Raw genomic sequence first — 57,671 nt, forward strand, 5'->3', positions numbered from 1 at the left:
ACAAATCCTTGAAGAAGCAACACTTGCACCTTCTTCAGTTAACATGCAACCATGGCGTTTCCTCGTTATCGATAGCGAAGAAGGCAAAGCAACACTTGCACCACTCGCGAAATTCAACCAAGTTCAAGTCGAGACATCTTCTGCTGTCATCGCTGTCTTCGGTGACATGAACGCGGTCGACAGCATCGAGACAATTTACGACATGGCTGTTGAAAAAGGTCTTATGCCACAAGAAGTACGTGATCGCCAAGTACCAGCCATCAAAGGTTTCTACCGTCCAGAAGACGTTGAAACATTACGTGATAGCATCTTGATCGACTCAGGTCTCGTTTCAATGCAATTGATGCTCGTCGCTCGTGCACACGGTTACGATACAAACCCAATCGGTGGTTACGAAAAAGACCAAATCGCAGAAGCATTCGGTCTTGAAAAAGAGCGTTACCTCCCAGTCATGTTGCTTTCAATCGGTAAAGCAGTCGACGCAGGATACCCATCAGTTCGTCTACCAATCGCTGACATCGCAGAGTGGAAATAAGCGATCTCACCTAGTCCGGATTCCTTTCACAGGAATCCGGCTTTTTTGTATACTCAAAGAAAAGGAGGCGTCTGTGATGTATGATGTGACGATTATCGGAGCCGGTGTGGCAGGAATTTTCCTCGCCCATCAGCTCGTTGAAGACGGACAACGCGTCCTACTGCTCGATGCCGGAAAAACGATTCGCGAGCGAACAGCAGAAGATGCGTATCTTGGATTTGCGGGGCTTGGCAAATCAGAAGGAAAGTTCAATTATGCAACGGGATTCGGCGGGGAACTCGTCTCAAAAATCGGTGAAGAGACGACACGACGACTGTTCCAAGAAGTCGATGATCTTTTATGTACATATGGTGGAGGTACAGTTGAGACCTATTCCACGCATTCCCCTACTGTAGCGTCTCGTGCCCGTCGCGCCGGTCTACATTCGGTCGAGACGACCGTCCGTCATTTAGGCACAGTACGGACAGCTGCTGTCTTCACGGCGTTTGAGGACGCCTTATTACCACGTCTCGATGCCCGGTTCGAAACGACCATCGAGCAGATCACAAAATCAGAGCCGTTTACGATCAAAACAGTGGACGAGATCTTCGTCAGTCAACGGATTGTGTTTGCGACAGGTCGTTCAGGTGCAGACTTTACGTTGCACCAATTAGCGACGCTTGGTGTCACCCCACAGCGGACTCGACTTGATCTCGGGGTGCGAATTGAGACGGATGAGGCGCTATTTCGGACATTGTTACAGGAGACGTTCGAGACGAAGCTCGGTTACGACTCGCCTTACGGTCAAGCCGTCACCTATTGCATGAATCCGCGCGGACGGATCATCCGCAAATATCAAGAAGGACTCGTCATGCCGGACGGTCAAAATGTCCACGAGACAGCAGACGGCTCGACGAATCTGAACTTTACACTATTTCTCCCGCGTTATTTTTCGACGCTAGCGAAAGCGAATGCGTATGCCACGCGCATCATTGGCGGAATCAACCAAGGTGGTGATCGCATTCTCGTTCAGCGACTCAGTGATTTCCGAGCATCGCGAGCGACGACACACGATCAATTGAGTCGTAACACCATTGTCCCTTCCCTAACCGCGTCCCCCGGTAATTTGCATGCAGAAGTACCTGCAGAAGACATGCTTGTCTTAGAAGGGTTTTTAGAGCGCCTTGAGCAACTCCTTGAAGTGGAACTTCCGGGAGATACGTTGCTTTACGGATTAGATGGCAAGTTTTACGCACCGATGCTTGAGACGTCAGAGACGTTTGAGACGACATGTCCCGGTGTCTATGCGATCGGGGATTGTTCCGGTGCCACACACTCGCTTGCCCAGGCAGCCGCTAGCGGACTCCATCTTGGGCATGCCTTGACGCAAAACAGCCGATCCCTCTTCGCTTAAGCGGAGAATGACCGGCTTGTCTTATTTCTTGAATGCTTCGTACACTTTCAATTGTTTCCCTTTGACCTTCGTCGTCTTCATCGCCCGGAGGACAAGCGGACCTTTCCCATTGAGGATATCGACATACGTCAACGTATCCTGAATCGAGATGATACCGATATCGTCTGCTGTGACGCCTTCAATCTTCGCAATCGTTCCAACGAAGTCGACGGCACGGAGTTTTTTCTTTTTCCCGCCGTTAAAGAACAATTTCATGATGTCCGCATCAAGCTGCTCCGTTTTCGAAGAACGCGTATCTTCCGTCGCCATCTTCTCCTCGAATGCATCCGCTGTTCGCATCAAGTCCTTTTCCGTCGGTGCTTGGCGACGTGTCAGTTTCCCGTGATACTGCTCGATTTCCTTCAGGCGACGTTCGTCTGCCGGCGTGACGAGGCTGATTGCTTGTCCTGCTGCTCCTGCACGCCCCGTCCGACCGGTCCGGTGAACGTAGCTTTCTCGTTCGACAGGGAGATCATACTGGATGACGTGCGTGATGTTCTCGATATCGATCCCACGTGCCGCGACATCTGTTGCGACAAGAATTCGGAACTTCCCGGCACGGAAGGCTTTCATCGCATCGAGTCGATCGTCTTGTTCCATTCCACCGTGAATTGCTTCAACCGGGTAGTCATGGGCGCGGAGACCATTCGCGACGAAATCGACGTGTTCTTTCGTCCGACAGAAGATCATGCAGCGATCCGGGTTTTCAGCGACGAGAACATCTTTCAAAATCGCGAATTTCGTCTTATCCGTTACCGGAATATAACTATGCGTAATCGTCGAGACGACGGTCTCACCCGCTTCGATTCGTTTTGGTGCATCCATGTAGCGGTTGCTCAACTGTTCGATATCATCAGGGAAGGTCGCCGAGAACAACAGTGTCATCCGCTCTTTTGGTAACTCGGACAAGATGGCATCGACTTGATCGAGGAAGCCCATGTTCAGCATTTCATCCGCTTCATCTAAAACGACGTAACGGACTTTCTCAAGTGATAACGTGCCCCGCTCGATATGATCGCGTACACGCCCTGGTGTTCCGACGACGACGTGTGTCTTTTGTTTGAGCTCCGTGACTTGCCCGCGGAACGGTTGCTTGCCGAAGACCGCTGTCGCTTTGATCCGCTTATAACGTCCGATATTCATGATATCTTCTTTGACCTGTAAGGCAAGCTCACGTGTTGGCGTCAAGACTAAGACTTGTGGTTTATTTTCTTCCCACTCGACGAGTTCACACAGTGGAATCGCAAACGATGCCGTCTTTCCACTCCCCGTCCGTGATTTGACGATGACATCTTTTCCAGATAGTACGACCGGAATGACCGATTGCTGGACTTCGGTTGGTGTCGTGTAGCCAAGTTGCTCGATTGAATCGAGAATCGGTGTGCTTAAGTTAAAATCATTGAATCGTGTACGTGTCATAGAATGTCCTCATTTCTTATCGTAAAAAAAGCTTCCCACCGAAACGATGAGAAGCCCAACGAATTATTTGGATGCTACTTTATCTTTTTTGATTTGCTTACTACGTAATTGACCACATGCCGCATCGATGTCTGTTCCGTGCTCGAGACGAACACCACAGTTCAAGCCGTTCTTTTTCAACGTATCGTAGAACGTCGTGATATCTTCAGACGTACTGCGCTGATATTGACCGTGCTCATCGACCGGGTTGTACGGAATCAAGTTGACATACGTTAAGTGACGTTTGTCTTCGAACAGTTTTGCGAGTTCGACTGCGTGTTCCTTTTGGTCGTTGACGCCACGAAGCAAGATGTACTCGATCGTGATTTTACGGTTCGTCGTTTGAACGTAATAATCGATTGCTGGCATCAATTTCTCAAGCGGGATCGCCCGGTTGATTTTCATGATTTGCGTACGCAATTCATTGTTTGGTGCGTGAAGCGAGATCGCTAAGTTGACTTGGAGTTTCAAGTCAGCGAACTTGTAGATCTTGTCTGCCAAACCACTTGTTGAAACCGTGATGTGACGCGCACCGATTGCAAGACCATTGTGGTCCTTGATGACGTTTAAGAAGTCGACCATGTTGTCGAAGTTATCGAACGGTTCACCGATACCCATGACGACGACGTGGCTGACACGTTCTTCGTTACCGACTGCATCGAGGTGATGTTGGACGTTCATGATTTGCTCAACGATTTCGCCTGCTGACAAGTCGCGGCTCTTCTTGATCAGACCACTTGCACAGAAGCTACAGCCGATATTACAGCCGACCTGTGTCGTAACACAGACAGAAAGACCGTACTTATGACGCATCAGAACTGTTTCAATCAAGTTACCATCATATAATTTGAAAAGGAACTTGATTGTTCCGTCTGCTGATTCTTGCTTGACCGCTTCTGTCATCGAGTCAATCGTAAAACTCTGATCTAACAACTCAAGGCAATCCTTGTTGACATTCGTCATTTCCGCGAAAGTCGTGACACGTTTACGGTAGAGCCAATCCCATACTTGTTTGGCACGGAATGGTTTGTGCCCTTGATTCGATAACCATTCTGTCATCTGCTCAAGCGTTAATCCATAAATGGATGGTTTATTCATTTCGAAAGACCTCATTTCTTTTTCCAGAACTACAACATTCCTTTATCTTAGTAAAAATCAGCGCGTGACGCAACGTTCAAATCCTAAATGTTCACTTTCTGTAAAGTTTTTGCGCCACTTTCGATCAAATCGACAGACTCCGACGTCCGAATTGAACGACTGCTCCAGTCAAGAACACGAGACAGAGGACAAGTAAAAGAATGGAATGAAGAAGAAAATGATTCGTTCCTTCTAATAATTGCGTCGTGTTAAACAAGGAGAAGACGGATAGATAACGGAGCCACTCCGTCTTGTCACTTAGCTCCGACAGAATCGTCAAGACGATCGATAGGACAAGCACACTACCGGCAAGCGAAAAAGCACGACGTTCTTCGTCAAATAACGTCGCAACGAATAACGTAAAGGCACCGATCGCCAAGAGTAACAATAGCGCATTGAGCTGAATCTGCCATAAGATGACGTCATTGATCGAAATATCTGTCATCCACCAGTCGGATACCATCAAGACGAGTCCATTCAGTCCTACGAGAACCATACTTGCGATACCCATGACGATCGCGACAGCAAACGTATACGCATTCCGGGTGATCGGGGCTGCGAGATAGACGATCAGCTCTCCGTTGTCGATCGGTCGCGCAACGAGGCGCGCTGCTAATGAGAGCAAGAATAGACTCGCAATGACTTGAAAGATCAGTCCATAATAGTTCCCTCCGAGCAGATCCAGTACATTATCGAATCCCGTCACCTTATCGTATTGAAATGCTTTCAAGACTTCCGGAGGTAACGCTTCTAGTTTTGCTTCTAGTAAACCAGTCTTCATCATCGATGGATAAAGCAACGCAAGCATCAATAAGTAGAGACTCGTTCCAATCGCATAAGCAAGCACGGGCTTTCTGACCTGCTTGAATAAAGAGCGGATCAGCAATATCACGACGATTCCTCCTCTCCATAATAATGCAAGAAGACCTGTTCTAAATCATCTGCTGACGGACGAATCAGTCGCACATCATACTGAGTTAAATAAGCGATCGCCTGATTCAAGCTCAGCGTCTCGTCCGTTTGAAAACTGACTTCCAGCCGCTTCGGTTCAACACCGACTTGCATCGCGAACTGTGCTGCCTCCACCTCAGTTCGGAAGACGATCGTGTACGTCTTTCGACTCGATCGAACCAACTCATGAATATCCGATTCGACGATGATGCGCCCTGCTTTGATTAAAGCCGCTCGATCGCACGATTTTTCCATCTCCGGAAAGTGGTGTGAACTCATCAGAATCGCTTTTCCAGCATGCTTCTCCTGTTCGATCCACTCTAAAAAACGCTCTTGCATCAAAGGATCGAGTCCACTGGTCGGCTCATCAAGTAGATAGACGGGTGCATCCTTCATGAAGCAACCGACAAGTGCCAGTTTTTGCTTCATCCCTTTTGACATCTTGCGGATTTTCGTCTTCGTCTCAAAGGGAAATCGTTTCAACAACAGTTGTCGCCGTGCCGGGTCACTACTATGCAGTCGTTGCATCAAATCGAGCATGTCTGCTCCTGTCATGTCTCCAGGTAAACTAATCTCCCCCGGCAAGTAACCGACCAACTGCTTCACTTCTTTACTTTGCTTCCAGCAATCAAAACCACCGATCGTCGCCTTTCCACCATCCGCAGCCAATAGTCCCATTAAATGTCGTAGTGTCGTTGATTTTCCAGATCCGTTTGGTCCGATGAAACCGAATATCGTACCCGGATCAACTGTAAAACTGACATCGAATATTCCACGCCCCGGTGCAAACTCTTTCGTGACATGCTCCAAACGGATCATCGTCCGACCTCCTATCTTTTATTTCTTTCCTCACTGTATTCATACCCGTTTTGAAGCAATTTGTTCGGATCAAAGCGATAGATGACGAACCGCTCGTCATGATTTTTTTCATAGAGGTCTCGTAATCGAATCTCATCGATTTGCTCGAATACGGTATGGCGCTCCAAGTACTCCCGGTATTCATCGGTCGGGTAATACAAGATGAGATCAACTGAACGCGGGGAACGTTCGACCGAACTTAAAATGTGATCGATCACTTTCATGAAAATTTGTGAAGAGAATGGATTAAAGAAATAAAACTTATTCGCCTCATCCGGAATGGTATACTGCTCGGCATACGTCTGTTCGAATCGCAAACTTCCGGAACGCCGCTTCCGTCGACTTTGGTAGTTCGCCATATTCCGAAGTGCGTCCTCGTAAAATTGTCCGTTCATCTCGATTCCGATGACGGAACAATCGAATCGGTCGTGTAAGTAAAAGTTCAAACGCCCTTTCCCACACCCGAAATCAATGACCGTGTCCTGTTTTTGAAACAAATACGTTTCGCATAATTCGTCTAGTGCCGCATAAGGCGTTGGTTCATATCGATTGTAGTGACTAAACACACCATAAAGATGTTGCATCTCAATGGTCTCGATTCGTAATCGTTGATCGTATTCCTGTTCATTCATTGTCGTTTGTTCCTTCTTTCCGGCATTCTTGCCTTCATCGTACTATACTGAAGAAGTACGTTACTCGTTTTTTGAAAGGGGATTTTATGATGATCGTCGTTACGAACCGGATTAAAGTCAAAAAAGGGATGGCTGCAGCTCTCGCTCCTCGTTTTACGCGTCCAAGTGGACTTGATACGATGGACGGATTCATCCGCGTCGAGGTCTTATTGACGCAAAACATCGAAGAACACGATGAAATGAACGTCAACATGTACTGGGAAGATATGAAGAGTTTTCAAGCGTGGCGGGAAAGTGACGATTTCAAAGCGTCACATAGTCGACCTGCGAGTAGTGAGGCAGGAGAATCGCCAATGCTCGGCAGCGAGATTCTGACTTATGAAGTCGCTTCGGTCAAAGAACGCGCATGATGCACGAAAAGGACTCGTATCGAGTCCTTTTTTATATACCTATATACAAATAGTGAAAGGGTCGAATTGTCACAAATGGTATTATTTGTTATCATAGTGCCATTACAGAGAGAGAGGGTCCTTCATGAATTCATTAACTATATTTGAACAAGCCATTCGTAGCTTACCTGACGATCGTACGTTACGACGTGATGAATTATGGACGGACGATTTTTTATTGCAACAGGAGAACGAGCTGACCGTCTATTACTCTCCGATTGGCGAATATGTCAATACTGAAGCAAAAGTCGTCATCATCGGGATCACACCAGGTTTTGAACAGATGCGAATCGCTTTCGAAGAAGCGACGGATGCCCTCCATCATGGTGTTTCATTAGAAGAGACGGCACGCCTCGTCAAATATACAGCAAGCTTTGCCGGAACGATGCGACGTAACCTCGTCCAGATGCTCGATACACTTGAACTTCCAGCATTGCTCGGAATCGAGACGACGGCTAGCTTATTTCATCAACATCAGAAATTATTGCATCCAACGTCACTGTTAAAGCAACCCGTCTTTTATCGCGAAAAGAATTACTCGGGTCATCAACCGAAGATCAATCGTAGCCCTTTATTAAGGCACTACGCGGAAGAACACTTCGTCGCTGAGATCAATCAGTTACAAAAACCAGCGTTATTAATTCCACTCGGTCGGGTCGTCGAGACGCAAGTCCGTGGATTGATTCATGATGGACGAATCGAACAGCATCAGCTTCTTTCCGGATTCCCCCACCCATCTGGCGCGAACGGTCATCGAAAAAAACAATTCGAGGAAAACCAAGCCTATTTGATGAAACAGCTCATTCAACATTTTGCTGAATAAACAACTTTATCTTAAATTATCAGAATATATGGTTGAATCGCTTCTGAAATACATGATAAAGTGTCCATAAGAACAGAATATGACTATTCTATCGATGAGGTAGAGGCGCGATTTCAATCAGTACTTGGTCCGAGGATGACAACGAAGACGACTGCAGGAAAGGTGACATCGCCGAAATGACAGTATGTGTCGAGCATATCGTCGTTGGTCGATTCGGGAAACACCCGATCGATTGCCATACATAACAATTGTATGGAGCGCTCCAATTCGGCTAAGAAAGACGCATCCAGCGAGGGTGTCGGCTTTGTTGCCGGTGCCCTTGCTTTTTTTGTGCCGCGGGGTCTCATCTTTAAGCCATTTATTAAAGAGGAGGATATTTTTCATGGTCAACTATTCAGATTCCATCATTGCCCTTGTACCTGCTTTACTAGCTATCTTATTAGCCATCTTTACCCGAAAGGTCGTTCTTTCGTTAGGTGTCGGTATTCTCGTCGGTGCCCTGTTACTTCACCGTTTTAACCCGATCGATACGGTAACCTATCTCGGCAAGAACATCTTCAGCCTCTTTTGGGCAGACGGTGCCTTGAACGAGTGGAACGTCTTATTGCTTGTCTTCTTGTTATTGCTCGGCGTCCTTTCCACGCTCATTCAGACATCAGGTGGCGCTCGTGCCTTCGGTGAATGGGCTTCTACTCACGTCAAGACAGCGCGTGGTGCACGCTTAGTTGCCTTCGGACTCGGTATCTTGATTTTCATCGATGATTACTTCAACAGTCTCGCTGTCGGCAACGTCAGTCGTCCGTTAACGGATCGCCGTGGTGTCTCACGTGCAAAGCTTGCCTATTTGATTGACTCAACAGCTGCGCCTGTTTGTGTCATCAGTCCGCTTTCGAGTTGGGGCGCATTCATCATCTCCATCATCGCCGGTATCTTAACGACGCACTCGATTACGGATTACTCAGCGTTTAGTGCTTTCATGATGATCGTTCCAATGAACTTCTATGCGATTTTCGCGTTACTTTTAACACTTTACATCGCTTATTCTGGCGTCTCTGTCGGACCGATGAAACAGCATGAACGCCGTGCCGCGAATGGTGAACTTTTTGATGCGTCAAAAGGAACACCGATGGGGATGGCAAAAGAGGTCAACGAACATACGAACGGAAAAGTCCGGGATCTCGTCGTTCCGATCGTCGTTCTTGTCATTGCTACAATCAGTGCGTTACTCGGGACAGGTGCTCAGGCACTTGCAGCCGACAATCGCCCGTTTACTTTAATTGGAGCATTTGAGGCAACAGACGTCACACGTTCACTCGTCGCAGGTGTCGTCATCAGTTTAATCGTCGCTTTCCTGATGCTGATCGGACGAAAAATTCCGGGCCGCGATTACCGTGCAAGCATCGTTGCTGGTATGCGTTCGATGTGGCCAGCAGTCGTGATTCTGTTATTCGCTTGGACGATCATTGCTGTCATCGGTGATATGAAAACCGGTGATTATCTCGCGAGCTTCGTTAGCAACTCGATTTCTGCGTCGTACTTGCCGTTCTTGTTATTCTTGATTGCCGGCTTGATGGCATTCTCGACAGGAACAAGTTGGGGTACATTCGGGATCATGTTGCCAATCGGTGCGGATCTCGTCATGGCTGTCGATGCCTCACTCTTGTTACCGACACTTGCTGCTGTTCTTGCTGGATCTGTCTTCGGTGACCATTGTTCACCGATTTCCGATACGACAATCTTAAGTTCGACAGGGGCTGGATCCCATCATATCGATCACGTTACGACACAGTTACCGTATGCGCTAGTCGGTGCCGTCACTGCGGCAGTCGGTTATTTAGTCATCGGTTTCACGGAGTCTTCGGTATTCGGTTTCATCGGAGCTCTTGTCACATTCGTACTCTTCGTCGTCGTCTTGAACGTTCTCTCGAAAAAAGGCGAAACCGCTTCGGATTTACAAACGGATTGATGAAACACTTTATGAAAAAGGCATTGGATGCGCGCATCCAATGCCTTTTTTATATCTATTCGTTTCACACCATCAATAAACACACATCATTCGCGAACGCTACCGGATCCTCAAGTGGAAGCCCTTCGACAAGTAATGCTTGTTGATACATCAGTTTGGTATAGCGCTCGAATTTTGAACGATCGTTTTGATACGCCGTTTCAAGAGACTCGAACACTGCGTGTGACGGATTCAATTCAAGAATCTTGACCGCTTCTACCCCTTCATTATTCGGCATCGCCTTCAGAATTTTCTCCATCTCGATTGAGACAGCGCCGTCCGTCGCAAAGCAGACAGGATGCGATTTTAGACGTGTTGAGGCTTTGACTTCCTTGACTTGCCCACTTAGCACTTCCTGCATGGCTTGGAACATCTCTGCTTGTGCGTCCGTCGTCTCCGCTTCCTCCGCTTCAATCCCTAAATCGCTGCTCGTGACCGACTTGAACGTCTTCTCGTTGTACGTCACGAGCATCTGGATCGCGAACTCATCGATCTCTTCCGTGAAGTACAAGATATCATACCCTTTATCACGGACGAGCTCGGATTGTGGTAATTTATCCAGACGATTCGTACTCTCACCAGCGGCGTAGTAGATATGTGCCTGATCTTCCGGCATCGCTGCGACGTATTCTGCGAGTGTGATCAACTTCTTCTCCTTAGCTGAGTAGAAGAGGACGAGGTCCTGCACCTGTTCTTTGTGCATGCCGTAATCATTATACATACCGAACTTCAGCTGGCGTCCGAACGCTTGATAGAACGTTTCGTACTTCGTGCGATCCTCGCGCAGGAGGGCTTCGAGTTGTGTCTTGATCTTACTTTGGATATTTTTCGCGATCAATTTCAATTGACGATCGTGCTGCAGTAACTCGCGCGAGATATTGAGCGATAAGTCTTCCGAGTCGACCATCCCTTTGACGAAACTGAAGTGATCCGGCAACAAGTCGCTGCATTTTTCCATGATCAAGACACCGTTGGCATAGAGTTCAAGACCCTTTTCAAATTCCTTCGAATAATAATCGTACGGTGCCTGCTCTGGAATGAATAAGATCGATTGATAACGAACAGCGCCGTCGACACTGATATGAATGTGTTTCGCTGGTGTGTCGAAACCATAACGCTTCTCTTGGTAGAAGTTCGTATAGTCTTCGTCTGTCAGTTCCCGTTTGTTCTTCCGCCAGATCGGCACCATGCTGTTGATCGTCTTGACGACTTCGACCTCTTCCGTCTCGTCACTGCCTTCGATCGGCTGACGTTCGAGTTCCTTCATCTCGATCGGATAACGGATGAAATCCGAGTATTTTTTGATGATGCTACGTAGACGATATGTCTCGAGGTATTCGTCATACGATTCTTCTTCCTCGTTCGCCTTGATGTGGAGTGTAATCTCCGTTCCGACGGTTTCCTTGTCGACTTCCTCGATCGTATAACCTTCGACACCACGCGATTCCCATTTATAAGCGACTGCACTGCCGAACGGTTTCGTAACGACGGTGACGACGTCTGCGACCATGAATGCAGAATAGAATCCGACACCGAATTGTCCGATGATATCATGACCATCTTGTGCTTCATTCTCTGCTTTGAAGGCAAGCGATCCACTCTTCGCGATCGTACCGAGATTCTCTTCTAGTTCTTCCTTCGTCATTCCGATTCCCGTATCACGAATGATGAGTTGACGCGCTTCTTTATTTGGTTCGATTGTAATTTTGTAGTGTTCCTTTTCGAACGAAATCGTCTCGTCCGTCAATGCTTTGTAGTACATCTTATCCATGGCGTCACTTGCATTCGAGATCAATTCGCGCAGGAAAATCTCCTTATGCGTATAGATGGAATGAATCATCATCTCCAGCAATCGTTTTGATTCCGCCTTAAATTGTTTCGTTTCCATGCTCATTCTGCCTCCCTTTTTTAGCACTCAATCATATAGAGTGCTAATTCATCTCCTATTATTAGGGAGTTCGAAATATCTGTCAATCTCCTTTTTCACTGTATGTCGTGACTTTTTCAAGGACAATCATTCCGATTTGACGTAAGTGTTCTGCTGACCCATAGGTGCCATGGCTAACGCCGTTTTCATCCTTTCGATTACCGAGACCGATGAACTGCTCACTCGGTTTGAAGTGGAGTCCGACGACGGGGACCTGAAATCGTGACGAGAAGCCGACTTGAAAAATCGCGTCCGGATAATCCGTTGGTCGATAGGTCGTCCAATCGATGTCTGGTTCGAGCTTCGCAAATCGTTCCGTGTGTTCCTTACCGAGCAGGATGATTCCTTTTATCGAAAACAGTTCAAGCAGGCGTAACAAAAATGTCTGACCGAACGGACTATCTTCCAACACGCTGCGTTCTTTGATCGCTCCCATGTAATGGTGTGTCGGAAACGGGAAAAAATCCAAATGAATGACTGGATCAAACGTCTTTTCGTAAAACGACGCACCGAGTCCGTTCAAGAATCCTTCGAGCTTCCCCCCACCTGGTCGACCGAACCAGGTCCGGTACACATTTGGTTGTTTGAAGTAACGATTGAAGCGTCGGATCGAATCCGTCAGCGTTTTCTCCTGCAGATAATCCTCCCATGCCATCGACTTCGGACGTATGAAAAGCGGACCATGCTCGTCAAATCGTAATGTACCTGTTCGGTCTAAAAACTGCGATCGAGATGGGTTCGTCGCGATCGTCACCCAACTGCTACGTGTCGCATCACCAAACCAGAGGACCGGTGTCGTTTGGTCGATCAATTCACTTGCGAATGCACTCTTCTCGAGTGTTATTTGGTACTGGACGGCTTCGTGTAATAATTTTTTGGCAAGTTGCCATTGATCGGATGTCAGCGTTCTCATCTCCCTCTATACAGCGATTGTGCTGTTGTAGATGTACCCCCTATCCTCTATTACTAGACGCATCGATGGGTTTAATCTCCATTTCTCCGGGAATGTTTCATAAGGTGAACGATACGACTTAGGAGGGATTTAACAATGGGTAGACTCGATCAAAAAGTAGCTGTCATTACCGGCTCGGCAACAGGGATTGGACAAGCGACTGCACTTGTCTTCGCAGAACAGGGAGCAACGGTCGTCTGTGCCGATGTCTCACTTGAAAAAGCACAACAAACAGTAGAACAGATTACACAACAAGGTGGGAAAGCAGAAGCCGTCCATGTCGATGTCTCAGACGTCGAGAGTGTCGAGCAACTTGCGAAGCACGTCAAAGAGACATACGGTACGATCGACGTCCTCTTCAACAATGCCGGAATCGATGAACAAGGCGGGAAAGTCCACGAGTATCCAATCGATCTCTTCGACCGGATCATCGCGGTCGACTTGCGCGGTACATTCCTCGTCAGTAAATTCTTGATTCCACTCATGCTTGATAACGGTGGTTCAATCATCAATACGTCATCGATGTCTGGTCGCGCAGCTGACTTGAACCGGTCCGGTTATAACGCAGCAAAAGGCGGGATCGCGAACTTCACGCGCGCGATGGCAATCGATTACGCGCGTCACGGCATTCGTGTCAACTCATTATCACCAGGAACGATCGAAACACCACTCATCGATACACTTGTCGGTGAAAAAGAAAAAGAGCAAGGCAAACAGTTCCGCGATGCGAACGCTTGGATTACACCACTCGGACGACTCGGTAAACCACGCGAGATGGCAACGGTCGCCCTCTTCCTTGCTTCTGACGACAGCTCATATGTTACAGGTGAGGATATCACAGCAGACGGTGGCATCATGGCTTATACATGGCCGGGAGAGATGTTAATCGATTCGAAGTGGAAAGACGAAGCAGAAAAAAGTGAATGAGCAAGGTACGGTGTAACCCTCTGGTTGCACCGTTTTCTTTTATCTCAAGACGTTCAGCTCCGTAAATTATTTTCCGAATTCGTTTACCTCCCTGAAGTATTTTTATCAGGGTACAGGATAGGTAAGGGGGGAAATACTTATGCAAACAGCAATTACTTACTTACAACGATGTCTTCAAATTCCAAGCGTTAATCCGACGGACGGAGAGGAAGCCGTCGCACGTTATGTGTACGATGTACTGATTGATCATCACATCTCGACAGAATGGATCGAAGTCTCACCGAAACGGATTTGTCTCGTCGCGACCGTTCCTGCGAGTGAAGAGGTTTCACGCCCTTCCGTACTCGGGCTATCTGGTCATCTCGATACGGTTCCTGTGCAAGGAGACGGCTGGACGAAAGATCCATACGGTGGTGAAATCGAAGACGGACGCATTTATGGTCGTGGGGCTTCGGATATGAAGTCAGGTGTCATGGCGATGGTGCAAGCGCTCATTCAATACAAGGAACGTCAAAACCGTCCGAACACCGTCAAACTTCTGATTACATCCGATGAAGAAAATGGCATGACAGGAGCTCGGCATTTGACGGAACAAGGGCATGCGGATGATTTAGATGCTCTACTGATCACAGAACCGACGAGTGGGATGATCGGTTATGCACAAAAAGGGGTCGTTGGGATTGAAGTGACATGCCGTGGGAAAAGTGCACATAGCTCTGCCCCGCAACTTGGACGTAATGCGATTGATGACGTATATCGCGTCATCCAAGAAGTGAAGTCGGAGCGTTTTTCGATCACGACGAATCATCACTCGGCACTTGGTCCGGTCGTTGCATCGATCACCTCGATTTCAGGAGGCGAAGGACCAAACGTCGTTCCGAGTCAGGCTTCGTTTTATATGGACATCCGGACGATTCCGGGATTCGGTCGAGCGGACGTTCTTGCTGCCTTTACGGATATTGAGCGTCGACTTGTTGCAGAAGATCCTGACTTTGACATGAGCGTGACCGTCATCAAGGATATTCCTTCCTGTGAAACCGATGAACAAGCGCCTTTCTTGCAACAGGTCGCAGATACGATGGAGCAGGTCAGCGGCGTGACACCACGAAAAATCGCCATCCCAGGTGGAACGGATGGTGCAATGTTCAGCCAAGCAAAAAAAGCATTCCCGATCGCGATTGCTTCTTTCCATGATTTCCGTCTCGCGCATCAAGTCGATGAGTCGATTCCGTTATCCGAATATGAACAAACGATTGCGTTTTGCTTTAACTTGATCAACACACCATTACATCAATCACTTCCATCGCTTTAAATAAAAAAGGGACGACTTTTGGGTGCAATACCCAGAGTCGTCCCTTCTACTTTTACTGTGTTTAGTTTAGTACACACCAAGCTGTGCCAACGCCTCACTTAAATAACTTTGATCACTGCGAAACTGATGATTCGTTTGTCCGTCAGACCAACTGATGAAGACACGACCAAGCCGGTCATACCGTAAACAGAGACAAATCACGCCCTGCTCGAATACGACTTCTCCCTGTAACGACTCATGGACGCGAGCAAAGTTACGGATGAACGTATCATATTGATTAAATGTAACTGAAAACTCGTGTTCACTATCTTCTCCCGTCATTTGAATCGTTAGTTCCTCTTGTTTAGGATATACGTGTAAGATGTCCCACGATACACTGCTTTCTTCTCCTCGAAACACGATGCGATGCTTCATTCGATTTCCTCCTTTATGTACAAGGATTTTCGCTTTCTTTTCTCGAAAGTAATCGATATCTTCTTCATCCGAAAGGAGTCTGCTTATGTCTGATACGCCAAAGACAGGTCCTACTGAACAGTCCGTTGATGCCTTTCTGGCACAAGTCGAACCACCACTACGTCAAGCAGATGGTATCACGTTACGTCAGTTCTTCGAAGATGTCACGGGATACGAAGCCGTTCTTTGGGGGTCTTCCTTGATTGGTTTTGGTGCCTATCATTATCGCTATGCCTCTGGTCACGAGGGCGACAGCTTTTATGTCGGTTTTTCTCCGCGCAAGACGAACCTCGTCCTTTACCTCACGCTTGGTGAAGACGATGTATCGGAACGACTGCTTGCCACTCTCGGTACGTATCGACGCGGCAAGTCCTGCCTCTACGTAAAACGACTGACTGACATCGATTTAAACGTCCTTCGGGAAATGATTGAGCACTCGATCCGCACGTTAAGAGACATGTACCCGTCTTGATTTCAATCAAAAACAGCCGAAGCGGATTCGCTTCGGCTGTTTTTTGAAATTAATGTCCGCCTTCTGTCCGATCGATATGGCGAATGTGTTTGAGATTGCCCCCGATGATGATGACGGATAAGAGGACAAAGCCACTTCCGACATAAAATGGTAAGTTTGCGTTGAAGATTTCAGCCAATTTCCCGGCCATGAATGGCGCGATGGCTGCCCCGAGAAAACGTAGGAAACTGTATGCCGCAGATGCTGTCGAACGTTCGACAGGTGCTGCGTCCATGACAGCTGTCGTGATGAGCGTGTTGTTATTCCCAAGCACGGCTCCCGCCAAGATGACACAGACGATGACGACGGCTGGTGTTTCCGTGAAGATCCCCATTAATAGAAGCAAGATTGCGAATGTGATCAACATCATGACCATCGCTTTGATTGTTCCGAACCATTGTTTCAGTTTCGGAGCCGTTAAGACCGATGTGATCGCAAGCAACATTCCCCAGCCGAGGAAAACAAATCCGAGTCCTTGCGCTGGTAGTTTCATGACGAATGGTGCATAGGCCATGATCGTGAAGAACCCAACGTTATAAAGTGCCGCAACGATCCCGAGCGTCAAGAGTGAACGATGCTTCATCGCTTGAAACGGTGCTTTTAATGATAACTTCTGTTTTGGTGCAGCAGATGCTGCTGGTTTTGGCATTAAGAAGAGCAAGACGAGGAACGCGATGACCATGATCGTCGCAACACCCATGAATGGGGCGCGCCATGTGATTGAACCGAGCGTTCCGCCTAATAGTGGTCCAATCGAAATCCCAAGACCAACGGCTGCTTCATATAAAATGATCGCTTTTGCTGTTCCACCTGACGACAGAGAAACGATCGCAGCGAGTGCTGTTGCGACGAATAAGGCGTTCCCTAGTCCCCAACCACCGCGTAACGCGACGAGCGTCCAAATGCTGTCTGCTTGTGAAGCAAAACCAGCAACGATTGCGATGACGGCGATCCCGAGCATCAATGTTCCTTTTTGACCAATCCGTGATGAGATCGCGCCTGTAATTAACATCGCGAATGCCATGACGGCGTTATAACTTGTAAATAAGAGCGTTACTTCACTTTTTGACGCTTCTAAATTCTCGGCAATCGTCGGTAAGACGGGATTGACGAGACCCATTCCCATGAATGCTGTAATACTGGCGAAAAAAACTGCCCAGACAGCAACCGGTTGATGGAATAATCCATGTTTGCTTTCTGCTAATACCGTTTCCGGCTCAAGCGTCGTTGTTTTTTCAGCAAGTGCCATAGTGTCCCTTCTTTCTATTGAATGTGTTACATGAACTGTTTAAACGAATGGCGAATGACGTCGCCTCGACTAATGATCCCAACAAGACGTCCTGCTTTCAGAATCGGAAGCTTTTTGATCCGTTTTGCGCCGAGCGTTGCTGCAATCTCTTCTATTTCTGTTTCAGCGTCCGCTGTTACGACTTTCCGACGTGCCAGTTCCATGACAGGTCGATTCAAGATATGACGAATCCGATCTTCGTAATCTTCTTCGTCTCCTTTGATGACATCTACATATAAGAATGTATCGACGATGATGTCCTTGTGTTTTCCAATCGCGCGCATGATATCTCCGTCACTGATATACCCGACGACCTCTTGCTCAGCATTAATGACAGGTACGCCGCTAATACCAGATTGAATGAATCGTTCGATGACCGTACGAATCAGATCTGTATCGTTTACTGTGATGACCTCTTGTTTCATCGACTCATAAGCTTTCATCTGAATTCTCCTTTGTCGTTCGTTTCTCATATGAAAAAGTTGTATGATACAATTAAAAGAACAAAAATGATTGTATAATACAACTACAACTCTGTCAAGCCTCCTGCTTTTCGCATTGACAGCTTATCCACATTGGGTAATCATGAGGGACAGAGAGACCTTATTGAAAGGGGAGATACCCGATGTCTCAACAAGCACTCGAAACCATTGAATTAGAGTTAGCAATTCTGATCCGGCGCTTGACGACAGCGACGGCAGACAATCGTAATTTGGATCGTGCTTCCTACCTTTTGCTGCGACAACTAGCGGATTCCGGCAACGTCGGTGTCAAAACACTTGCTCGTGAACTCCAGCTTGATGTCTCGACCGTCAGTCGCCAAGCTGCAGCGCTCGATCAGAAGCAACTTGTGGAAAAAGTAAAAGATCCGACAGATGGTCGTGCCTTCTTCTATCATATTACGGATAAAGGACAAGAAGAGCTCACGATTTACCGGACAGCGCGCCTCGCGAGCATCGAACGTCTCCTGACGGACTGGCCATCGGATGATGCCGAAGATTTTGGACGTCTATTGCAACAATTCAACCGTGCCTTGCGCGAGCGGTAACGAAATCACACCATTTAAAGGAACGGACGCGAAATCAATCGATTTCGCGTCCGTTTTTTCGTCATTATTCATGATGTAGTAGAAACCTGACAAACCGAACGAATTTGTGCGATATGTTCAGGTGACGTTCGGCAACAACCACCGATCAATCGTGCCCCTGCCTCATACCATGTCTTCGCGACGGTTTGGAACGATGTACACTGATTCGTACCTGACCACGTTTTTGCGACCGGATCATAGACCTCACCAGAGTTCGGATAGACAATGATTGGCACATCCGTCAACGCCTTAAGGTGACGGATAAAGTCGGTCGCGTAAGATGCCGGAAAGCAATTTGCACCGATTGCTGCGAGCTGTGGATGTTGTCCGACCGTTTCAATACACGTCGCAAGTGCCGTTCCTTCACTAATGTGTGTCGCATCTTGAAGCGAGAACGTCAGCCAAGCGGACACTTCCGGATACGCTTCGAGAATCCGGAACAACACGACAGCTTCCTCGAGCGACGGAATCGTCTCAAATGCCAGCAGATCAGCCCCCGCTTCAATCAATGCTTCGATCCGTGGTCTGTGGAAGGCTTCTAGCACATCTGCTGACACTCCATAATGACCGCGATATTCAGAACCATCTGCTAAGTAGGCACCATAAGGACCCACTGATCCCGCGATCAATGCGTCACTCTTTCCGCTACGCGTGCGTGCGTTTTGCGCCAAGGTGACCGTTTGTCGAATCAGCGCCTGTGCTTCCTCTGTCGTGATATGACGTTGCTTGAATCCTTCGATACTTGCTTGATAGCTTGAAGTGATCGCAACATCGGCACCTACTTCAAAGTAGTCACGATGGACGTGCTCGATCTGTTCCGGTGCTTCGATTAAGAGACGTGCTGACCAAAGCGGGTCGTTCAGGTCGAATCCCTTCTGTTCAAGTTCGGTTGCAAGGGCACCATCTAAAATAAGAAAGGGAACTTCCTGTAATCGTTGATCAACTGGATTTTTGATTCGGGACATCTTCAACACTCCGTTTCTGAGAAGAATTCGTGAACGCATGTACGACATAACAGATCACGATGAATGGAATACCACAGTACAAGGCGATTCGTTGTGTCGGATCAAATCCGATACCAATCAGAGAAATCAAACAAACGACGAAAGCGGCGATCGGTACAAATGGAAAGAGTGGTGTGCGATAGACCAATTCGTCGATCGTATGCCCTTCACGGAGGAATTGTTTCCGGAAACGATACTGGGCAACGCTGATACTCATCCAAACGACGACGACAGCGAGACCGGAAATCGAGACGAGCGCGATATAGACACTTCCTGCTGCATAGATGCTAGACAGCAAGGCAAGTCCTCCGCCAAGCATGCTGAACAATACGGCTCGAAGTGGAACCCCACTTGGCGTCACCTGGGCGAAGAAGCGTGGAATCATGCGTTCGTTCGCAAGCGACCAGAGCATCCGAGAGGCGGCGTAAAGTCCAGAATTCGCTGCCGACAAGATCGCTGTCAAAATGACGAAGTTCATCACGTCTGCCGCATACGGAATTCCGATCCGTTCAAACACGGCGACGAACGGACTTTCGAGTACACCTTTCCCATCCGTTGGTAATAAGACGGCTAACACGATGATCGTACCGACGAAAAAGAGGACGAGTCGCAAAATTGTCGTCCGGATCGCAAGCGGAATCGTCCGTTTCGGATCGACTGCTTCACCCGCTGCGACACCGATTAGTTCCGTTCCCGAGTAAGCAAAGTTCACGGCAAGCATCGTCATGAAGATGACGAAAGCGCCATTTGGGAACAACCCGCCTTCGGTTAACGAAGAAAAGAATGGAGCCGGGCTACCATCTTGCAGTGGAATGAAGCCGACGATTGCTCCCGCACCGAGTAAAATGAAAGCAATGATCGTCACGACCTTAATGGCGGAAAACCAAAACTCGACTTCAGCGAACACGCGAACTTTCAAGACGTTGATACCGAGGATCATCGCAGCGAACAATGCGCTGAACACCCATACAGGAATCGACGGGAACCAACGTTGCATCAAAATGCCTGCTGCCGTGAATTCTGAACCAAGGGCGACCGTCCATGTCAGCCAGTAGAGCCAGGCCACTGTATAACCGGTGCCGGGTCCGATGTACTTCGTTGCGTACTTATGGAATGATCCGGTTTCCGGCATGTGCACGGCGAGTTCACCGAGACTTAACATGACTAAGTAAACGACGACGGCCCCAATCAAATACGATAAAATCGTTCCGACACGTCCTGCTTGTTCCAACGTATAACCTGTACTTAAAAATAATCCGGTTCCAATGACACCACCTAACGACAGCATGATCAAATGACGTGATTCCATCTTGCGTCGAAATGCTCCGCTCGTTTTCATGAATCCATTTCCTCCTCATTCCACCTATTTCAAACAAAAAACGCATCCTCACGGATGCGTCGGTCGACAATTCGGAAATCTTATCGATCGGGTGCAGCACCCGCAGGAATTAGCACAGTATCTTTCGACCTGTTGCTGAGGTTTCATAGGGCCAGTCCCTCCACCTCTCTGGATAAGTATGTAATTGTTCATAACCCTATCAAGTCTTTTTCAAATTGTCAACACAATTCAGAATACTTCTATCAAAAAAACATTCCGCATCGTATCGATCCGGAATGTTTAAAGGGTTACTTTTTAGCGAATAAATCCGCTGTTTTCAAGGCTGCACGAACCGCTTTCCGGTTCAATGTTCCTTGCTGGTGCTTCATTTTCTTCGTTTGGGCAGCCAGTTGCGCTTTGAGTGCCGCAATCTCTTGATCCTTTTGAGCCGTTCCTGTTTGTTTCTGCAATGCTTTGATTTTCTTATCTTTTTCAGCTAATTGTGCTTTTGTTTGTTTTTGCGCATCCGCAATCTTCTTCTCTTGTTCCGGGAAGAACCGTTCAAAACGAGCGACTGCTTCCTCAAGACTTACGCCAGAGATTGGTTGGACTGGTGGGAGCAACTCGGTTTGCGCCATTTGACGGTCAAACGGTACATTCTCAGGATAGTTCGTCTCTTGGTAGATATGCTCAAGATTGTTCACGTTCAAGAAGTCAACGAAGTTGTCGAAGTTACGCGCTTGAACACGTGCCGGACTTTGGAAGTCAGCATTTGCTACGACGTCGGATAATTGTGTATCCGCTTTGATGTCGTTCGCCCAAATGTGCGTCAACTGATGGTAATCCGTCAATTCGCGCATCCGTGCATCTTTTGGAATGAGGATACTCGGCGTACCCGCAAGTGTCGCTGTGATGTTTCCGTGTAAACGAGCTCCAAAACTGAGGTCTGCTTGACCGATGAAATCAAACCATGTCTGTGCGTTCAAGAAGAAACGGACACGATCGTTCATATAAGCAGGATCCGACATCTTCACCGGATAGTTCGTCACGGACAAGTCTGCGATTGGGTGCGTTCCTGTATACGTCAACTTCAGTTCCTTCATCCACTGTGGAATGAAGTAGTGATTCGGATACTCTTCCATCCCGCGCGTAATGAAATCAAGAACGTTTTGTGGTGCCAAACGTGACGAGTTGACTGTAATCATCGACTCGGACGTGATATTTGTTTCGCGAATGTTCAAATCACGACCGAACGCGTACATCGAAGGACATCCGATGACGCGATGATCGATCCCTTCGCGGAAACCAAGACGTGTTAAGTATTTCGACGTGATCTCCCCGCGAAGACCCAGCATGCTCGAGCGCTCGAGAACGGCACTGACGAATGCTTTGACATCTTCATCGAACGGGAATCCGCCATCTAAATCAGGTTCAAATGGTGCACGTAACCCTACACCGATGACGACGACTGGAATCTTTAATTTTTTGATGAGACGTGTGTATTTCCGTAACGTCGGTACGAATTCTTTTCGGAATGCGTCCGCTAATGGAATGACATAAAGATCAAAGTTGGCATTGATTTCGTCTGCCCGTTCTTCGTCGTAATAGTAATAGTCAGGTGTAATCGTCGTACCTTCTGTCATCAACGTCCGAAAGATACTGTATTGATAAATAAGATTTCCAACGTTTCCTCCAATGGAATTATGTTTCATCAAATAAGGAGCATCGAACTGTTCGAATGGTGTCATACCTGCACGAATAATAATACGTTTCATAATGGATAAACTTCCCCTCTCGTCTGCTTCATTCGTCCTTGCAAGAAAAAATACGGAAAAATATATTATCAGTTTTTTTCAATCTCATTAAGAATAGATGAACTTTATTTCGGAAGTCAACGATTCCTAAGGGAAACAGGTCTTTCGTCATCAAAACGAAACATTAGGACTACTCCATCATTTTTCTAAAATAGAAAAAAGTGACTATTTAATCGTTTCGAGATACATGCGTAGATTTGCTTCGACTAATTTCAATGCATTCATCTGATTTGTCGTAGAAGGCTTCAATAATGCACTGAAAAAATGTTCCACTTCGACGGGCTGACCCTTTTCCATGTCACGTAACATCGACGATTTCATCGTGTCTTCCATTGCATGCATCTGTTTCAACAGCACCGCTTCTACATCGTCATTAAAGACTGCGCCTTGTTCTTCCATCGCTTGTTTCGCTTCCGCCATGACGTCTAGGATCATCTGACGCCCGACAGACTCTTGTCGAATCGGACCGATCGCTGAACGAAATAAAGTCGTCACACCCGCGAACGTTGAAATGAAGAGATACTTTTGCCACATGTCATCCATGATGTGCATCGAGTACTTCATTGGTGCTTTCGCTTTCGCAAAACGCGCTGCGATTTTCTCTAGACACGCTGTTGGTTTACCGGTTCGTGAACCAAACAACAGCCGGTGCGAAGGGCTTGTCTGTAAAATGCGCCCTTCTGCATCAAGCGTCGACTCAATGAAGCAGAGCCCTCCAAGCACCCGATCTTCTCCGAAGACTTCTGTTAACCGTCGTATGTGCTGCATGCCGTTCAACAAAGGAATGATGTACGTCTCGTTCGAAACGAATGGCGCAATGTCCTGTAAGACGTCATCTAAGTGATAGGCTTTCGTCGAAAGCAAGATGACATCAAATGCGTGATCCGGTCGCATGTCTCGTGTTATCAACTGAGGCGTGATCGTCATATCGCCATGAGGACTAGTAATGTGCAGTCCTGTTTTTTGTAGTTGTTCATATCGATTCGAACGGACGAGGAATGTCACCTGCTCCCCTTGCTCAGCAAGACGACCTCCGAAATAGCCTCCAACTGCCCCTGCACCTACAACTAACATGTTCATATGTACTATCTCCTCCTTACCCGTTCTGTGCGTTGCTTACTCCTTCACCCTAACATATTTGGAACCGATTTCCTGATTTCTGCGTGGATCGTTCCGTTTTAAGTTAAGCGTTTGCATTTTAGAAAAAAACGTATATACTAACTTGTATACAAGTATACTCACTTTAGAAATCAGGTGATTCCATGTCAGAAATGTTATACCCCTTGAAGTGGTTATCAAAAGCTTCCGCCGGAGATCGTGTTGCACACGAGCTACGGATGCGCATCATTTCAGGAAGGATTGAAAGCGGTACCATCTTATCTGAAAACAAATTAGCCTCTGATTTTTCAGTCAGTCGCTCGCCTGTCCGTGATGCATTAAAGGTCCTTGCATCCGAACAATTGATTCGTCTCGAGCGGATGGGGGCAGTCGTCGTCGGTTTGTCTGAGCGCGACATTCAGGAAATCTATGATGTCCGGCTACTCATCGAAACGTTTGTCTTCGAACGACTCGTCAAAATCGAACGGGCAGAACTCGTCCGTGAACTCAGTAAGATTCTCGAAATGATGAAGGTTGCCATCAAATACAAGGATGCCGATGAATTCTCCTTCCAGGATGTACTGTTTCATGAAACGATCATCCGCTCGATTGATCATGGATATGTCAGCATGATTTGGCAAAATCTCAAACCGGTCATGGAAAGTTTCATCCTCCTATCGATGCGGGTACGATTCGAGGAAGACATCGAAGACTTCGAACGCATCCTCGCGAACCACGCCTTGTACATCGAAGCGATCGAGACAGGCGACCGTGAACGGATGGTTGCTTCCTTACATCAGAACTTTGATGACGTCCAGGAAGTCGAAGATCTCTGGAAAACGCAACAAATGATGTCGAAAGGAGTCGATTCACATGACTGAATACATGTTAGGCGTCGATATCGGAACGACGAGTACGAAAGCGGTCTTATTTACGACAAAAGGAGAGGTCATCGGACAAACGAACGTCGGTTACCCGCTCCATACACCAAATCGTTCGACGGCGGAGCAGGATCCGGAAGAAATTTTTGATGCTGTACTCGAATCAATCCGCTTGATCACGAAACGTCATCCGAGCATGCCACCAAAGTTCGTCGCGTTCAGTAGTGCCATGCACAGCTTGATCGCAATGGACGCACAGCATCAACCATTGACTGCCTGCATCACGTGGGCAGACAGTCGGAGTGAAGCATGGTCGAACAAGATCAAGGAACAATATGGTCTATCGATCTATCACCGGACCGGAACACCGATTCATCCGATGTCACCGCTCAGCAAAATCAGTTGGCTCGTCGAAGATCGTCCGGAGCTCCATGCTCAAACGAAAAAATATGTCGGGATCAAGGAATTCGTGTTCCAAAGACTGTTCGGCAGATATGTCATCGACCACTCTCTCGCTTCAGCGACCGGTCTTTTCAACATTCATGAATTAGGCTGGGATACGGGCGCGTTACACGTCGCAGGGATCGATGCAAGCTACTTATCGGAACCCGTACCGACGACGACGACATGTACCGAACTAAATGCTGATTACGCACGACAAATGGGACTCTCCATCGATACGCCGTTCCTAGTCGGTGCCAGTGACGGTGTCCTTTCTAACTTAGGTGTCAACGCGATTCGCAAAGGGGAAATTGCGATCACGATCGGAACGAGCGGTGCCATCCGAACAATCATTGATCGTCCGCAGACCGATGAAAAGGGACGGACGTTCTGTTACGCGCTGACCGAGGACCACTGGGTCATCGGCGGACCCGTTAATAATGGTGGAATGGTCTTACGGTGGATCCGAGACGAACTCGCTTCAGCCGAAGTCGAGACAGCAAAACGCCTTGGCATCGATCCGTACGCTGTTTTGACGAAGATTGCCGAACGCGTCCGTCCTGGATCCGACGGGCTATTGTTCCATCCTTACTTGTCCGGTGAACGAGCGCCGCTCTGGAATCCGGATGTCAGCGGTTCGTTCTTCGGTTTGACACTTTCGCACAAAAAAGAGCATATGATCCGGGCGGCACTAGAAGGCGTCATCTACAATCTCTATACCGTCTTCCTCGCCCTAATCGAGTGCATGGACGGTCCCGTGACACGGATTCAGGCAACAGGTGGGTTTGCCCGGTCCGAAGTCTGGCGCCAAATGATGGCGGACATCTTTGAATCAGAAGTCGTCATTCCGGAAAGTTTTGAAAGTTCATGTCTTGGTGCTTGTATTCTTGGACTGTATGCGACAGGGGAAGTCGATTCGTTCGAAGTCGTCTCTGAGATGATCGGGGAAACGCATCGCCATGTACCAAATGAAGAAGCGATGCATGAATATCGTCAGCTCTTACCAATTTTCATTAGTCTAGCGCGGACATTGTCTGAGGATCACAAACGAATCGCTACGTATCAACGGAGCTTGATTCAAGAAGAAAACTAACTTAATCTTTTGGGGGAAGTCATCATGCCTTTAGTCATCGTAGGAATTGGGATTGTCGCGTTGCTCGTTCTCATCATGGGGTTGAAATTAAATACGTTCGTCTCACTCATCATCGTTTCCTTTGGCGTTGCACTACTACTCGGCATGCCGCTCGATCAGATCGTCAAGACGATCGAAGCTGGTATCGGCGGAACGCTTGGTCACTTAGCACTAATCTTTGGTCTTGGTGCGATGCTTGGAAAGCTGATCGCTGACGCCGGGGGGGCGCAGCGAATCGCCATGACGCTTGTCGCCCGATTCGGGGAAAAGAACATCCAGTGGGCGGTTGTCGTCGCTTCGTTCATCATCGGGATCGCCCTCTTCTTCGAAGTCGGACTCGTTTTGTTGATTCCAATCGTCTTTGCGATTTCACGTCAGCTCCGTGTCTCGATTCTATATCTCGGGATCCCGATGGTCGCTGCCCTATCCGTCACGCACGGCTTCTTACCACCTCACCCGGGTCCGACCGTCATCGCCGGGGAGTATAAAGCCAATATCGGGGAAGTCTTATTGTATGGTTTCATCGTTGCTGTTCCGACCGTCATCATCGCCGGTCCTATCTTTACGAAAATCGCCAAACGACTCGTTCCTGAATCGTTTACACGGACAGGAAACATCGCGTCACTCGGGGAACAAAAAGAATTTGATTTAGACGAGACACCAGGCTTCGGCATCAGTGTCTTCACGGCGATGCTACCGGTCCTCTTAATGTCGGTCGCAACGATCTTCACGCTCTTACAAGAAACACTCGGTTGGGGTGAAAACAGTGTCATCTCGGCGATTGAATTCATCGGGAACGCTTCAACGGCGATGTTGATTTCACTACTCGTCGCGGTCTACACGATGGGGATCGCGCGTAAGATTCCGATGCAAACGGTCATGGAATCTTGTACGACGGCAATCGCCCAAATCGGGATGATGCTATTGATCATCGGTGGTGGCGGTGCCTTTAAACAAGTCTTGATTGACGGCGGTGTCGGGAAATACGTTGCCCAATTATTTGAGGGATCAGCGTTATCCCCGATTCTACTCGCTTGGTTGATCGCTGCGATTCTCCGGATCTCACTTGGTTCCGCGACAGTTGCTGCCCTATCAACTGCAGGTCTCGTCATTCCGTTACTGGAGCAATCCGACGTCAACTTAGCGCTCGTCGTTCTCGCGACTGGTGCGGGTAGTCTGATCGCTTCACACGTCAATGATGCGGGCTTCTGGATGTTTAAAGAGTATTTCGGATTATCATTAAAAGAAACGTTTGCGACATGGACTGTGCTTGAGACGATCATTTCCGTTTGTGGACTTGGGTTCGTTCTTCTCCTCAGCCTCGTCGTCTAAGAAAAGGAGTCGTTCTACTTATGCAACATTCTATCGGAGTCATCGGGCTTGGCGTCATGGGACGCAACCTGGCACTGAATATGGCGAGTCATCAAGAAGAAGTCGCCATCTATAACTACACACGTGATTTAACGGACGATCTCGTCGCACATGATGAAGGACTACCTCTTCATCCGTACTACGACATTGAAGCATTCGTTCAATCACTCGCTCGCCCACGTAAAATCTTCATGATGGTCACAGCCGGTAGCGCGATTGATTCAGTCATCGAATCGTTGCTTCCGCATCTCGAAACAGGCGATATCATCATGGATGGCGGAAACTCTCACTTCCTCGATACAGAGCGTCGTTTCGACGAGTTACAACGCCACGGGATCGAATACATCGGTGTCGGTGTATCGGGTGGTGAAGTCGGTGCGCGGACCGGCCCTGCGATCATGCCGGGTGGATCGAAAGAAGCTTACGAACATGTCGCACCAATCTTGACGAAGATCGCCGCTCACGTCGAAGGAGATCCATGTTGTGTTTATATTGGTCCGAAGGGCGCTGGTCACTTCGTTAAGATGGTCCATAACGGAATCGAGTATGCGGACATGCAACTGATCGCTGAAGCGTATAGCTTCCTCCGTTTCCGTCTCGGACTCGAAGTCACGGAAGTCGCGGATATCTTCGCTGAGTGGAACGCGGGTGAACTGAAAAGTTACCTGATTGAGATCACAGCGGACATTCTCCGAAAAACGGATGACGAGACAGGGCAACCGTTGATTGATGTCATTCTCGATCAAGCCGGTCAAAAAGGAACTGGAAAATGGACGAGCCTGCAAGCCATTGATAATGGGATCGCCTCTTCAATCATTACAGAAGCTCTGTTCGCGCGTTACCTTTCAGCTATTAAAGAAGAACGCGTCGCAGCGTCTGCTGTCTTAAAGGGACCCGAAGACTTGTCGACGCTTGAGCGAGACGCGTGGGTCGAACGAATTCGTCAAGCGCTTTATATGGGGAAAGTTGCCGCATACGCGCAAGGCTTCACCCAGTACCGAACGTCGTCTGAGTTGTATGACTGGAACTTACGCCTTGAGGAGATCGCCTTGATCTTCCGTGGTGGATGTATCATCCGGGCCGACTTCTTGAACGTCATCAGTGAAGCGTTCAAAAATGATGCGAACCTCTCGAACTTGATGCTCGCCCCGTTCTTCGCTGAGAAAGTACAGGCGTATCAAGAATCGTTACGTCACGTCGTTGCCGAGGGTGCGTTATCTGGTTTTGCACTCCCATCTCTATCGACGTCACTGACGTATTACGATAGCTACCGGACAGCGAATTCGAATGCCAACATGTTGCAAGCACAACGCGATTATTTTGGTGCTCATACGTATGCTCGGACAGACCGCGAAGGGATCTTCCACACGGACTGGCAATAAAGAATACAGCTCCCGACTCCTGTTTCATTTAGGAGTCGGGATTTCTTTTTTTGTTCACACAATCTTTCCTGAAATAAGAAATTACCGATTATACCTTGACAAAAGTGTTGGTCTATATGAAATTAGTATTAGATTAGAATTATTCTAGTGTGATAAATACAGATTGTTTGTATGCACTAGAACAGATTCTAAAAATAGAACCCTTGAGGAGGATTTTTATCATGTCTTTAATCGGAAGTGAAGTAAAACCATTCAGTGCATCAGCATTCCACAACGGAGAATTCGTTGACCTAACGGATGCTAACCTTCGCGGTAAATGGAGTGTCGTATGTTTCTACCCTGCAGACTTTACATTCGTTTGCCCGACAGAACTCGAAGATCTCCAAAACCAATACGAAACCCTCAAAGCGCTTGACGTTGAAGTTTACTCTGTCTCAACAGATACGCATTTCACACATAAAGCATGGCACGAAACATCAGAAACAATCGGTAAAATCGAGTACGTCATGATCGGTGACCCATCACACGTCATCTCACGTAACTTCGAAGTCTTGAACGAACAAGATGGTCTTGCTGACCGCGGTACGTTCATCATCGACCCAGACGGCGTCATCCAAACAGTTGAGATCAACGCAGGCGGTATCGGTCGCGATGCAAGCACGCTCGTCAACAAAATCAAAGCAGCACAATACGTACGTAACAATCCAGGCGAAGTCTGCCCAGCGAAATGGGAAGAAGGCTCTGCAACACTCACACCAAGCCTTGACCTCGTCGGAAAAATTTAAGGAGCGGATTCGCGATGGCTTTAGCACCAGACATTAAAGCACAACTCGCGCAATACCTCGAGCTTCTCGAAGGCGATCTCGTCCTAGCGGTTAGCGCTGGGACAGACGCCGTCTCGCTTGAGATGAGCGCACTCGTCGAAGAGATCGCAAGCATGACACCACGCATCTCCGTCGAGCAGGCAAGCCTTCCCCGGACACCAAGTTTCACAGTCAACCGTGTCGGTGAGACAAGCGGCATCACGTTCGCGGGAATCCCACTCGGTCATGAATTCACGTCCCTCGTTCTCGCTCTGCTACAAGTCAGCGGTCGAGCACCGAAGGTCGATGCGGACGTCATCAAGCAGATTCAAGGCATTCAAGAAACGTACCACTTCGAGTCGTACATCAGCTTGAGCTGCCACAACTGTCCAGATGTCGTACAAGCATTGAACGTCATGAGCGTCCTCAACCCGAACATCAGTCACACGATGATTGATGGCGCGGCATTTAAGGAAGAAGTCGAACAAAAAGAGATCATGGCTGTTCCGACGGTCTTCGTCAACGGCGAAGCATTCGGTAACGGACGGATGTCACTTGAAGAAATCTTGGCGAAGCTTGGCACAGGTGCCGATGCTTCTGATTTCGCTGATAAAGATCCATACGATGTCCTCGTCGTCGGTGGTGGTCCAGCTGGATCGAGTGCTGCCATCTATGCAGCCCGTAAAGGCATCCGGACAGGAATCGTCGCAGAGCGCTTCGGTGGACAAGTCATGGATACGATGAGCATCGAAAACTTCATCAGCATGAAGTACACGGAAGGACCAAAACTCGTCGCAAGTCTTGAGGAGCACGTCAAGGAGTATGGCATTGATGTCATGAACCTGCAGCGGGCAACTCGTCTTGAGAAGAAAGACCTCCTCGAGCTCGAGCTTGAGAACGGTGCTGTCTTGAAGACGAAGAGTTTGATCCTTTCAACAGGTGCACGCTGGCGTAACGTTGGTGTCCCAGGCGAACTCGAATTCAAGAACAAAGGCGTCGCCTACTGTCCACACTGTGATGGTCCGTTGTTCGAAGGAAAACGTGTCGCAGTCATCGGTGGCGGAAACTCAGGGATCGAAGCAGCCATCGATCTCGCGGGAATCGTCAAGCATGTCACGGTCCTTGAATTCGCACCGGAACTAAAAGCGGATGCTGTTCTTCAAGAACGCCTCGCTTCGCTTCCGAACGTCACGGTCGTCGTCAACGCACAGACGAAGGAAATCACAGGAACGGACAAAGTGAACGGTATCACGTACATCGAGCGCGAAACGAACGTCGAGCGTCACGTTGAGCTCGAAGGTGTCTTCGTCCAGATCGGTCTCGTACCGAACACGGACTGGCTCGGTGAAACGGTGAGCCGTAACAAGTTCGGTGAAGTCCAAGTCGATCGCCACGGCGCAACGAACGTACCAGGCGTTTTCGCTGCAGGAGACTGCACAGATAGCGCGTATAAACAGATCATCATCTCGATGGGATCTGGTGCAACAGCTGCACTGGGTGCTTTCGATCACTTGATCCGGAATTAAACGAAAAGAGCGAAACTCAAACGAGTTTTGCTCTTTTTCTATTTCAATAGTAGATTTCACCAACGGATGAACAATGAAATTCTTTTGTGATGTGGTGCTTTGTTAAGATGCCTTGCTTCGCGTATGTACCACTGACCGTTACGACCATCGTTTGTCCTGCATCGATTGGTCTACCGACAAATTCAGTTTGCGTCCATCTTCCATCATCGATCGCAAGAGACGTCATCGAAAAGACATCGGATAATCGTTGGCGTTTACTCTGTTCCAAGAGTTCTGTCTCGAAATTCCCGATAATCCGGACTTCGTTTCCACGTTGCGTGCGTTCGAGCGTCCGTTCACTATCCCACTCGAAGCTCGTTTGGACACGTAACGGCTTCAACCGTTTGACTGCTCGTTCCTGAAAACGTTTCGGCGAAACCCAGTCCTCGTCTGCGAATTGATTTGCTGCAAGCAACGTGACGTCCGCATTTTCATGTGTCCGATTTATTTTCTGCACGATTTTTTCATATGCCGCGTAATAACGTTGATGTTGTGTCGTCTGGTCCTTTGCCTCCGATATGACTGGTGACAATGAAGCGAATAAAAAAACAGCTGTCGCGATCTGATATTTCATTAACTTCCCCTTCCTTTCGCTGTTCATTGTACAGAAAAAACAAAAAGTAGATTCAAAAACGACAACCGTTTTGGAGATTTTTTCATTTAAGACTGTATGAATAGATTAAACTCTTTTGGAATTAAGAACGAATGACGACTTTTTAGTCAATCTGACCCCTATAAATAATTCAAAGTTGACACTTTTGACTAGTCCAGTCATCTGATAGATTAAAGCTATCTTAAAATCTATCATAAAGAAGGTTAGCCACATGCAAAAAGCAGCACCGTATTCTAGCACTCGTACTCGCCAGCTCGTCATCACTGCGATGTCAATCGCACTTGTTCTTGTCGCGACACTATTCATCAATATCAAATTGCCAATCGCTTCAAGCGGTGGTCTCGTTCATATGGGAACAGCGATGCTCTTTCTCATCGCGATTTTATTCGGTCCACGGACAGCACTGATTGCCGGAGCAATCGGCATGGGATTATTTGATCTTATCAGTGGATGGACACTCTGGGCTCCATTTACAATCGTAGCTCGAGGACTCCAAGGATATATTGTCGGGCGTATCGCCTGGTCTTCGCGATACAAAGGAGACAATCCAGGCTTAAATATTTTCGCAATGATTGTTTCTGCTCCCGTCATGCTTGCTGTTTACTATGTTTGTGAAGGTATCCTTTACAGCAACTGGGTCGCACCAGTCGCTTCAATTCCAGGAAACATCACACAAAACGTCGTCGGAATCCTCGTTGCGATTCCAGTCGGGATTGCATTAAAGAAAACACGTTTCTTCCGTAACTTCCGCTAAATCAAAACACCGTCCGGCTCCTTGTGGAGTCGGACGGTTTTCGTTTAGCGAATCGGTTGACCTTGTTCAAGCTCGAGCGTTTTAGCTGTTTCGGCATGGATCTGTTCGAACAGCTCCGGATTTTCAACGAGTGAGATCCCGTAAGACGGAATCATCTCCTTGATTTTTGCTTCCCACGCCGGTAATTCGGACGGGAAACATTTCGCGAGTACTTCGAGCATGACGGGAACTGCTGTTGAGGCACCTGGTGACGCCCCGAGTAAGGCAGCGACAGATCCGTCGGCTGCACTAATGACCTCTGTTCCGAACTGGAGTGTCCCTTTTCCTTGTGGTGTATCCTTGATGACTTGGACACGTTGACCAGCGACGACGACATCCCAGTCTTCTGTCTTCGCATTCGGAATGAACTCTCGTAATTCGTTCATCCGTTGTTCCGTCGACAAGAGGACTTGTTCGATCAGATACTTCGTCAATCCCATCTCTTTAGCTCCCGCAGCAAGCATCGTCAAGACGTTGTTCGGTTTGACAGACGCGATCAAATCAAGATTTGATCCTGTCTTTAGGAACTTCGGTGAGAAGCCAGCAAACGGTCCGAAGAGGAGTGATTTCTTCCCATCGATGTATCGTGTATCTAAGTGCGGTACTGACATCGGCGGTGCTCCGACTTTCGCTTTTCCGTAGACTTTCGCATGGTGCTGTTCGATGATCTCAGGATTTTTACAAACGAGGAATAAACCACTGACCGGGAAACCACCGATTTGCTTCGATTCCTCGATGCCTGTTTTTTGGAGCAACGGCAGACTACCGCCGCCACCTCCGATGAAGACGAACTGCGCCGTATGATGCTCGATCCGGTGATCGCGCTCATTCTTCACTTTGACTTCCCAACCCCCGTCAACACGCTTCAAATCCTCGACACCATGCTGATAGTTGATCGCTACATCGTGTTGTGCGAGATATTCAAACAGGATTCGTGTCAACGCACCAAAGTTGACGTCCGTTCCTGAATCGATTTTTGTCGCAGCGATCGGCTCTGGTGACGTCCGACCGTTCATGATGAGTGGAATCCACTCGGCTAATTTCGCTGGATCCTCTGAATATTCCATTCCCGCAAACAACGGATTCGCTGATAGCGCTTCCAATCGTTTTTTCAGGAATTCGACGTTTTTCGTTCCTTCAACCATGCTCATATGTGGAATCGGCATGATGAATTCTTTCGGATTCGGCAAGACACCTTCCTTGACGAGATGCGACCAGAATTGACGTGACAGTTGGAACTGTTCGTTTACTTTGACCGCTTTACTGATATCGATCGAACCATCGGCATTTTCCGTCGTATAGTTCAGTTCGCATAGTGCGGCGTGACCTGTTCCTGCATTGTTCCACTCGTTCGAGCTCTCTTCCCCGGCACTCGCGAGTTTCTCGAATACCTTGATGTTGATCTCAGGCGCGAGTTCTTTTAATAAGACCCCTAACGTCGCGCTCATGACTCCGGCACCAATTAAAATAACGTCTGTTTTTTTAGGCATACTGCTCATGATATCCTTCCTATCCCCGTTGATATTATGGACTACCTGTCATGAAAAACTTCCCCCTCATGACGACAACTTACCTTTCCATTATAACCCTATCATAGCTTGCACAGAAAGGAACTTCTTTTACATTCAGAAATGTGTAAAAGCGACGATTCAGGTAAGAAGATTTTCGTCAGCCGGCATACAATCAGGCATGACTTTGACGAAAAACGGTAATCATATAACGAAAGTAAAAGGAGGAACACTCATGGCGACACGCTGGATATTCGGCAATCAATTGAATCACGATCTCCCTTTATTGAAGGAAGCAAACAAACAAGACGACGTCATCCTGATGGTCGAAGCGACCTCACGCTCCAAGTGGAAGACGTACCATAAACAAAAACTTGTCCTCGTCTTCTCAGCGATGCGACATTTTGCGGAAGAACTGCGCGAAAAAGGCTTCACCGTCGATTACCGGGAAGCTGATTCGTTCGATCAGGCATTTAAGGCGCACCGGAAAGATCATGATTCGGATCATGTATTCTATACGGCGATCACGGACGAACCGATGCGAAAGGCGATGCACAAGTGGCAAGACGCTTTACCGAAGAAAATCAAGGTCGAGGTCTGTTCCGACGTGCCGTTGTTTTTACTGACACAGGAAGAAGCGGTCGAAGCAATCGGCGACAAGCCCTACAAGATGGACCGTTTTTATCGCAAACTGCGCAAGGAACGAAACGTTCTCATGAACGGCTCCAAACCGATTGGTGGAAAGTGGTCGTTTGACGCCGAGAACCGAAAACCGGCGAAGTCCGGGACGACGTTCCCCGATCCGATTCAGTTTCGTCCCGATCGCATCACAAAGGATGTCATCGACAAGGTCGAACGTGATTTTTCCAATCATCCGGGAGCACTTGATTCCTTCCATTGGCCCGTCACGCGCAAGGAAGCGACGCGGGCTCTTCATCGTTTCATCGAAGAACGACTTGAGACGTTCGGAACGTATCAAGACGCCATGCTGACCGGTGAAGATACGTTATCGCATTCGCTCTTATCAGCAGCAATCAATCTCGGATTGCTGACACCGGAAGAGGTCATTCGTCAAGTTGAAGCCGCCCTCGAAGATCAAGATGCTCCGCTCAATGCGGTCGAAGGTTTTATTCGACAAATCCTCGGCTGGCGCGAGTACATGCGTGCCGTCTATCTAGCCGAGATGCCAGACTATGCTTCCGTCAATGCGCTACGTCATGAAGCGGATTTACCGGACTTTTTCTGGACCGGGAAGACGAACATGAACTGTGTCGCTGAATCGTTACGTCCTGTTGTCGAGCATGCGCACAATCACCATATCCAGCGCTTGATGGTGCTCGGGAATTTCGCTAATCTGTTTGCGATCTCGCCGCAACAGACGGCAGATTGGTTCAACGAGATGTACATCGATGCCTATGACTGGGTCGTCTTACCGAACGTCCTCGGGATGGCGCTTCATGCTGATGGCGGAACGTTATCGACGAAACCGTACATCGCTTCGGCGAATTACATCCATAAGATGAGTGATTATTGCAAGGGATGTCCGTTCCATCAAAAGGACATGCTCGGAGAGGATGCTTGTCCGTTTAACGCCTTGTACTGGGACTTCATCGACCGGCACGAAAAACGGTTCGCTGATAATCAGCGGATGTCGATGATGTATCGGCAATGGGGAAAGCGCGATGCGGACAGCAAACGCGATATTCGAAAGAAAGCGAAAGCACTTCGGAAACAACTGCAGGACGGTGCTTTCGATACACCATGAAACAAGCCGGTCGGATTAGATCCAACCGGCTTGTTTTGGCTTACGCACTTTTTTGATTAGCTGCTTGTTGTTTCTTTTTCCGGAGGTGATACAGTCCGAATAGTCCAAGGAACCAGACCGGTGTCAGCAACAAAGCTGGACGTGTATCGTCAGCAAATAGCATGACGACGAGAATGACTGCAAACAATCCAAGCACGAGGTAATTGACGAGTGGTGTCAATGGTGCTTTGAATGTCGACGCCGCATGCAATTCCGGATTTTGTTTCTTGTACCGGAGATGACAGACAAGGATGACACCCCAGACCCAAATGAAGCAGATCGCACTGATTGTCGTGACGATACTGAACGCTTGCCCTGGTAACAGTTTACTGAGCAAAGCACCGACTGAGACGACGATCGTCGAGACGAACAAGGCGTTTGCTGGAACATGATTTTTATTCAACTTCGAGAACTTGTTCGACGCTTGCTGTTGATTTCCCAGGTTATACAGAATCCGGCTCGTCGAGAACATTCCGCTGTTACACGCAGAAGCAGCAGACGTCAGTACGACGAAGTTGATGATTCCTGCTGCGAGCGGAATCCCAATCAGACTGAACGTCTTGACGAACGGGCTCTCTGTTGCACTTAATCCTGTCCATGGGTTGATCATCAATAGGACGAGTAAGGCACCGACATAGAAGAATAAGATCCGAAGTGGAATCTTATTGATTGCGGATGGAATGTTCTTCTTCGGATCTGCTGTCTCTGCTGCGGATACCCCGACGAGCTCAACGCCAACATAAGCGAAGACGACCATTTGGAACGATAGCAGGAATCCTGTAATTCCATTTGGCATCCAACCGCCATGTGACCAGAGATTCGAGACCGTCACCGGACCCGCGTCTGTTTTAAACCCAATCGCGAGCAAGACGATTCCGACACCAATCAAAGCAAGGATTGTCACGACCTTGATCAAGGCAAACCAAAACTCGAGTTCACCGAACAATTTAACGGTCAACAAGTTAAATCCAAGTAAAATCAAGAGAGCAAGAACGGCTGGAATCCATTGCGGGATATCAAACCAATACTTGACGTAAAGACCGACAGCGATGATGTCTGCCATCGCTGTCATGATCCAACAGAACCAATACGTCCAACCGGTCACGAACGCGGCACGTGGTCCGAGATAATCTTCTGCGATGTCTGTGAGTGACTGATAACCTGCTTTTGACAATAACAATTCCCCAAGTGCCCGCATGACGAAGAAGATCGCGATCCCGACGAGTAAGTAGGCAAAAATGATCGATGGTCCGGCGAGTTGGATCGCTTTTCCTGATCCTAAAAATAACCCTGTTCCGATCGTTCCACCAATGGCAATCAACTGTACATGACGATTCGATAAATCCCGCTTTAATCCTTGCTGTTCCAAACCTGAACTCCTCCTTGTGATGGTTTCTCTACGCTTCAGACCGTTCTGTCGGTCCTGAAAAAGAAAAAAGAGACTGGACGAATGTCCAATCTCAACAAAATCAAAGGAATAACCCATACACGCCACTATGACATTCCATGAATGCCCGTCGCTGCATGTGATTACTCTTCTGTCCGTTTGCCTGAGATTGTGAACCCTTCGGCGCCGTGTCGACACGGTCTCTCCAGAAGCTGCTCCTGCCATAGTGTGACCCATGACAATCATAGCTTTCTCTTTATTTGATTATCCGATGCGTCGCTGCATCGATGAATTGTTTCTAATTCTAGTAATCTCGACAGCGTTTGTCAACGCCTTTTTCAAAATGATTTTTCAATCTATGAAAAGGACTTTACCATCTTTTCCAGAAATCATACAGCACCACTTGATCACGAAAGGATGAAACATTCATGTCGACGATTTACTTGATTCGCCACTGTGAAACGACTGGTCAAGCACCGGAAGCCCCGTTAACACCTCGTGGAGAAGAACAGGCGCAACGACTGTGTACGCAGTTATTTGATCTTCCAATCCCACACCTTATTTCGAGTCCGTATCGCCGAGCGCTCGACTCGATTCAACCACTTGCGACTGCTCTGAAACTACCCGTTGCACAAGAAGAAGACTTAAAAGAGCGACGGTTAAGTGCTGTTCCACTTGACGATTGGCAGGACCATCTTCGTCGAACGTTCATCGATCCAGACTATACGTGTCCTGGTGGTGAATCTAGCCGGATAGCAACTAAGCGCATCACGCGTGTCGTTGAAGAAGCGTTGCAACAGCATGATGGTTCCATTCTCGTGACACATGGGAATTTATTATCTTTATATCTGCATTCGATTGACCCTACGTTTGGATTCGAAGAAAGTTTACAGCTGAAGAATCCGGATATTTTTAAGGTGACGCAAGTAGATGATGTAATATCTTTTCAACCAATCGATCTACACTAACGGAGCCTGACTAAAATACGCATAACGCTTCAACTCTAATACGGTTTGTTCAAAATTAATTTTTTGATCATCAAAGACTTGTATGTAATCGGGGCGTTGTGCAATCGTCATCGTTTTTCCACTACGAACACTTTTTGGTCGACTTAAATTCAACTCATTTTTTTGAGAATACTCCAATAATGCTTGCATACAGTGATCTCGATACTCTCTTATATTTTGACTATCAGCAGCTTCTACCTTTGCTTTTAACATTGATTCTTCTAACTGCCAATAGTGCGGTTGACTATCGTCTCCTTTCCACCAGAATGCCCAAAATCCTCCACGTGCATTTTCAACGCGTCCCCATTTTCCGTTCTTCAATTCTTTTTGCAGATCTCTATAGAATCCTTGCCAAGAGAAAGAATTCCATTCGGTGATTGGTAGTGATTTATAAGATTCGATCGAGGTGTCGATCTGCTTGAGATACTTAAGATAATCGTTCAAAATATCATTGGTCGTCGAAGTATGAAGGCCGCTCAGTACTTCGATCATCTTCGTTCGCGTAAATATTTTATATTCTGCTTCTGTCACGCCGGAGTAGTCGCCTTGTTCTACGATTTTGTAATAAATCGGTATCGGCTTCAAATACCATGTTTCGGGGTGAGTTTTGACCATTTCTAGATATCGACGTAATTGATCTGAATGATGACTCGTAAATACTTTGTCCTCAATCATAATGGCATATTTCTCATTGATGATCGCTAATATATCTAGACTATTGAACTGTCTTTTAATACACACACTTTGAATCGATTCGTTTAACTGGCAGTCATGAAGATCAAAAACTTCTTTAACAAATACATTCGCAATCGTATGGAGTTGCGGATCGTGACTTCGTGCTCCTTCTTCCGCCCACTTCAATAACCAACATAGAAAAGCGTCTTGTGATAACTCACTTGTGGCATAATCAAAAATATTAGGTTTCAAATGAATACCTCCTTTTATTACAATTATAACCATTTAATTTCCTTTTATTATTCATTTGAAGAATAATAACAAACTCTACTCATTCAATTTGCTTATAGATTTCATAAGAACTATCTATTTTACTTCCCTTCGGAACGGCTTTATATTGAATGAATTGATAATAAAGTTAAGTAGTTTTCGATTCAGGTATGAAGCGGAACTTCAGAAAAGAAGGGATTTTTATGTCTACCACAAAAAAAGGCTATTTCATGATGATCGTCCTCTGGTTCGCCTATGCGACCTTCGCCATGAACTGGGTCGCGGGTTCATCTTTGACGCCACAAATAACGGCGCATTTCTTCGGTAATCAGACCGTTGACCCCCTCATCTCACAACTCGTCAACTATTCGATTACGACGGCGCGTGTCTTCGCCAACATTCTCGCCGCGCTCATCTTGATGAAGCTCGGTCCGAAAAAAGCACCGTTGCTCGCACTGTTGTTCCTGATGATGTCGATCGTCGCCATCTATCTGCCGAACTACTGGGCGTATACGGTCGCTCGCATGGTCATGGGACTCGGTGGTTCAATGGTCATCGTCTACATGAACCCGGTCGTGACACGTTACGTCCAAGATCCGGCTGAAAAATTACGGATCAACGCCTTCAACACTGTTTCCTATAACGTCGGTGCATTCGTCGTGTCACTCTTGTTCACCTTGTTTGCCGATCAATTCGTCAGTGACTGGAAACTGACGTTGACGATTTTCGCGAGTCTGACAGCGATTCTCTTCTTCGCATGGTGGATTGGTAGTGAGTCGTTCGAGTTGAACGATGCTGCGGACGCGGACGAAACGCCTTACGGTTATGGAGATGCTGTCCGCGATCCGTTCCTCTGGAAATATGCGGTTGCCTTCGGCGGTTTCTTGACGCTCTATATCTTATCGCTCGTCGGCTTGAAACCTGTGTTCGATACGTATACGCAGTTGAACGGTTCGCTCGTCAACCTGTTGGTCTCAGGTGCCGGAATCGTCGGAACGTTCGTCGGTCTACGGATCGGTAACAAAGGAACACCTCGTAAACCGATTCTGTTGATCAGCGGGACGGTCATGATCGCGAGTTTCCTCGTCACCGTCTTGTTCGGAAACATCTCGCCACTCGTTTCGTATGTCTTTGCGTTCATTTCCGGATTTGCGATGTACATCCAGTATCCGATCTTCATGAACTTGGCACACGAACGAAAAGGGATGACACCGCAAAAGATTACCGTCTTATTCGGTCTCTTCTGGGCGATTGCTTATGCGACGCAGACGATCTTTACGATCATTTGGAGTTACGCACTCGGACATGCGGGATATACGGTCTCGATGATCGTCTTCTTCCTCTGCTGTTCCGTGTATCTGTTCTTCACGTTCTTCTTACCAGAAACAAAACCAAAACGGACGGATGCACTTCGAAAATCCGCTTAATCAAGCAACAAGCCCTTCCGAATCACCGGAAGGGCTTGTTTTTTATGCCTCGTTATGCGCGCCGTAACTATGACGAAGAGCAAATAACAGCCGAATCAATGATTCATGATAACCGATGAACCATCCTTCTTCGATCCCGTTAACGATCGCTTCTTCTGTCATCCAAGCGACGCGTTGGACTTCTTCTTCCTGCAGCGTCAGCGTCGTCAAATCCACTTCCTGCTCGACGAGATAATAATCATCAAAACCGATCTCAAACGGAATCGTCAGATGGGGACGGATGCCTGTGAAATCGATATCGAGTCCAAGTTCTTCCGACAGTTCCCGTTGTGCTGCCATCTGACTCGTATCCCCGCTGACAGCACTACCCCCGACCGTCACATCCCACATGTTCGGCCAACCAGATTTGAACGGTTGCCGTTGTTGGACGAGCATCTCTCCTTTGGCGTTAAAGACACAGACATGAATCGTCATGTGATAATCGCCGGCTGTATGTGGCGTTCCCCGTTGCCAGAGCCGTCCTGTTTTCTTACGATCTGCTGTGTATACGTCCCACTGTTCCATTCTAAATCCTGCTCCTTTTTAATCAATGAAAGATGTAGAGTTCGAACTTTCCTCCGCCTTGACGCAATCAATCGCGACGACGAGGGCGATCAACAATTCTTCCATCGCTTCATCTTCGACTTCAATGATGTACTGATCGGTCCAAGAGATCCATTTCTTCTGCACGCGACCAATTCGTTGTCCTTGTTGTAAGACCTCAAAATCAACATCCCACCAGTCGCCCGTTACTTCGAACTGATCCGAGTTGATCGTATAACGGTCCTTGAAGAACGTGAACTCTTTAATGATCTCAAACGATTGCCCTGCTGCTTCGACATAAAAGACCGGTCGGAAACTGAACGTCTTCTTCGTGATTTCCGCGACTTCCTCTCCATCTCGGTTCGTCACGCTGAATGACTTCGGAAGTTTCATAAAACTTCCCTCGATGTGATAGGCGTCGTGCCCTGCCTCGTCTTGAATCGAGAATCGTCCACGTAAACTGAACGCTTTTTCTTTCATATAGAGTGTATGCATACCGGTCTCCTCCTTTAATGTATAAGTTCATTTACGCGATCACCGACGGAAAAGATTCAATATCTGGAAATTATCGTTTGTATCCGAACTTTCAGTGGTATCAACTTACATACCACGAATCTACGGGAAAGAAGGAATTTTGATGTCTATCAATACGATTGTTCTCTTCATTTTACTCGCCATCGCCCTGTTGATCATCCTTGTCCCACCGCTTCTCTTTTGGCACGTCTGGCGCGCTGATCGTCGCCAGCAAGAACACGCGGTCCTGCGAAACTTCCCTGTCCTTGGAAAAATGCGCTATATCCTCGAGAACATGGGACCGGAACTCCGCCAATACTTATTTCTCAACAATAACGAAGGGAAACCCTTCTCCCGTAATGAATACAAGACGGCCGTCCTTTCCAGCAAATATCAAAGTCGGATTCTCGGTTTTGGATCGGAACGTGATTTTGAAGAAGCCGGTTTTTATGTACAAAACGTCCTCTTTCCAACGAATCGTCAGGAATTACGCATCGACCAGTCGGAACGTGTCGACACACACATCTATCAGATTGACCGCGATGAACTATTTACACGTAAAGAACATCTCGTTGCGAAGCAAATTTCACCGTATCTCTTGAAAATGGAGGATGCACCAGTCATTGGCGCAACGACATGTCGACACCCTTATCAAATCCAAGGACTGATTGGTCAATCAGCAATGAGTTTTGGAGCGCTCGGTGACCGTGCCATTACCGCGCTCTCGATCGGACTGGGTCGCGCCAAAGGGAGCTGGATGAATACCGGGGAAGGCGGGCTATCCGATTTTCATCTAAAAGGTGACGTCGACATCATCTGTCAGATTGGTCCCGGTCTGTTCGGTGTCCGAACGGAAGACGGTGACTTTTCGTTCGATGAGTTCCAGAAAAAAAGTGAGTTACCGCAAGTCAAAGCTTTCGAACTCAAGCTCGCTCAAGGAGCTAAGACGCGCGGTGGTCACCTCGAAGGATCAAAGGTCACAGAAGAGATTGCCGCTGTCCGGAAGGTCAAAGTCGGTGTCGGCATCGATAGTCCGAACCGCTTCAACGAATTCACGACACCAGAGACGATGCTCGACTGGGTCGAACGTCTACGTGAGATTGGCGGAAAACCGGTCGGAATCAAAGTCGTCGTCGGTAATCTTGAAGACATGCGGCAGTTGATTGCTTATATGAAAGAATCCGGACGTCATCCGGACTTCATGACGGTCGATGGAGGTGAAGGAGGGACAGGCGCGACGTTCCAAGAACTCGCGGATGCTGCAGGTCTACCACTTTTTTCCGCCTTACCGTTCGTCCACCAACTCCTGACGGAAGCTGGTTTACGCGACAAGGTCAAAGTGTTTGCGTCCGGTAAGCTGATCAGTGCCGATAAGATTGCGATCGCTCTCGCCCTCGGTGCCGACTTCGTCAATATCGCACGTGGTCTGATGTTTAATGTCGGCTGTATCCAAGCGCAAGTCTGTCACACGAATCACTGTCCGGTCGGTGTCGCGACGACCGACCCGAAGCTGCAAAAGGCGCTAATCGTCGACGAAAAAAGTTTCCGCGTGACGAACTACATCATTTCGTTACGAGAAGGTCTCTATAACCTGACGGCGGCAGCAGGACTCGTCTCGCCGACGGAACTTCGACCCGAACACGTCATCTATAAGGACGAAGCCGGACACCTGATTCCGGGGCCGGACTGGATGGCACGGCATATGATGGATCGCTCTCTTTCCTCACGGTAACGAATAGCACTCACTTGCACTTTTTAGCCAGAGCGCTTAAAGTGTATAGTTGATGAAATTCTTTAACCACACATGTGCATTACCTTAAGGAAAGGGTTTAATATACTATGAAAAAGAACTTTTGGCAGGACTTACCACGACCATTTTTCGTCTTAGCACCGATGGAAGACGTCACCGACGTCGTCTTCCGCCACGTCGTCGCGAAAGCGGCGCGTCCGGACGTCTTCTTCACGGAATTCACGAATACAGAAAGCTATTGTCATCCGAAAGGCAAGCAGAGCGTCCGCGGACGTCTCGAGTTCACGGAGGATGAACAACCAATGGTTGCTCACATCTGGGGCGACAAACCGGAATATTTCCGCGAAATGAGCATCGGCATGGCAGAGATGGGCTTTAGCGGGATCGACATCAACATGGGCTGTCCCGTCCATAACGTTGCTGTTAACGGTAAAGGCTCCGGCTTGATCAATCGTCCGGAAGTCGCAGCTGAACTGATCCAAGCGGCAAAAGCAGGCGGTCTCCCGGTCAGCGTCAAAACACGTCTCGGCTACACGAAGGTCGAAGAGTGGCACGATTGGTTGCGCCACATCCTTGAGCAAGATATCGCGAATCTCTCGATTCATCTCCGGACACGTAAAGAGATGAGCGCCGTTCCAGCGCACTTCGAATTGATTCCGGAAATCAAGAAGTTACGCGATGAGATCGCACCACAGACGTTACTGACGATCAACGGGGATATCAACGATCGCCAACACGGGCTTGAACTCGTCGAGAAATACGGTGTCGACGGTGTCATGATCGGTCGCGGGATCTTCCACAATCCGTTTGCATTCGAAGTCGAGAAAAAAGAACATTCGAGCCAAGAACTCCTCGATTTGTTACGTCTCCAGCTCGATCTGCACGATCATTACTCGGCTCAATTCGAGCCCCGTCTCTTCAAGCCATTACGCCGGTTCTTCAAGATTTACGTCCGCGGATTCCGTGGCGCGAGTGAACTGCGGGTCAAATTGATGGAGACGAACTCAACGGACGAAGTGCGCGCCTTACTCGACGCCTTCGTTGAAGAAGAAGGAATTCATGAGGTCAACTCGTTTTCAATCTAACAACAAAGCACGCCTCCTCGTCTTGAGGAAGCGTGCTTTTTTCGTATCACCAGTGTTCGATAGTTTGACGTGTATCTGCACACCATTGTTCAAAGTCAGACTGATGCGTCAGCAACAGGAAACGTCGTTTGCCGAGTCGCCGATCGAGCCGTGCGATGCCGCGGATGAAAGGATGTGGATGAACGAGCGCTTGTTCAAACGCAAGGTTCGGGTACTGCAACAAGTCCTGTTGCATCTCGTAGTTCTCCATGTACCCGTCTTGTTTGACCTGTCGTTCGATCTCAACGGATAACGCATGCGACTGCTTCAACCAGTCGGACTGCCACAACGATCCGGCTGGTTTTTCCGGTAACTGTGCAGCATAACGCCGCTCGACTTCCCGCTCGAAGTGAAAGTCGTCTGCTCCGAGAATTTCTTCTCCGTCAAACGTCACCCAGACGCGACTAGGACTATCTTGAATCCGGTAGACAGCTGCATGAAAAGCAATCCGTCCCTGTAACGACGGGGAAAGCAGTTGCTCGACCCGTTTTTTGATGATGGAAAACTGCACGCAATCCGTCCTTTCCGTCCGGCTAATCTAATCAGCCGTTCTTCATATGAAACGATTCCGCAAGCGTAAACGTCAACTCTTTTAACTCGAGACCACCGAGTGCAAAGTAGAGTTTTAAATAGTTGTGCGGGTTGAAGACGAAGACGTCCTTCGTCTGACTGACCCACTCGCCGTTCGTTCCGTTGAAGGTGAAGGTTGCGACCGGCATGTTGTTCGCAAACAACGTCACCGGCATTTGCGCCAGTTCACCGGCGTTCGAACGTGCCGTCAACGTGACCTGGTACATTCCTGTCTCTTCCGCTGTGACAGCGAAGACGTGACTGCTGCCTGTCGTCGTCACGACGTCCGTTAACGGGAAGGCATCCCCACTGACGAGGCGTTGGTGCGAGACCGCTTGATCTTCGAGCGTCTCTTCTTCGACCGGTGCCCCGAGGACCTCGACAGGTGACGCCGTTCCCATCACGCGATCCATGACCGGTGACCGGAGTAAGAACTGACAGATGTTCGCGGCACTCCGCAGTAACTCGGAACGTCGAAGTGTTCCGTCGGCGAGAGCCGTCAACGTATCATCCTCGAACGGATTCGCTCCTGGTTCACCGACGACCATGTAGAGATCGTTTTGCGAACGTACCATTGTCGCCGTTTGCTGACGGTTTGCTTCCAAACCTTCCGCATTGATTTTCGCCCACCAGTCGGTCATGACGATTCCGTCAAAGCCCCACTCATCGCGCAAGATGCGTGTGTTCTGATCGTATAAGCCGGCAGTCCAAATCCCATTGACGGCACCGTACGTTGTCATGATCGAGTATGCTTTCCCTTCCTTGACTGCCATCTCGAACCCTTTCAAGTACAACTCACGTAACGCCCGTTCTGATACGATCGAATCCAGATCATGCCGGTGGAACTCTTGGTTGTTGGCACTGAAGTGCTTCAATGTTCCCGTCACACCAACCCGGTGCATCCCGTCGAGCTGTGCCACGGCCATTTTTCCAGTCAGATACGAATCCTCCGAGAAATACTCGAAGTTCCGTCCGTTGAGTGGATGACGGTGAAGGTTCATCCCTGGTCCAAGCAACGTATCAATCTCGTTCTTCCGTAACTCGAGACCTGTCATCTCAAATAGATCGGCAATCAACGTCGTATTAAACGTCGAAGCCAGCAACGTTCCGTTCGGTAACGAGAAGGCTTTCGTCCCGATGTCCATCCGGATTCCGGACGGACCATCCGCGCAGCAGCCTGCTGGAATGCCGAGTGCTTCGAGTTCTGTCGTCACGCCACCGAAGGCGCCCGCCGTTCCCGGTGTGACGCGCGGTGAGTTCATCCCTTCCCCCCGGACGATTGCTGCGAGATCCGCATTCGTCAATTGATCGAGGAACGTCTCGAGCGTAACACGCTCTTCTTTGACGTCGCGTAACTTCCAACCGGCATCTTCCGTCTGCGTCCGGTCAACGGGACGTTCCTGTTGACGGCGTTGTTCCGGATCGATCGTCCGCAGTGGTGTCGCTTCATACGTTACCGTATATCCTGTTTCGGTCGCTTGTGGTTTGATGCGTTCAAACGCCGTCACCGGTGCCATGTTCTCCGTTAAGACGTCCGTGACGTCAAGCGTCTCGATGGAATGGCTTGCGACTGGAACCGCCGACCGGACGTCCGTTCCGAGATAGAGCTGATACGTGCCAGGTTCGATGACATAAGACGATTTATGCTCGGTGACACCACTATCGTCATAACTCGCGAATGAGGAGAACGGTACGACGAGTGTGAGAGATTCTTGCTCGCCTGATGCGAGTTCTTTTGTCTTACCGAACGTAACGAGTTGACGCGTCGGGTTCCCGAGTTGTCCTTGTGGTTTCTCAAGGTATCCTTGTACGACTTCCTTCCCGCTCGTCTGCCCGGTATTCGTCACCGTCGCCGTAACCGTCCAAGCATCAGCTGACGTCGTCACGTCTGTCGTAAGGTCAAACGACGTATACGATAATCCATAACCGAACGGATACAAGACCGCTTCCGGTGCGAACGTCTCGAAGTAACGGTACCCGACATAGATGTCTTCTTGATACAACGCGCGATCAGCATGACCGAAGTGTGGTGTTGACGGATAATCATCGAGTGAACGGACGATCGTATCTGGTAATTTTCCGGACGGCGAGACGCGACCGAGCAAGAGATCACTCAGTCCAGTTCCGCCTTCCATTCCTCCTTGCCACGCGTAGAGGACAGCACTTGGCGCCGTCTCTTCGACCCAGCGCATATCAATGATGTTCCCGACGTTCAAGACGACGACAGTTTGTTTGAAGTGTGTCGTCACGAGTCGGAGCATCTCCTGTTCCGTCTCCGTTAAAAAATAACTCCCTGGATCCGCTGTATTGTCGCGGTCTTCCCCAGCCGTACGACCGATCATGATCAAGGCAACATCGGAGTCAAGCGCTGCTTGCTGAACGAGTGTCGCGTCAAGCGGCATCTCTTCTTGCGACCACGGCTCGGCTGCCCAGCCTTCCCCTTGGTCAAACGGATGGTCTTCAAGCCAGTTCTCGTACGCCTTGAGGACGTCTGCATTCAGCGTTACGTCTCCGCGTAGCATATCGAGCGGACTGACGACGTTCGTAACGTTGACCATCCCACCTGATCCCGTACCACTTTTGTAGTAGTTGAACTGATTACGTCCGAAGACAGCGACCGTCGATGCGGGTTGCAACGGGAGCACACCATCATTTTGTAAGAGGACCGCCCCTTCCGCGACGGTTTGTCGAGCGAGTTTTGTATAGGCTTGCCAATCGAGCGTGTATGTCATACGTCATCCACCTTTATTAGTTAGTTTGAGAAAAGAGTCGTTTTAAGTCCTTCGCGATTTCGTCTAAGCTGTCTTCGGCTTGCGGATACAGACCGAGTTTATCAAGAAAGGCATGTTCCATCCCGCGGTAGTGGAGATAACGAGTCTTGACGCCAGCGCGTGCGAGCTTTTTCGCATACGCTTCCCCTTCAAGACGTAAGTAATCAAACTCTCCTGTAATGACGAGTGCCTCTGGTAGATCATCGAGCGTCGCGAACAACGGTGAGATCCGTCGATCCTTCGAATCACTTGCTTGAACATACCATTGCTCGAGGACACCTTCTTCATCTTGCAGCGACAAAATGATCCGTTCGAGTAACTGCGGTTCCGTTTGTCGGTCATACGCTTCAAGCGTCCAGTCATATTCCGAATTCGGATGTTCCCCGACATTGACGACCGGATAATACAAGACTTGATAGCGGATATACGGTGTCGGACGCTCGCGATCGAGCAAACAACAGACCGTCGCTAAGTTCCCACCGGCACTGTCGCCGGAAACCGCGATTGCACCCGGATCAATCCCAAGTCGATCAGCGTGTTCGACTGCCCAATCGATCGCTGCATGACAATCCTCAAGTCCTGTTGGAAACGGATGCTCGGGTGCTAATCGGTAGCCGACTGACAAGACGGCGACGTTCGCTTTATCGGCTAATGCCTTACATGGATTCTCGACCGTCTCGAGCGTACCACCGAAAAAACCACCTCCATGGAAATAGACGACGAGCGGGAGCGGACGTGCCGCTTCCGGACGATACAGCCGTGCTTCGATCGTGGTACCGGATCTTGGAATCGCAAAGACGTCTGTTGCGATCTGGCGGGTCGTCACGTCTTCGTTGTCCCAGCCCATGCCGGCACGCGCCAGTTCGACTGGCGACGCCCCTTCTGGAATCGAGACCGATGGACGCTGCGTGAGAACGACCTCACGGACACGCGGATCGAGTGTTCCCGGAGTCGAGACGTCAGGAATTGGCTTATCGACGATTTCGAGTCCGTCTTGATGGATGGATGAACGATTTCGTAACGTTCGTAGCAAATCTTGCATCGATACGGTAGACAAATGGATCGCTTCCTTTCTTGTCAAACTGTTATCGAAAGCGCTTTCGATAACAATTAAAAAAATTTCGAATGCCTCTTTTTCAAAAAAGAGACCGCTTACATCACAATATACCTGTCTTTGACAGGAGAAGCAAATGTTTCACCTAAAAAAATCAGCGCAGTCGCCTGCGCTGATCCTCATCGTAATTGTTCTTGTGAAACGATCGTAAAACCATCAATGATCGTGTCTTCCTCGACCTCGATCAACAGGCATCGTTTCCCTTGATAGTTGACTTGTTTGACGTACTTCAAGTCTTGCGGACTAATCGCGATGTTTGCGACCTTCGTATTGATTTTTATTGATTTCGCTTCATAGTTCGGGACGATGTTACTTGCCTTCATCTCGTATGTTGGATCGTCAACGACCGTCTTGAACGCCCGTTCGACTTGTTCCGTGCTGACATCTTCGACACCACTTGCCTTGAGCACACGCTCGACTTCTTGGACGTCGAGCATCGGTACTTCTTCCTCATCTTGATCCTCTTCGACGACGATCAACTGGTTGATGTTTTCATAGACACCAGCTAACGTCTTCGTATCCATCGATTCACCCACGACTGATTTGACGATTTCCTCGAAGATCGCTTTATCCTCATCTGCCGTGACGATCGGTTGACCGTTCAAGACGTTTTCAAGGAAGCCAAAATCCGGTTTATTCGGCTTGCCCGCCGCATACAAGACATGATTGACGTCTGCTGCGTTGTCGGTGAAGGTCGGGAAGAGAAATCCACCGATCGGCGATGCCAGTTTGATGACCGGATTGATGAATAAGTTCGACTTGAATTCCCGTTCGACAAAATCAAAGACGAGCGATTGTTTCGGTAACTCTGTCAAGTTAAGGCTACCGAGGATGAACGGCGTCGTATAGACGTCGTCATTCGGATCGATCTCTGTCTCATCCGCTTGGCGCTTCGTCGTTTTATAGTATTGTCCGCGAATGAACGTGACGACGAGGTCATTCTCGTACTGGACGTCCTGGACCATCTTCAACGCCATCGTCTGCATCTGCTCGACCCAGTCCTCCGGCTCTTCCGCATACAGTCCTTCATAAAGGAGCTGTTGCGTATGACCCGTCTCTCCTTCTTCCGGATGCGTGAACTTGACCTCGAACAGCTTGACGTCGAGTTTTCCACCTAGTACTTTCTTGAAGTTCGCAAGAAACAGCTCCTGTTGTTCCGGATCAAGCAACGGAAACGGTCGGGCTTCCTCATGATAGATTTCGCTCGTCTCTTTTCGAATATAGACGTTGTAGATTTCATGGATTTTTAGTAAATCGGCATCCATCTTGAAGTGACGACGGATGTCGGCGATGTCTTTTTTATTCATGCATACCAGCTCCTCGAATCATTAAAATCCTGCTTCCTGAAAAGCGTACCATATGCGAGATGACCCGACATCTTTTAGAAAATCAATGCGCACGGAATGAATACGCGCGTGTGACAGGATTAACGATCTCATATTCATATTCTTGGTGGGCAGCGCGAGCTTGCGCGATGCAATTATCTAGTTCTTTTGTGTTGAAATAACGTTGCGCTTCCGTCAACGTGCCACTTACGACTAAAAATACACCGAACACGATCAACCATCCTCTAATTCGTTCGTTCATGATGTAGTCTCCTTTCTTCTCCACCTAAATCCTAACATCAGACCCTTCTATATAATGACAAAAGTTTAATTTTAATAACATTTACACGATATTCATTTTCTCCTAAATAAGTGATGCCATACTAAAAATTGTGAAGGGTGTCTTCACATCATCTCGTCTCATACATAGGAGGAATGACACGTGTTCAAAGCCATCAAGTCCATCGTCATCACTACGCTCGTCTGCCTAACCGCTTTCCAATTCGATACGACGTCTGTTTCCGCGTTACCGTCGGGCATCTCATCGAAAGCGACGGCCCAGTCTCAACTCGATGCCTTAACGGTTAAAACAGAAGGCAGCATGACCGGTTATTCGCGTGATTTGTTCCCGCACTGGAGCAGTCAAGGAGGCGGCTGTGATACACGACAAGTCGTCTTAAAACGTGACGCCGATTCATATGTCGGATCGTGCCCCGTCACATCCGGTTCTTGGTATAGTTACTATGACGGACTGACATTCACGAATCCGTCTGACCTCGACATCGATCACGTCGTACCGCTTGCCGAAGCATGGCGTTCAGGAGCAAGCAGTTGGACGACGACGACACGTCAAGCGTTCGCAAACGATTTAACAGGTCCGCAATTGATCGCTGTCTCTGCGAGCTCGAACCGTTCAAAAGGAGATCAGGATCCGTCGACATGGAAGCCGACACGAGCAGGTGCGAGCTGCGCTTACTCGAAGATGTGGATCAATACGAAGAGCCGCTGGAACCTCAGCTTACAGTCGAGTGAAAAAACCGCCTTACAAACGATGTTGAACACATGTACATACTAAAAAGGAGTCGATTCGATGGAAACGAAAACCTCTACCTTTACCGCCACACATGGTGTCATGACGCAAGAAGTTGGTGTCATCAGCGGTGAACTCGAACTCCGGACGACCTGCCAGGAGGATGGGACGTTGGAACTAAAGATTGCTTACGTCGGAGCGATAGACGTCTACACGTTATCCGGAAGTTATCGTGTCCATGACGTTCGGGATCATGACGTCATCCATCAGATGCTCGTCAATGTACTAGAGCGAACATAATGAAAAACAGACGCTGTCCAAGTTAATAGACGGCGTCTGTTTTCGTTCTGTATATTCAAAATCAGATTGTCATTATTTACTAAAGTATGTGTTTTATCTGACGTTCTATCCGGTATAGTGAAAACAACGTCATTATCCTTTCGGGAGGAATACTTCATGCGAAACGTTTTGATTCCAACCGGCGTCATCTTAAGTGGTGCAGGTCTCTACATGGCACTAGAAAGTCACGTGCCTGCGTTACTCGTTACGGGTATCATCATGCTGTTTGGTTGCGGTATCGGTATCATCACGAAAGAAAAGTTGGAGTAATACATAGGTCCAGTCAGGAGGATAATTATGATTCAACAATTCCTCAAGGAACAGCAGTCGCACGCTACTATTGGTGGGTTTATCGCTAAGTCTGTCGATCCGATCCTCGCCCACGTCAATCCATCGCGTTTACAAGACAACGATCTTGTACTATTGATTCAAGCGGATCAATCGATTGTTGTCTCTTTCGCTAATTCACAAGATCAATCAGGTTGGACGCCACTATCACGAGAGCAGATTCATCAATCAAAAAGTCTACTCGCACCGAAGACATGCTATTTCAAAATTAAGCACGGTGAATATGTCGGAACCTATTTGATTTCACCGGATTTGATTGTGAATGATCAATTCAAGAGTGAGAAAGATTATTTAGAAGTTCTAACATCAACAACGAATAAGTAACTCATAAATGTTTTATCAAGACGATTTCGTCTTTAATCGGAACTCCCTTTTCATTGTATAACGGAATTTCCGGTTTTATTTTGCGTGCAAGGTCCACGGCATTCGGAATCACTTGCGATACTGTATATCCCCGATGTTGATAGAAACGTATCGCATGCTCATTATCATTCGTTGTAACGAGTGTCAGCAAGTCGCATTGTTGCTGTGCTGCCCTTTCTTCTACCACTTGCATCAATCGTGAGCCGATTCCTTTTCCTTCCTCAAGACTATCCAACGAAATGATTTCGCACGTCTGTGAAGTCATATGATAGGTAATCAGTCCAATGATTTCATGATCATCGTTTATGGCATAAAATCCATCTAAGAGACTACAATCATGAACACCTGTCGATGTTACCATTTGTGAACTGCCCCAGTGCTTGGTAAAAAAGATCTTAACCTGACTACGTGTTTTCTCTTCAATAACCTGAATAATCATTATGTCCTCCCTTCATTTTTAATGTTTATTCTATGTAACGATTCCAAGTTAAATATTCATCTAAGTCTTTCCACGTTAATAGAGTATATGGAGTTCCCGCCTCTAATTTTATAGAGACATTTTCTGCTATCACTTTTATACGTTAAGCTGGATCGTCTCTTTTTCCTGCAGGATAAACAGCTACTTTATCAAATAATAACTCTCCATCTGCTTGCATTTCTGTCCTGAAATCTAACAGATCGATTTGATCTTTTGAAGGAATTTCTTTCCCTATCCAATCACATATTTCAAAAAGAGGATATCGATCCTTCGTCCATTGTTCAATGATTTCGATAACCTTAAGAATCATGAAATTACCTGATGGTAACTGATAACTGATTGCATCACCGGTCTTTAAATTTGTTTCAGCTATGAATCTCTTTGGTACTTTTTTGGCTTGTGGCTGAGGAGAGTTAAGTTTCTCCTTCAATTTATAAAGGATGACTTCGCGTTTCTTTTTCAATTTAGGATCTTCTTCCCAACGATCAAGGTCAACACCACTATCAATGATACGCAATGCCTCACTTTTCACTTCATCTTGAAGTCTTCCTAATTTCCATTGTATTAAGGCAAAAGATAACCAAAAAGCTGTAATTTCTTCCTCATCTATCTCATCTAGGTATTCTTCAATAACAACTTTCGTTGCTTCTTCATTCGTAAAGTTGTCGCCTAATAAATCCTTATATCTAAAACTAATATCTTCTGCTATGTCATCAGACAATATTGCTACTCCCCAAGCTCCCATCTATTCTCCACCTCCGCGATTTTCATGTCCTTTTTATTAATTTAAACATGGACTTACAGAAAAAAGCGTCAAAGACATTTAGGATGTGCTTTGACGCTTCAAAAAAATATTTATAAATTACTCATGATACGATTCAGCGTATCTCTGTTACTGCGGTTTTATATTGATAATATAAACGAGTCATTAGAACCGTCCCATTGACTCCATATAATCCCTGCTCATATAACGTAGGGTATCCACAACAAGGATATTTTAATCTTTCTTTATATTTGCTAATCATACTTTTCCACTTTACACTAATTTTGTTTAACGTTTCCGTGTTTACAATGTCACCGAGCCGGACCCTCAAAGATAGACCATTTTGACGGAACTTCGTTCCCGGATAAGGGATCTAGCACGCTATTCTCTCCCTTGAAACATGCTCCCCGCACCCTGCGTAACCCAGTGTTAGATGAGATAGAAGACGTAAGTCAAAGTTCAGCTAAGAATTCTGGAACCTTTTAAAACCCTCTTTATTACTAAAAAACTCAAAAAGAATCTCACTTAACGCACTCTTTAAGCTTAAGCAGATAGAATTAATGGTCCATGATTCAACACTATATTCAAATTCATCATACGAAAAATCTTTCATGAAATTCGCTCTGTATTCTTCCAACAATTTCTGAAACGCCTCAAAGTCACCATGCGCAATTTTATTTCTCAATTTTCTAGCAATTTGACAAAATAACTCTTTATCCTCATAGTCGTTAAGTTCATTTCGCAAAAATCTAGGTAGCTTTCTTTCTAATTCTCCATGTGTTCTCCCGTTACTATTCGGGTTTATTATTAACATTTCGATTAATGACATGATCTTAAATAAATAATATGCATTATAATCTTCAGATTCATTTATAGAATTAACTATGTAATCAAAAATCCAAAAATCTCTGTCACTTTCAAGAAAATTATCAATCAGCTTTCCTACATACTTCATTGATTTAATTGCTTTTTCATAATAAGCAATTAAATAATTTTCTCTATTTACCATACTAGATGCAAAGTTCAAAATCACTGGTTTCGATCTGAAATCATCAGGGTTATATGTCATGAAAGGAATATTGGTATCACAATGAGTTCTAGCACTCCTTGAGTTAGTAAGAATATGGCAAAATCTAATAAATTTTAACGGATACTGAACTTCACATGTTGGGCTATCTAAATGAGAGTTTTTTAATTGTAGCAGGGACTTATCAAAGTCTAACACTTCTAATTGCACTAAATTACTAGCAATTACTTGTAAATAGTAATCAATATCCCCAGCAAGTACATCAGTCCAATTTGCATTGCTAACTATCTTCTCAGGTTTATACTGTGAAACTTTAAAATCACCAAAATTGTACTTCTTATTTTTTTCAAGAAAATGCTCTCTTAAAAGCATCTCTTCTTTCAAGTCATCAACGATTCCAGTCAACCATTCATCATGAAGATTAGAGATTCCAACACCTAATTTTTCGCTTAATATTGTGGGTTCAATTTTCCCGTATAAATTGATTAAAATCACTCTAACACCTCACTACCCAGTTTTAGACGAAGTCCGCGGGCTTAGCTCTAGGGACTTGCACTATACGGAAACTACTTCGGCTACTGCTTTTCTAAAACAGCAAAACTATTTGCACCAGGCATTTTAGGGTTATTTCCCATTAACCAAATCGCCATCACCATAATCCTGTAGTAATATGTCCAATATTCAAAATTCCCAGAATTATCTAATTAATTATTTCAAATTCTGAACTATATTATTCAAGAATTTTCCCATACCACTTAATAATCACCTTCAATATTCGGACCTTCCCTATAAGCCGTAACAAAGTCTTTTTCAAATGCCCATCATCGTATTCGGATCATATACTTTAGCACCGATCAGTTCAACTCCAGAGACTAACTTGTATTTAGCACTTACTTCGAGAGGATTTTGCATAATGTTTCACATGTTGACGAGGTGGATATACCTCCGATACTCTATCAATATTGTTAACATGCTTTTAGCGGAAGTAAAAATCGGAAGCTATCAGAACATTCTTGCCCTTCTTCCATGATACACATATGCAAATGGGTTGTTATCTAGAGCCTCACGTCGTATGTTGCCAATATCCTTAATTGATAAACCAATTGATAACACAGCCCCAGAAGCCAGTCCAATTCCTTTTTGAACAGGAGAAAAGGATGCCCCGAACATCTCAGCGGTACTCATTATGCCTGGCATAGACATGGATATAAGTCCATTCATTACTGAATGTTTAATATTCCACCTACATTCCTTCATTACCCTATTCAAGTCACTTACATTGGATTCAAGTCTATCTTCAAATTCAATCCAGATCCTCTTAATCTGTACTCTATCCTCAGCAGATTGTAATCTACCTTCTAATTCGTTTATCTCCATACGAAGTCTTCTAAGTTCATCACTACGTCTCTCCTTGAACAACAGAATGTCTTCAATTGAGACATCCATATTAGGAACTGGAAGAATATTGAATTGGTAATTAAGAAATGATTGACGATTGTTAGAATCCAGACTTCTTTCTGGTTTGAAAATTTTATTCTGTGTAAACATACTATCAGTACCAATTGACGTATCAGTACTGCTAATCGCAGCCAAATACTTGGCTAAAACTGACATATAAATGTCACTTAGGTGAGCATCTACTGAAATCCACTGATTATTCTCACTTCTGATTATTTCTGACTTTTCTTCGATCATCTCCATAACATGTGATGATAATTTTGATTCATGCAATCTATAATAGTCTGGTACAACTTTCGACATATATATGTCTTCTCTTCTCATAGCCTTCGTGTGATAGGGCCTATACTCATCAAACCTTATTCGAACTTCATCAATAAAGTCTTCGTACATATTTGAAGACATTACATCATCGGGTCTAGCAGGTATGAAATGACCCGTATTCATTAGATAACTCACTTCAGGTGAAATTTGGTAATCATCATTCTGATATGGCATTATTGAAGATACTTCTTCCCAATACAAAATTGCATTCCTTAACCATATTCCATCCCTAATATCAATACCGGGATAATAAAGTATTCTTCTCTTCATAAGTCCTCCTAATGAACTAGATTTTATATCCGCTAACGTTTAGAGATTTGCGCAGTTTCATACTATATTTATATTCACAAAGTTGCATAAATCTCTTGTTATCGGATGTTGAATGCCGCTCGAAGCAAGATTAATATTATTTTATAAACTCTTGCCAATCATTAAGAAGTAATTTCATTATGCTTTTTAACCTTTTATCGGAGATTTCCGTATCCCTATAATTAACGCTTGTCGTAAAAACTCGTTTACTACTCTATTTTTAATGAATATCCTTCTAAATCTAAATCAGAAAGTCAATCACGTAAAAGTTCAACAGTAAATTATACTTTTCTTTTACCACTATCTATATTTATACTCCTTTAAATTGTAACTTAGTGTCTTTAAATATTGACCTTAGCTTAATCAACTTTATCCTCATCCTTGTTTCGATGATTTTTTTAATAGTACTTATTTCAATAGTTATCTCTATTTTTTTGTTTACCATCACTTGTG

At 47.1% G+C, this 57,671-nt stretch carries 54 protein-coding genes and 3 riboswitches (1 of these 57 running past the window's edge); of the genes, 25 read left to right on the top strand and 29 right to left on the bottom strand.

Annotation, left to right across the window (positions count from 1 at the left end):
• Both KNQ03_RS13825 and KNQ03_RS13830 read left to right on the top strand, forming a co-directional pair.
• A protein-coding gene (locus tag KNQ03_RS13825; protein ID WP_023469790.1) for a nitroreductase family protein crosses the window boundary here: on the top strand, positions 1 to 535 show its 3' portion. Its footprint begins 101 nt before the window's first position; only the last 535 of its 636 coding nucleotides appear in the window; its start codon lies beyond the left edge, outside the window; its stop codon occupies positions 533 to 535.
• A 76-nt stretch (positions 536 to 611) separates the two neighbouring features.
• Entirely contained in the window at positions 612 to 1,928 is a 1,317-nt protein-coding gene (locus KNQ03_RS13830; RefSeq protein WP_214725172.1) for an NAD(P)/FAD-dependent oxidoreductase, read from the top strand.
• 21 nt (positions 1,929 to 1,949) lie between these two features.
• Here the strand turns inward: KNQ03_RS13830 and KNQ03_RS13835 are convergent, their stop codons facing one another.
• The 5 genes from KNQ03_RS13835 to KNQ03_RS13855 all read right to left on the bottom strand — a co-directional run bounded on the left by KNQ03_RS13835 (position 1,950) and on the right by KNQ03_RS13855 (position 7,003).
• Positions 1,950 to 3,386 carry a DEAD/DEAH box helicase gene (locus tag KNQ03_RS13835; RefSeq protein WP_214725174.1) on the bottom strand — a complete coding sequence of 479 codons (1,437 nt, stop codon included), beginning with the start codon at positions 3,384 to 3,386 and terminating at the stop codon, positions 1,950 to 1,952.
• Positions 3,387 to 3,449: 63 nt separating this feature from the next.
• On the bottom strand, positions 3,450 to 4,523 hold the full coding sequence (gene rlmN / locus KNQ03_RS13840; RefSeq protein WP_023469793.1) for a dual-specificity RNA methyltransferase RlmN: 1,074 nt from the start codon (positions 4,521 to 4,523) through the stop codon (positions 3,450 to 3,452).
• Between the two features lie 124 nt (positions 4,524 to 4,647).
• Positions 4,648 to 5,454, bottom strand: a complete 807-nt coding sequence (locus KNQ03_RS13845) for an ABC transporter permease subunit (protein ID WP_371743266.1) — start codon at positions 5,452 to 5,454, stop codon at positions 4,648 to 4,650.
• Positions 5,451 to 6,332 carry an ABC transporter ATP-binding protein gene (locus tag KNQ03_RS13850; RefSeq protein WP_214725176.1) on the bottom strand — a complete coding sequence of 294 codons (882 nt, stop codon included), beginning with the start codon at positions 6,330 to 6,332 and terminating at the stop codon, positions 5,451 to 5,453. Before KNQ03_RS13850 ends, KNQ03_RS13845 begins: the two co-directional genes overlap by 4 nt.
• 11 nt (positions 6,333 to 6,343) lie before the next feature.
• Positions 6,344 to 7,003: a class I SAM-dependent methyltransferase gene (locus KNQ03_RS13855; RefSeq protein WP_149428054.1), complete on the bottom strand. Its 660-nt coding sequence runs from the start codon at positions 7,001 to 7,003 to the stop codon at positions 6,344 to 6,346.
• Positions 7,004 to 7,092: 89 nt separating this feature from the next.
• Between KNQ03_RS13855 and KNQ03_RS13860 the strand changes: the two genes are divergently transcribed.
• The 3 genes from KNQ03_RS13860 (at position 7,093) to KNQ03_RS13870 (ending at position 10,241) form a co-directional block, all read left to right on the top strand.
• Entirely contained in the window at positions 7,093 to 7,413 is a 321-nt protein-coding gene (locus KNQ03_RS13860) for a heme oxygenase (protein WP_023469797.1), read from the top strand.
• Positions 7,414 to 7,537: 124 nt separating this feature from the next.
• Positions 7,538 to 8,275: a uracil-DNA glycosylase family protein gene (locus tag KNQ03_RS13865; RefSeq protein ID WP_149428055.1), complete on the top strand. Its 738-nt coding sequence runs from the start codon at positions 7,538 to 7,540 to the stop codon at positions 8,273 to 8,275.
• A gap of 92 nt (positions 8,276 to 8,367) precedes the next feature.
• A riboswitch (Lysine riboswitch) is annotated at positions 8,368 to 8,546 on the top strand.
• A 111-nt stretch (positions 8,547 to 8,657) separates the two neighbouring features.
• The gene (locus tag KNQ03_RS13870; protein ID WP_214725178.1) at positions 8,658 to 10,241 is read left to right on the top strand and encodes a Na+/H+ antiporter NhaC family protein; all 1,584 of its coding nucleotides are present in this window, start codon (positions 8,658 to 8,660) and stop codon (positions 10,239 to 10,241) included.
• 64 nt (positions 10,242 to 10,305) lie between these two features.
• On the opposite strand, the gene htpG is transcribed toward KNQ03_RS13870, so the two are convergent.
• Both htpG and KNQ03_RS13880 read right to left on the bottom strand, forming a co-directional pair.
• Positions 10,306 to 12,168, bottom strand: coding sequence for a molecular chaperone HtpG (gene htpG / locus KNQ03_RS13875; RefSeq protein ID WP_133208455.1), 1,863 nt, complete (start codon positions 12,166 to 12,168; stop codon positions 10,306 to 10,308).
• 82 nt (positions 12,169 to 12,250) lie between these two features.
• Positions 12,251 to 13,120: a PDZ domain-containing protein gene (locus KNQ03_RS13880; protein WP_214725180.1), complete on the bottom strand. Its 870-nt coding sequence runs from the start codon at positions 13,118 to 13,120 to the stop codon at positions 12,251 to 12,253.
• 135 nt (positions 13,121 to 13,255) lie between these two features.
• Here KNQ03_RS13880 and KNQ03_RS13885 point away from each other — a divergent pair, with 135 nt between their 5' ends.
• Together KNQ03_RS13885 and KNQ03_RS13890 are read left to right on the top strand one after the other, a co-directional pair.
• Positions 13,256 to 14,086, top strand: coding sequence for an SDR family oxidoreductase (locus KNQ03_RS13885; protein ID WP_023469801.1), 831 nt, complete (start codon positions 13,256 to 13,258; stop codon positions 14,084 to 14,086).
• 139 nt (positions 14,087 to 14,225) lie between these two features.
• Positions 14,226 to 15,398, top strand: coding sequence for a M20 family metallopeptidase (locus tag KNQ03_RS13890; RefSeq protein WP_214725182.1), 1,173 nt, complete (start codon positions 14,226 to 14,228; stop codon positions 15,396 to 15,398).
• Positions 15,399 to 15,464: 66 nt separating this feature from the next.
• Here KNQ03_RS13890 and KNQ03_RS13895 read toward each other — a convergent pair whose 3' ends face one another.
• A complete protein-coding gene (locus KNQ03_RS13895; RefSeq protein WP_214725184.1) occupies positions 15,465 to 15,812 on the bottom strand; it encodes a hypothetical protein in 348 nt (115 codons plus the stop codon).
• 85 nt (positions 15,813 to 15,897) lie between these two features.
• On the opposite strand from KNQ03_RS13895, the gene KNQ03_RS13900 reads away from it, so the two are divergent.
• Complete coding sequence (locus KNQ03_RS13900) at positions 15,898 to 16,323, top strand: DUF1801 domain-containing protein (RefSeq protein WP_214725186.1); 426 nt, start codon at positions 15,898 to 15,900, stop codon at positions 16,321 to 16,323.
• Positions 16,324 to 16,372: 49 nt separating this feature from the next.
• On the opposite strand, the gene KNQ03_RS13905 is transcribed toward KNQ03_RS13900, so the two are convergent.
• The gene (locus KNQ03_RS13905) at positions 16,373 to 17,611 is read right to left on the bottom strand and encodes an MFS transporter (protein WP_214725188.1); all 1,239 of its coding nucleotides are present in this window, start codon (positions 17,609 to 17,611) and stop codon (positions 16,373 to 16,375) included.
• A gap of 26 nt (positions 17,612 to 17,637) precedes the next feature.
• Complete coding sequence (locus tag KNQ03_RS13910) at positions 17,638 to 18,093, bottom strand: CBS domain-containing protein (RefSeq protein ID WP_055969726.1); 456 nt, start codon at positions 18,091 to 18,093, stop codon at positions 17,638 to 17,640.
• A 182-nt stretch (positions 18,094 to 18,275) separates the two neighbouring features.
• Between KNQ03_RS13910 and KNQ03_RS13915 the strand changes: the two genes are divergently transcribed.
• Positions 18,276 to 18,698: a MarR family winged helix-turn-helix transcriptional regulator gene (locus tag KNQ03_RS13915; RefSeq protein WP_035395500.1), complete on the top strand. Its 423-nt coding sequence runs from the start codon at positions 18,276 to 18,278 to the stop codon at positions 18,696 to 18,698.
• Positions 18,699 to 18,766: 68 nt separating this feature from the next.
• Here the strand turns inward: KNQ03_RS13915 and mmuM are convergent, their stop codons facing one another.
• From mmuM to KNQ03_RS13935, 4 genes are all read right to left on the bottom strand, one after another.
• The gene (gene mmuM / locus KNQ03_RS13920) at positions 18,767 to 19,702 is read right to left on the bottom strand and encodes a homocysteine S-methyltransferase (protein ID WP_214725190.1); all 936 of its coding nucleotides are present in this window, start codon (positions 19,700 to 19,702) and stop codon (positions 18,767 to 18,769) included.
• Complete coding sequence (locus tag KNQ03_RS13925; RefSeq protein ID WP_214725192.1) at positions 19,677 to 21,080, bottom strand: amino acid permease; 1,404 nt, start codon at positions 21,078 to 21,080, stop codon at positions 19,677 to 19,679. Before KNQ03_RS13925 ends, mmuM begins: the two co-directional genes overlap by 26 nt.
• A 77-nt stretch (positions 21,081 to 21,157) precedes the next feature.
• Positions 21,158 to 21,259: riboswitch (SAM riboswitch) on the bottom strand.
• A 108-nt stretch (positions 21,260 to 21,367) separates the two neighbouring features.
• Positions 21,368 to 22,834, bottom strand: a complete 1,467-nt coding sequence (locus KNQ03_RS13930) for a polysaccharide pyruvyl transferase family protein (RefSeq protein ID WP_214725194.1) — start codon at positions 22,832 to 22,834, stop codon at positions 21,368 to 21,370.
• A gap of 204 nt (positions 22,835 to 23,038) precedes the next feature.
• Positions 23,039 to 23,953 carry a ketopantoate reductase family protein gene (locus tag KNQ03_RS13935; protein WP_214725196.1) on the bottom strand — a complete coding sequence of 305 codons (915 nt, stop codon included), beginning with the start codon at positions 23,951 to 23,953 and terminating at the stop codon, positions 23,039 to 23,041.
• Positions 23,954 to 24,135: 182 nt separating this feature from the next.
• Here KNQ03_RS13935 and KNQ03_RS13940 point away from each other — a divergent pair, with 182 nt between their 5' ends.
• From KNQ03_RS13940 to ahpF, 6 genes are all read left to right on the top strand, one after another.
• Positions 24,136 to 24,852 (top strand): GntR family transcriptional regulator, encoded by a 717-nt coding sequence (locus KNQ03_RS13940; RefSeq protein WP_064300753.1) that lies wholly within the window; start codon positions 24,136 to 24,138, stop codon positions 24,850 to 24,852.
• Positions 24,845 to 26,386, top strand: coding sequence for a gluconokinase (gene gntK, locus KNQ03_RS13945; RefSeq protein WP_214725197.1), 1,542 nt, complete (start codon positions 24,845 to 24,847; stop codon positions 26,384 to 26,386). Before KNQ03_RS13940 ends, gntK begins: the two co-directional genes overlap by 8 nt.
• Positions 26,387 to 26,410: 24 nt before the next feature.
• Complete coding sequence (locus tag KNQ03_RS13950; RefSeq protein ID WP_055969735.1) at positions 26,411 to 27,757, top strand: GntP family permease; 1,347 nt, start codon at positions 26,411 to 26,413, stop codon at positions 27,755 to 27,757.
• Between the two features lie 20 nt (positions 27,758 to 27,777).
• On the top strand, positions 27,778 to 29,178 hold the full coding sequence (gnd, locus tag KNQ03_RS13955; RefSeq protein ID WP_214725199.1) for a decarboxylating NADP(+)-dependent phosphogluconate dehydrogenase: 1,401 nt from the start codon (positions 27,778 to 27,780) through the stop codon (positions 29,176 to 29,178).
• Positions 29,179 to 29,399: 221 nt separating this feature from the next.
• Positions 29,400 to 29,963: an alkyl hydroperoxide reductase subunit C gene (gene ahpC, locus KNQ03_RS13960; RefSeq protein WP_023469815.1), complete on the top strand. Its 564-nt coding sequence runs from the start codon at positions 29,400 to 29,402 to the stop codon at positions 29,961 to 29,963.
• A 14-nt stretch (positions 29,964 to 29,977) separates the two neighbouring features.
• On the top strand, positions 29,978 to 31,507 hold the full coding sequence (gene ahpF / locus KNQ03_RS13965) for an alkyl hydroperoxide reductase subunit F (RefSeq protein WP_149428068.1): 1,530 nt from the start codon (positions 29,978 to 29,980) through the stop codon (positions 31,505 to 31,507).
• Positions 31,508 to 31,550: 43 nt separating this feature from the next.
• Here the strand turns inward: ahpF and KNQ03_RS13970 are convergent, their stop codons facing one another.
• Positions 31,551 to 32,120 (bottom strand): hypothetical protein, encoded by a 570-nt coding sequence (locus tag KNQ03_RS13970; protein ID WP_149428069.1) that lies wholly within the window; start codon positions 32,118 to 32,120, stop codon positions 31,551 to 31,553.
• 250 nt (positions 32,121 to 32,370) lie between these two features.
• Between KNQ03_RS13970 and KNQ03_RS13975 the strand changes: the two genes are divergently transcribed.
• A complete protein-coding gene (locus KNQ03_RS13975) occupies positions 32,371 to 32,913 on the top strand; it encodes an ECF transporter S component (RefSeq protein ID WP_069940113.1) in 543 nt (180 codons plus the stop codon).
• Between the two features lie 44 nt (positions 32,914 to 32,957).
• On the opposite strand, the gene KNQ03_RS13980 is transcribed toward KNQ03_RS13975, so the two are convergent.
• The gene (locus KNQ03_RS13980; RefSeq protein WP_149428070.1) at positions 32,958 to 34,451 is read right to left on the bottom strand and encodes a malate:quinone oxidoreductase; all 1,494 of its coding nucleotides are present in this window, start codon (positions 34,449 to 34,451) and stop codon (positions 32,958 to 32,960) included.
• A gap of 244 nt (positions 34,452 to 34,695) precedes the next feature.
• Between KNQ03_RS13980 and KNQ03_RS13985 the strand changes: the two genes are divergently transcribed.
• Positions 34,696 to 36,225 (top strand): cryptochrome/photolyase family protein, encoded by a 1,530-nt coding sequence (locus tag KNQ03_RS13985; protein WP_214725201.1) that lies wholly within the window; start codon positions 34,696 to 34,698, stop codon positions 36,223 to 36,225.
• Between the two features lie 40 nt (positions 36,226 to 36,265).
• Here the strand turns inward: KNQ03_RS13985 and KNQ03_RS13990 are convergent, their stop codons facing one another.
• The gene (locus tag KNQ03_RS13990; RefSeq protein WP_050678563.1) at positions 36,266 to 37,633 is read right to left on the bottom strand and encodes an amino acid permease; all 1,368 of its coding nucleotides are present in this window, start codon (positions 37,631 to 37,633) and stop codon (positions 36,266 to 36,268) included.
• Positions 37,634 to 37,792: 159 nt separating this feature from the next.
• Positions 37,793 to 37,870: riboswitch (glycine riboswitch) on the bottom strand.
• A 209-nt stretch (positions 37,871 to 38,079) separates the two neighbouring features.
• On the opposite strand from KNQ03_RS13990, the gene KNQ03_RS13995 reads away from it, so the two are divergent.
• Complete coding sequence (locus KNQ03_RS13995) at positions 38,080 to 38,619, top strand: histidine phosphatase family protein (RefSeq protein ID WP_214725203.1); 540 nt, start codon at positions 38,080 to 38,082, stop codon at positions 38,617 to 38,619.
• Here the strand turns inward: KNQ03_RS13995 and KNQ03_RS14000 are convergent.
• On the bottom strand, positions 38,611 to 39,585 hold the full coding sequence (locus KNQ03_RS14000; protein ID WP_214725205.1) for a PD-(D/E)XK nuclease family protein: 975 nt from the start codon (positions 39,583 to 39,585) through the stop codon (positions 38,611 to 38,613). The two genes, KNQ03_RS13995 and KNQ03_RS14000, sit on opposite strands and share 9 nt — an antisense overlap.
• Positions 39,586 to 39,806: 221 nt before the next feature.
• On the opposite strand from KNQ03_RS14000, the gene KNQ03_RS14005 reads away from it, so the two are divergent.
• Positions 39,807 to 41,030 (top strand): MFS transporter, encoded by a 1,224-nt coding sequence (locus KNQ03_RS14005; RefSeq protein ID WP_050678565.1) that lies wholly within the window; start codon positions 39,807 to 39,809, stop codon positions 41,028 to 41,030.
• 42 nt (positions 41,031 to 41,072) lie between these two features.
• On the opposite strand, the gene KNQ03_RS14010 is transcribed toward KNQ03_RS14005, so the two are convergent.
• Positions 41,073 to 41,594 (bottom strand): NUDIX hydrolase, encoded by a 522-nt coding sequence (locus KNQ03_RS14010; RefSeq protein WP_214725207.1) that lies wholly within the window; start codon positions 41,592 to 41,594, stop codon positions 41,073 to 41,075.
• 18 nt (positions 41,595 to 41,612) lie between these two features.
• Entirely contained in the window at positions 41,613 to 42,107 is a 495-nt protein-coding gene (locus KNQ03_RS14015) for an LURP-one-related/scramblase family protein (protein ID WP_047394907.1), read from the bottom strand.
• Between the two features lie 142 nt (positions 42,108 to 42,249).
• Between KNQ03_RS14015 and KNQ03_RS14020 the strand changes: the two genes are divergently transcribed.
• The gene (locus KNQ03_RS14020) at positions 42,250 to 43,857 is read left to right on the top strand and encodes an FMN-binding glutamate synthase family protein (RefSeq protein WP_214725209.1); all 1,608 of its coding nucleotides are present in this window, start codon (positions 42,250 to 42,252) and stop codon (positions 43,855 to 43,857) included.
• 107 nt (positions 43,858 to 43,964) lie between these two features.
• Positions 43,965 to 44,960: a tRNA dihydrouridine synthase gene (locus KNQ03_RS14025; RefSeq protein ID WP_029343007.1), complete on the top strand. Its 996-nt coding sequence runs from the start codon at positions 43,965 to 43,967 to the stop codon at positions 44,958 to 44,960.
• 46 nt (positions 44,961 to 45,006) lie between these two features.
• On the opposite strand, the gene KNQ03_RS14030 is transcribed toward KNQ03_RS14025, so the two are convergent.
• The 5 genes from KNQ03_RS14030 to KNQ03_RS14050 form a co-directional block, all read right to left on the bottom strand.
• A complete protein-coding gene (locus KNQ03_RS14030; protein WP_214725211.1) occupies positions 45,007 to 45,510 on the bottom strand; it encodes an SF0329 family protein in 504 nt (167 codons plus the stop codon).
• Between the two features lie 31 nt (positions 45,511 to 45,541).
• Positions 45,542 to 48,301: a glycoside hydrolase family 3 protein gene (locus KNQ03_RS14035; protein WP_214725213.1), complete on the bottom strand. Its 2,760-nt coding sequence runs from the start codon at positions 48,299 to 48,301 to the stop codon at positions 45,542 to 45,544.
• A gap of 16 nt (positions 48,302 to 48,317) precedes the next feature.
• Positions 48,318 to 49,382, bottom strand: a complete 1,065-nt coding sequence (locus tag KNQ03_RS14040) for an alpha/beta hydrolase (RefSeq protein ID WP_214725215.1) — start codon at positions 49,380 to 49,382, stop codon at positions 48,318 to 48,320.
• Between the two features lie 191 nt (positions 49,383 to 49,573).
• On the bottom strand, positions 49,574 to 50,761 hold the full coding sequence (locus KNQ03_RS14045) for a DUF4317 domain-containing protein (RefSeq protein WP_214725217.1): 1,188 nt from the start codon (positions 50,759 to 50,761) through the stop codon (positions 49,574 to 49,576).
• Positions 50,762 to 50,843: 82 nt separating this feature from the next.
• The gene (locus KNQ03_RS14050) at positions 50,844 to 51,041 is read right to left on the bottom strand and encodes a hypothetical protein (protein WP_023469832.1); all 198 of its coding nucleotides are present in this window, start codon (positions 51,039 to 51,041) and stop codon (positions 50,844 to 50,846) included.
• A 192-nt stretch (positions 51,042 to 51,233) separates the two neighbouring features.
• On the opposite strand from KNQ03_RS14050, the gene KNQ03_RS14055 reads away from it, so the two are divergent.
• The 4 genes from KNQ03_RS14055 to KNQ03_RS14070 all read left to right on the top strand — a co-directional run bounded on the left by KNQ03_RS14055 (position 51,234) and on the right by KNQ03_RS14070 (position 52,820).
• A complete protein-coding gene (locus KNQ03_RS14055; RefSeq protein WP_029343013.1) occupies positions 51,234 to 51,854 on the top strand; it encodes an HNH endonuclease family protein in 621 nt (206 codons plus the stop codon).
• Positions 51,855 to 51,869: 15 nt separating this feature from the next.
• Positions 51,870 to 52,109, top strand: coding sequence for a hypothetical protein (locus KNQ03_RS14060; protein WP_214725218.1), 240 nt, complete (start codon positions 51,870 to 51,872; stop codon positions 52,107 to 52,109).
• A 156-nt stretch (positions 52,110 to 52,265) separates the two neighbouring features.
• Complete coding sequence (locus KNQ03_RS14065; protein ID WP_214725220.1) at positions 52,266 to 52,418, top strand: hypothetical protein; 153 nt, start codon at positions 52,266 to 52,268, stop codon at positions 52,416 to 52,418.
• A gap of 27 nt (positions 52,419 to 52,445) precedes the next feature.
• Positions 52,446 to 52,820 carry a hypothetical protein gene (locus tag KNQ03_RS14070; RefSeq protein WP_214725222.1) on the top strand — a complete coding sequence of 125 codons (375 nt, stop codon included), beginning with the start codon at positions 52,446 to 52,448 and terminating at the stop codon, positions 52,818 to 52,820.
• Between the two features lies 1 nt (position 52,821).
• Here the strand turns inward: KNQ03_RS14070 and KNQ03_RS14075 are convergent, their stop codons facing one another.
• The 4 genes from KNQ03_RS14075 to KNQ03_RS14090 form a co-directional block, all read right to left on the bottom strand.
• The gene (locus tag KNQ03_RS14075; RefSeq protein ID WP_214725224.1) at positions 52,822 to 53,298 is read right to left on the bottom strand and encodes a GNAT family N-acetyltransferase; all 477 of its coding nucleotides are present in this window, start codon (positions 53,296 to 53,298) and stop codon (positions 52,822 to 52,824) included.
• Positions 53,299 to 53,440: 142 nt separating this feature from the next.
• Positions 53,441 to 54,082 (bottom strand): hypothetical protein, encoded by a 642-nt coding sequence (locus KNQ03_RS14080; protein ID WP_251140322.1) that lies wholly within the window; start codon positions 54,080 to 54,082, stop codon positions 53,441 to 53,443.
• 481 nt (positions 54,083 to 54,563) lie between these two features.
• Complete coding sequence (locus KNQ03_RS14085; RefSeq protein WP_214725226.1) at positions 54,564 to 55,622, bottom strand: hypothetical protein; 1,059 nt, start codon at positions 55,620 to 55,622, stop codon at positions 54,564 to 54,566.
• 507 nt (positions 55,623 to 56,129) lie between these two features.
• Positions 56,130 to 57,179, bottom strand: coding sequence for a DUF6236 family protein (locus KNQ03_RS14090; protein ID WP_214725228.1), 1,050 nt, complete (start codon positions 57,177 to 57,179; stop codon positions 56,130 to 56,132).
• Positions 57,180 to 57,671 lie beyond the last annotated feature (492 nt).

Origin of the sequence: Exiguobacterium sp. s143 (genome assembly GCF_018618895.1) — a bacterium.
GTDB lineage: Bacteria > Bacillota > Bacilli > Exiguobacteriales > Exiguobacteriaceae > Exiguobacterium_A > Exiguobacterium_A abrahamii.

Coding starts and splice junctions, on each gene's coding strand:
- KNQ03_RS14015 (WP_047394907.1), bottom strand. CDS start 42,107: ATGCATACACTCTATATGAAAGAAAAAGCGTTCAGTTTACGTGGACGA.
- KNQ03_RS13865 (WP_149428055.1), top strand. CDS start 7,538: ATGAATTCATTAACTATATTTGAACAAGCCATTCGTAGCTTACCTGAC.
- KNQ03_RS13980 (WP_149428070.1), bottom strand. CDS start 34,451: ATGAGCAGTATGCCTAAAAAAACAGACGTTATTTTAATTGGTGCCGGA.
- KNQ03_RS13835 (WP_214725174.1), bottom strand. CDS start 3,386: ATGACACGTACACGATTCAATGATTTTAACTTAAGCACACCGATTCTC.
- KNQ03_RS13870 (WP_214725178.1), top strand. CDS start 8,658: ATGGTCAACTATTCAGATTCCATCATTGCCCTTGTACCTGCTTTACTA.
- ahpC (WP_023469815.1), top strand. CDS start 29,400: ATGTCTTTAATCGGAAGTGAAGTAAAACCATTCAGTGCATCAGCATTC.
- KNQ03_RS14065 (WP_214725220.1), top strand. CDS start 52,266: ATGCGAAACGTTTTGATTCCAACCGGCGTCATCTTAAGTGGTGCAGGT.
- KNQ03_RS13895 (WP_214725184.1), bottom strand. CDS start 15,812: ATGAAGCATCGCATCGTGTTTCGAGGAGAAGAAAGCAGTGTATCGTGG.
- rlmN (WP_023469793.1), bottom strand. CDS start 4,523: ATGAATAAACCATCCATTTATGGATTAACGCTTGAGCAGATGACAGAA.
- KNQ03_RS13940 (WP_064300753.1), top strand. CDS start 24,136: ATGTCAGAAATGTTATACCCCTTGAAGTGGTTATCAAAAGCTTCCGCC.
- KNQ03_RS14080 (WP_251140322.1), bottom strand. CDS start 54,082: ATGGGAGCTTGGGGAGTAGCAATATTGTCTGATGACATAGCAGAAGAT.
- KNQ03_RS13995 (WP_214725203.1), top strand. CDS start 38,080: ATGTCGACGATTTACTTGATTCGCCACTGTGAAACGACTGGTCAAGCA.
- KNQ03_RS13915 (WP_035395500.1), top strand. CDS start 18,276: ATGTCTCAACAAGCACTCGAAACCATTGAATTAGAGTTAGCAATTCTG.
- KNQ03_RS14070 (WP_214725222.1), top strand. CDS start 52,446: ATGATTCAACAATTCCTCAAGGAACAGCAGTCGCACGCTACTATTGGT.
- KNQ03_RS13850 (WP_214725176.1), bottom strand. CDS start 6,332: ATGATCCGTTTGGAGCATGTCACGAAAGAGTTTGCACCGGGGCGTGGA.
- KNQ03_RS13880 (WP_214725180.1), bottom strand. CDS start 13,120: ATGAGAACGCTGACATCCGATCAATGGCAACTTGCCAAAAAATTATTA.
- KNQ03_RS14020 (WP_214725209.1), top strand. CDS start 42,250: ATGTCTATCAATACGATTGTTCTCTTCATTTTACTCGCCATCGCCCTG.
- KNQ03_RS14005 (WP_050678565.1), top strand. CDS start 39,807: ATGTCTACCACAAAAAAAGGCTATTTCATGATGATCGTCCTCTGGTTC.
- KNQ03_RS13890 (WP_214725182.1), top strand. CDS start 14,226: ATGCAAACAGCAATTACTTACTTACAACGATGTCTTCAAATTCCAAGC.
- KNQ03_RS13930 (WP_214725194.1), bottom strand. CDS start 22,834: ATGAAACGTATTATTATTCGTGCAGGTATGACACCATTCGAACAGTTC.
- KNQ03_RS13905 (WP_214725188.1), bottom strand. CDS start 17,611: ATGGCACTTGCTGAAAAAACAACGACGCTTGAGCCGGAAACGGTATTA.
- KNQ03_RS13970 (WP_149428069.1), bottom strand. CDS start 32,120: ATGAAATATCAGATCGCGACAGCTGTTTTTTTATTCGCTTCATTGTCA.
- KNQ03_RS13975 (WP_069940113.1), top strand. CDS start 32,371: ATGCAAAAAGCAGCACCGTATTCTAGCACTCGTACTCGCCAGCTCGTC.
- KNQ03_RS13885 (WP_023469801.1), top strand. CDS start 13,256: ATGGGTAGACTCGATCAAAAAGTAGCTGTCATTACCGGCTCGGCAACA.
- KNQ03_RS14075 (WP_214725224.1), bottom strand. CDS start 53,298: ATGATTATTCAGGTTATTGAAGAGAAAACACGTAGTCAGGTTAAGATC.
- KNQ03_RS13860 (WP_023469797.1), top strand. CDS start 7,093: ATGATCGTCGTTACGAACCGGATTAAAGTCAAAAAAGGGATGGCTGCA.
- KNQ03_RS14045 (WP_214725217.1), bottom strand. CDS start 50,761: ATGAATAAAAAAGACATCGCCGACATCCGTCGTCACTTCAAGATGGAT.
- KNQ03_RS13900 (WP_214725186.1), top strand. CDS start 15,898: ATGTCTGATACGCCAAAGACAGGTCCTACTGAACAGTCCGTTGATGCC.
- KNQ03_RS14010 (WP_214725207.1), bottom strand. CDS start 41,594: ATGGAACAGTGGGACGTATACACAGCAGATCGTAAGAAAACAGGACGG.
- KNQ03_RS14040 (WP_214725215.1), bottom strand. CDS start 49,382: ATGCAAGATTTGCTACGAACGTTACGAAATCGTTCATCCATCCATCAA.
- KNQ03_RS14035 (WP_214725213.1), bottom strand. CDS start 48,301: ATGACATACACGCTCGATTGGCAAGCCTATACAAAACTCGCTCGACAA.
- KNQ03_RS13935 (WP_214725196.1), bottom strand. CDS start 23,953: ATGAACATGTTAGTTGTAGGTGCAGGGGCAGTTGGAGGCTATTTCGGA.
- gntK (WP_214725197.1), top strand. CDS start 24,845: ATGACTGAATACATGTTAGGCGTCGATATCGGAACGACGAGTACGAAA.
- KNQ03_RS13925 (WP_214725192.1), bottom strand. CDS start 21,080: ATGAAAACGAGCGGAGCATTTCGACGCAAGATGGAATCACGTCATTTG.
- gnd (WP_214725199.1), top strand. CDS start 27,778: ATGCAACATTCTATCGGAGTCATCGGGCTTGGCGTCATGGGACGCAAC.
- ahpF (WP_149428068.1), top strand. CDS start 29,978: ATGGCTTTAGCACCAGACATTAAAGCACAACTCGCGCAATACCTCGAG.
- KNQ03_RS14060 (WP_214725218.1), top strand. CDS start 51,870: ATGGAAACGAAAACCTCTACCTTTACCGCCACACATGGTGTCATGACG.
- KNQ03_RS14090 (WP_214725228.1), bottom strand. CDS start 57,179: ATGAAGAGAAGAATACTTTATTATCCCGGTATTGATATTAGGGATGGA.
- KNQ03_RS14025 (WP_029343007.1), top strand. CDS start 43,965: ATGAAAAAGAACTTTTGGCAGGACTTACCACGACCATTTTTCGTCTTA.
- KNQ03_RS14050 (WP_023469832.1), bottom strand. CDS start 51,041: ATGAACGAACGAATTAGAGGATGGTTGATCGTGTTCGGTGTATTTTTA.
- KNQ03_RS13910 (WP_055969726.1), bottom strand. CDS start 18,093: ATGAAAGCTTATGAGTCGATGAAACAAGAGGTCATCACAGTAAACGAT.
- KNQ03_RS13855 (WP_149428054.1), bottom strand. CDS start 7,003: ATGAATGAACAGGAATACGATCAACGATTACGAATCGAGACCATTGAG.
- KNQ03_RS13830 (WP_214725172.1), top strand. CDS start 612: ATGTATGATGTGACGATTATCGGAGCCGGTGTGGCAGGAATTTTCCTC.
- htpG (WP_133208455.1), bottom strand. CDS start 12,168: ATGGAAACGAAACAATTTAAGGCGGAATCAAAACGATTGCTGGAGATG.
- KNQ03_RS13950 (WP_055969735.1), top strand. CDS start 26,411: ATGCCTTTAGTCATCGTAGGAATTGGGATTGTCGCGTTGCTCGTTCTC.
- mmuM (WP_214725190.1), bottom strand. CDS start 19,702: ATGTCCCGAATCAAAAATCCAGTTGATCAACGATTACAGGAAGTTCCC.
- KNQ03_RS13985 (WP_214725201.1), top strand. CDS start 34,696: ATGGCGACACGCTGGATATTCGGCAATCAATTGAATCACGATCTCCCT.